At 55.0% G+C, this 57,671-nt stretch carries 51 protein-coding genes and 2 pseudogenes (1 of these 53 running past the window's edge); 29 read left to right on the plus strand and 24 right to left on the minus strand.

All coding sequences use genetic code 11. The annotated features are described in order from the left end of the window. Positions 1-2 precede the first annotated feature (2 nt). Positions 3-821, minus strand: a complete 819-nt coding sequence (ppk2, locus tag QQF33_RS01090) for a polyphosphate kinase 2 (protein WP_282495197.1) — start codon at positions 819-821, stop codon at positions 3-5. Positions 822-1,072: 251 nt separating this feature from the next. Between ppk2 and araJ the strand changes: the two genes are divergently transcribed. Next, on the plus strand, positions 1,073-2,248 hold the full coding sequence (gene araJ, locus QQF33_RS01095; RefSeq protein ID WP_285148825.1) for an MFS transporter AraJ: 1,176 nt from the start codon (positions 1,073-1,075) through the stop codon (positions 2,246-2,248). A gap of 6 nt (positions 2,249-2,254) precedes the next feature. Here the strand turns inward: araJ and QQF33_RS01100 are convergent, their stop codons facing one another. The 7 genes from QQF33_RS01100 to QQF33_RS01130 form a co-directional block, all read right to left on the minus strand. Further along, the gene (locus QQF33_RS01100; RefSeq protein WP_285157227.1) at positions 2,255-3,346 is read right to left on the minus strand and encodes an alkylhydroperoxidase domain protein; all 1,092 of its coding nucleotides are present in this window, start codon (positions 3,344-3,346) and stop codon (positions 2,255-2,257) included. A 9-nt stretch (positions 3,347-3,355) separates the two neighbouring features. Next, a complete protein-coding gene (locus QQF33_RS01105; RefSeq protein ID WP_285157228.1) occupies positions 3,356-4,345 on the minus strand; it encodes a putative FMN-dependent luciferase-like monooxygenase in 990 nt (329 codons plus the stop codon). Further along, positions 4,342-5,949, minus strand: coding sequence for a dipeptide ABC transporter ATP-binding protein (locus QQF33_RS01110; RefSeq protein ID WP_285157229.1), 1,608 nt, complete (start codon positions 5,947-5,949; stop codon positions 4,342-4,344). Before QQF33_RS01110 ends, QQF33_RS01105 begins: the two co-directional genes overlap by 4 nt. Beyond that, entirely contained in the window at positions 5,946-6,797 is an 852-nt protein-coding gene (locus QQF33_RS01115; protein ID WP_285157230.1) for an ABC transporter permease, read from the minus strand. Before QQF33_RS01115 ends, QQF33_RS01110 begins: the two co-directional genes overlap by 4 nt. Next, positions 6,794-7,738: an ABC transporter permease gene (locus QQF33_RS01120; RefSeq protein WP_282495269.1), complete on the minus strand. Its 945-nt coding sequence runs from the start codon at positions 7,736-7,738 to the stop codon at positions 6,794-6,796. The genes QQF33_RS01115 and QQF33_RS01120 overlap by 4 nt, the downstream gene beginning before the upstream one ends. Before the next feature lie 4 nt (positions 7,739-7,742). Continuing rightward, positions 7,743-9,362, minus strand: a complete 1,620-nt coding sequence (locus QQF33_RS01125; RefSeq protein WP_285157231.1) for a TIGR04028 family ABC transporter substrate-binding protein — start codon at positions 9,360-9,362, stop codon at positions 7,743-7,745. A gap of 144 nt (positions 9,363-9,506) precedes the next feature. Beyond that, positions 9,507-10,709, minus strand: coding sequence for an NAD(P)/FAD-dependent oxidoreductase (locus QQF33_RS01130; protein ID WP_285148817.1), 1,203 nt, complete (start codon positions 10,707-10,709; stop codon positions 9,507-9,509). A 210-nt stretch (positions 10,710-10,919) separates the two neighbouring features. Between QQF33_RS01130 and QQF33_RS01135 the strand changes: the two genes are divergently transcribed. Further along, positions 10,920-11,429 (plus strand): RrF2 family transcriptional regulator, encoded by a 510-nt coding sequence (locus QQF33_RS01135; protein WP_285148815.1) that lies wholly within the window; start codon positions 10,920-10,922, stop codon positions 11,427-11,429. A 5-nt stretch (positions 11,430-11,434) separates the two neighbouring features. Here the strand turns inward: QQF33_RS01135 and adhP are convergent, their stop codons facing one another. From adhP to QQF33_RS01170, 7 genes are all read right to left on the minus strand, one after another. After that, complete coding sequence (gene adhP, locus QQF33_RS01140) at positions 11,435-12,445, minus strand: alcohol dehydrogenase AdhP (protein WP_285144440.1); 1,011 nt, start codon at positions 12,443-12,445, stop codon at positions 11,435-11,437. Positions 12,446-12,667: 222 nt separating this feature from the next. After that, positions 12,668-14,377: an ABC-F family ATP-binding cassette domain-containing protein gene (locus tag QQF33_RS01145; protein ID WP_285148813.1), complete on the minus strand. Its 1,710-nt coding sequence runs from the start codon at positions 14,375-14,377 to the stop codon at positions 12,668-12,670. A 494-nt stretch (positions 14,378-14,871) separates the two neighbouring features. Further along, positions 14,872-16,569 (minus strand): NAD-dependent malic enzyme, encoded by a 1,698-nt coding sequence (locus QQF33_RS01150; RefSeq protein ID WP_282495209.1) that lies wholly within the window; start codon positions 16,567-16,569, stop codon positions 14,872-14,874. A 175-nt stretch (positions 16,570-16,744) separates the two neighbouring features. Next, entirely contained in the window at positions 16,745-16,882 is a 138-nt protein-coding gene (gene sra / locus QQF33_RS01155; RefSeq protein WP_102103745.1) for a stationary-phase-induced ribosome-associated protein, read from the minus strand. 96 nt (positions 16,883-16,978) lie between these two features. Continuing rightward, positions 16,979-17,194 carry a biofilm-dependent modulation protein gene (gene bdm, locus QQF33_RS01160; protein ID WP_100780123.1) on the minus strand — a complete coding sequence of 72 codons (216 nt, stop codon included), beginning with the start codon at positions 17,192-17,194 and terminating at the stop codon, positions 16,979-16,981. 138 nt (positions 17,195-17,332) lie between these two features. Beyond that, positions 17,333-17,854, minus strand: a complete 522-nt coding sequence (locus QQF33_RS01165) for a VOC family protein (protein WP_285157232.1) — start codon at positions 17,852-17,854, stop codon at positions 17,333-17,335. Between the two features lie 51 nt (positions 17,855-17,905). After that, entirely contained in the window at positions 17,906-18,757 is an 852-nt protein-coding gene (locus tag QQF33_RS01170; protein WP_285157297.1) for a Vmh family MBL fold metallo-hydrolase, read from the minus strand. Positions 18,758-18,870: 113 nt separating this feature from the next. Between QQF33_RS01170 and QQF33_RS01175 the strand changes: the two genes are divergently transcribed. After that, entirely contained in the window at positions 18,871-19,752 is an 882-nt protein-coding gene (locus QQF33_RS01175; protein ID WP_285157233.1) for a LysR family transcriptional regulator, read from the plus strand. Positions 19,753-19,839: 87 nt separating this feature from the next. Continuing rightward, positions 19,840-20,268, plus strand: a complete 429-nt coding sequence (locus QQF33_RS01180; protein ID WP_285144446.1) for an OsmC family protein — start codon at positions 19,840-19,842, stop codon at positions 20,266-20,268. Between the two features lie 44 nt (positions 20,269-20,312). Here QQF33_RS01180 and QQF33_RS01185 read toward each other — a convergent pair whose 3' ends face one another. Further along, positions 20,313-21,725 (minus strand): MFS transporter, encoded by a 1,413-nt coding sequence (locus QQF33_RS01185; RefSeq protein ID WP_285157298.1) that lies wholly within the window; start codon positions 21,723-21,725, stop codon positions 20,313-20,315. A gap of 130 nt (positions 21,726-21,855) precedes the next feature. Here QQF33_RS01185 and QQF33_RS01190 point away from each other — a divergent pair, with 130 nt between their 5' ends. From QQF33_RS01190 to dsbG, 12 genes are all read left to right on the plus strand, one after another. Next, the gene (locus tag QQF33_RS01190; RefSeq protein WP_285157234.1) at positions 21,856-22,773 is read left to right on the plus strand and encodes a LysR family transcriptional regulator; all 918 of its coding nucleotides are present in this window, start codon (positions 21,856-21,858) and stop codon (positions 22,771-22,773) included. A 349-nt stretch (positions 22,774-23,122) separates the two neighbouring features. After that, positions 23,123-23,884 (plus strand): SapC family protein, encoded by a 762-nt coding sequence (locus tag QQF33_RS01195; protein WP_285148806.1) that lies wholly within the window; start codon positions 23,123-23,125, stop codon positions 23,882-23,884. 141 nt (positions 23,885-24,025) lie between these two features. Then, positions 24,026-25,507 carry an alpha/beta hydrolase gene (locus tag QQF33_RS01200; protein ID WP_285148805.1) on the plus strand — a complete coding sequence of 494 codons (1,482 nt, stop codon included), beginning with the start codon at positions 24,026-24,028 and terminating at the stop codon, positions 25,505-25,507. Positions 25,508-25,599: 92 nt separating this feature from the next. Next, entirely contained in the window at positions 25,600-25,851 is a 252-nt protein-coding gene (locus tag QQF33_RS01205; protein WP_285157235.1) for a helix-turn-helix domain-containing protein, read from the plus strand. Then, on the plus strand, positions 25,852-27,159 hold the full coding sequence (locus QQF33_RS01210; protein ID WP_285157236.1) for a type II toxin-antitoxin system HipA family toxin: 1,308 nt from the start codon (positions 25,852-25,854) through the stop codon (positions 27,157-27,159). Positions 27,160-27,301: 142 nt separating this feature from the next. Beyond that, on the plus strand, positions 27,302-28,534 hold the full coding sequence (locus QQF33_RS01215; RefSeq protein ID WP_285157237.1) for a diguanylate phosphodiesterase: 1,233 nt from the start codon (positions 27,302-27,304) through the stop codon (positions 28,532-28,534). A gap of 90 nt (positions 28,535-28,624) precedes the next feature. Continuing rightward, positions 28,625-29,518 carry an aminoimidazole riboside kinase gene (locus QQF33_RS01220; RefSeq protein WP_285157238.1) on the plus strand — a complete coding sequence of 298 codons (894 nt, stop codon included), beginning with the start codon at positions 28,625-28,627 and terminating at the stop codon, positions 29,516-29,518. A gap of 176 nt (positions 29,519-29,694) precedes the next feature. Further along, positions 29,695-31,212, plus strand: coding sequence for a carbohydrate porin (locus QQF33_RS01225; protein WP_285157239.1), 1,518 nt, complete (start codon positions 29,695-29,697; stop codon positions 31,210-31,212). Positions 31,213-31,279: 67 nt separating this feature from the next. Next, complete coding sequence (locus QQF33_RS01230) at positions 31,280-32,650, plus strand: sucrose-specific PTS transporter subunit IIBC (protein WP_285157240.1); 1,371 nt, start codon at positions 31,280-31,282, stop codon at positions 32,648-32,650. Continuing rightward, positions 32,650-34,059, plus strand: a complete 1,410-nt coding sequence (locus QQF33_RS01235; RefSeq protein WP_285157241.1) for a sucrose-6-phosphate hydrolase — start codon at positions 32,650-32,652, stop codon at positions 34,057-34,059. The genes QQF33_RS01230 and QQF33_RS01235 overlap by 1 nt, the downstream gene beginning before the upstream one ends. Positions 34,060-34,087: 28 nt before the next feature. Next, a complete protein-coding gene (locus tag QQF33_RS01240) occupies positions 34,088-35,104 on the plus strand; it encodes a LacI family DNA-binding transcriptional regulator (protein ID WP_282495225.1) in 1,017 nt (338 codons plus the stop codon). 44 nt (positions 35,105-35,148) lie between these two features. Next, entirely contained in the window at positions 35,149-35,892 is a 744-nt protein-coding gene (gene dsbG / locus QQF33_RS01245; RefSeq protein ID WP_390888457.1) for a thiol:disulfide interchange protein DsbG, read from the plus strand. A gap of 9 nt (positions 35,893-35,901) precedes the next feature. On the opposite strand, the gene QQF33_RS01250 is transcribed toward dsbG, so the two are convergent. The 6 genes from QQF33_RS01250 to QQF33_RS01275 form a co-directional block, all read right to left on the minus strand. Further along, positions 35,902-37,209 carry a glycoside hydrolase family 10 protein gene (locus tag QQF33_RS01250; protein ID WP_285157243.1) on the minus strand — a complete coding sequence of 436 codons (1,308 nt, stop codon included), beginning with the start codon at positions 37,207-37,209 and terminating at the stop codon, positions 35,902-35,904. Between the two features lie 6 nt (positions 37,210-37,215). Beyond that, entirely contained in the window at positions 37,216-37,494 is a 279-nt protein-coding gene (locus QQF33_RS01255) for a VF530 family protein (RefSeq protein WP_282495228.1), read from the minus strand. 128 nt (positions 37,495-37,622) lie between these two features. Further along, complete coding sequence (locus tag QQF33_RS01260) at positions 37,623-37,928, minus strand: DUF1971 domain-containing protein (protein WP_282495229.1); 306 nt, start codon at positions 37,926-37,928, stop codon at positions 37,623-37,625. Position 37,929: 1 nt separating this feature from the next. Continuing rightward, the gene (locus QQF33_RS01265; protein WP_285157244.1) at positions 37,930-38,376 is read right to left on the minus strand and encodes a MarR family winged helix-turn-helix transcriptional regulator; all 447 of its coding nucleotides are present in this window, start codon (positions 38,374-38,376) and stop codon (positions 37,930-37,932) included. Positions 38,377-38,384: 8 nt separating this feature from the next. Further along, on the minus strand, positions 38,385-38,969 hold the full coding sequence (locus tag QQF33_RS01270) for a MarC family protein (protein WP_285154261.1): 585 nt from the start codon (positions 38,967-38,969) through the stop codon (positions 38,385-38,387). 23 nt (positions 38,970-38,992) lie between these two features. Further along, positions 38,993-40,222, minus strand: coding sequence for a metal-dependent hydrolase family protein (locus QQF33_RS01275; RefSeq protein ID WP_285144460.1), 1,230 nt, complete (start codon positions 40,220-40,222; stop codon positions 38,993-38,995). 516 nt (positions 40,223-40,738) lie between these two features. Between QQF33_RS01275 and QQF33_RS01280 the strand changes: the two genes are divergently transcribed. From QQF33_RS01280 to QQF33_RS01335, 12 genes are all read left to right on the plus strand, one after another. Beyond that, positions 40,739-41,293 carry a fimbrial protein gene (locus QQF33_RS01280; RefSeq protein ID WP_285157245.1) on the plus strand — a complete coding sequence of 185 codons (555 nt, stop codon included), beginning with the start codon at positions 40,739-40,741 and terminating at the stop codon, positions 41,291-41,293. A gap of 13 nt (positions 41,294-41,306) precedes the next feature. Next, complete coding sequence (locus QQF33_RS01285) at positions 41,307-42,020, plus strand: fimbrial biogenesis chaperone (protein WP_285154264.1); 714 nt, start codon at positions 41,307-41,309, stop codon at positions 42,018-42,020. After that, positions 42,007-44,487, plus strand: coding sequence for a fimbria/pilus outer membrane usher protein (locus QQF33_RS01290; protein ID WP_285157246.1), 2,481 nt, complete (start codon positions 42,007-42,009; stop codon positions 44,485-44,487). Before QQF33_RS01285 ends, QQF33_RS01290 begins: the two co-directional genes overlap by 14 nt. Continuing rightward, positions 44,484-45,827, plus strand: coding sequence for a fimbrial protein (locus tag QQF33_RS01295; protein ID WP_285157247.1), 1,344 nt, complete (start codon positions 44,484-44,486; stop codon positions 45,825-45,827). The genes QQF33_RS01290 and QQF33_RS01295 overlap by 4 nt, the downstream gene beginning before the upstream one ends. Next, complete coding sequence (locus QQF33_RS01300) at positions 45,799-46,491, plus strand: fimbrial biogenesis chaperone (RefSeq protein ID WP_285157248.1); 693 nt, start codon at positions 45,799-45,801, stop codon at positions 46,489-46,491. The genes QQF33_RS01295 and QQF33_RS01300 overlap by 29 nt, the downstream gene beginning before the upstream one ends. A gap of 55 nt (positions 46,492-46,546) precedes the next feature. Further along, positions 46,547-47,311: a winged helix-turn-helix domain-containing protein gene (locus QQF33_RS01305; RefSeq protein WP_285157249.1), complete on the plus strand. Its 765-nt coding sequence runs from the start codon at positions 46,547-46,549 to the stop codon at positions 47,309-47,311. After that, on the plus strand, positions 47,298-47,768 hold the full coding sequence (locus tag QQF33_RS01310) for a hypothetical protein (protein ID WP_285148792.1): 471 nt from the start codon (positions 47,298-47,300) through the stop codon (positions 47,766-47,768). Before QQF33_RS01305 ends, QQF33_RS01310 begins: the two co-directional genes overlap by 14 nt. 144 nt (positions 47,769-47,912) lie before the next feature. Next, the gene (locus tag QQF33_RS01315) at positions 47,913-48,416 is read left to right on the plus strand and encodes an SMI1/KNR4 family protein (protein WP_285157250.1); all 504 of its coding nucleotides are present in this window, start codon (positions 47,913-47,915) and stop codon (positions 48,414-48,416) included. Positions 48,417-48,435: 19 nt separating this feature from the next. Continuing rightward, positions 48,436-49,974, plus strand: a complete 1,539-nt coding sequence (locus tag QQF33_RS01320; protein WP_285157251.1) for a hypothetical protein — start codon at positions 48,436-48,438, stop codon at positions 49,972-49,974. 10 nt (positions 49,975-49,984) lie between these two features. Beyond that, on the plus strand, positions 49,985-51,019 hold the full coding sequence (locus QQF33_RS01325; protein WP_285157252.1) for a hypothetical protein: 1,035 nt from the start codon (positions 49,985-49,987) through the stop codon (positions 51,017-51,019). A 277-nt stretch (positions 51,020-51,296) separates the two neighbouring features. Further along, positions 51,297-53,525 carry a DEAD/DEAH box helicase family protein gene (locus QQF33_RS01330; protein ID WP_350319003.1) on the plus strand — a complete coding sequence of 743 codons (2,229 nt, stop codon included), beginning with the start codon at positions 51,297-51,299 and terminating at the stop codon, positions 53,523-53,525. A 1-nt stretch (position 53,526) separates the two neighbouring features. After that, positions 53,527-55,977, plus strand: coding sequence for a sigma factor-like helix-turn-helix DNA-binding protein (locus QQF33_RS01335; protein ID WP_285157254.1), 2,451 nt, complete (start codon positions 53,527-53,529; stop codon positions 55,975-55,977). Here the strand turns inward: QQF33_RS01335 and QQF33_RS01340 are convergent. Further along, positions 55,977-56,170 (minus strand): annotated as a pseudogene (locus QQF33_RS01340) (IS3 family transposase); the annotation flags it as partial. The gene QQF33_RS01335 and the pseudogene QQF33_RS01340 sit on opposite strands and share 1 nt — an antisense overlap. Positions 56,171-56,502: 332 nt before the next feature. Here QQF33_RS01340 and QQF33_RS01345 point away from each other — a divergent pair. After that, positions 56,503-56,900 (plus strand): annotated as a pseudogene (locus QQF33_RS01345) (hypothetical protein); the annotation flags it as partial. 198 nt (positions 56,901-57,098) lie between these two features. Here QQF33_RS01345 and QQF33_RS01350 read toward each other — a convergent pair. Next, positions 57,099-57,671 carry the 3' portion of a LysR substrate-binding domain-containing protein gene (locus tag QQF33_RS01350; protein ID WP_285150500.1) on the minus strand. The gene runs 327 nt beyond the window's last position, so only the last 573 of its 900 coding nucleotides appear in the window; its start codon lies off the right edge, out of view; the stop codon is at positions 57,099-57,101.

Here is a 57,671-nt window from a genome sequence, read left to right on the forward strand (position 1 = left end):
ATTTAAAACCGTTCCGTAATATATCTGAACGGATAATCCGTCGGTTTCACCTTACCCACCTTCCGCTTCGGCAGTTTCACCGGCTCGACGGGCAGCGTCTTGTAAGGGATCTGCGACAGCAGATGAGAGATGACATTCAGCCGCACCCGTTTTTTGTCCTCGGATCGCGCAACAAACCACGGCGCCCAGGCGGTATCGGTGGCGGCAAACATCGCGTCGCGCGCTTCGGTGTATTTATCCCACAGCTTGAAGGATTTGATGTCCATCGGCGACAGCTTCCAGGTTTTGCGCCCGTCATCAATGCGATCGCGCAGGCGGCGCTCCTGCTCTTTGGGCGTCACCTCCAGCCAGTATTTGATCAGGATAATGCCCGCATCCACCATCGCATGCTCCATGGTCGGCGTGCCATCGAGAAACTTTTGCACCTGTTCCGGCGTGCAGAATCCCATCACGCGCTCCACGCCCGCGCGGTTGTACCAGCTGCGGTCGAAAATCACGATTTCACCCGCCGAGGGCAGATGCGACACGTAGCGCTGGAAATAGAGCTGGCTTTTCTCTTTCTCGGTAGGCGCGGGCAGGGCAACGACGCGGAACACGCGCGGGCTGACGCGCTCGGTGATGGCCTTAATGGTGCCGCCTTTGCCTGCGCCGTCGCGGCCTTCAAACACCACGCAGACTTTCAGACCTTTGCTGACCACCCACTGCTGGAGCTTGACCAGCTCTACGTGAAGACGCCGCAGCTCCTTTTCATACGCCTTGTCCTTCAGCGGCTGGGGCGTGCTTTTTTCTGCCGGGCTTTTCGCTTTCTTGATATTTGCCATAACGATCCTCTGCAGCTGGAGGGAGGGGTAACTCTTTGAAGTGTAATCGTGCCAGCCGACTCTCGCGGGAAATATTAGTGATACTGTATATTTATACAGCCATCGGTGAAATCCTCATTTTTCCCGCAGTGGAATATTCACAACCCTACCCGAATTGATGGATTAACGTGCCAGAGCGCCAATTCGAACTGGCTCACCATACCAGTTTGTTCAATAATGGCTGTTGCAAATTTTTAACAAATGGCTGTGGTATGAAAAAAACCGTTTTTTCACTGGCGCTGGGCACCTTTGGTTTAGGGATGGCGGAGTTTGGCATCATGGGCGTGCTGACCGAGCTGGCGCAGGATACCGGCATTTCGATTCCCTCCGCCGGGAGCATGATTTCGTATTACGCCTTTGGCGTGGTGATTGGCGCACCGATCATCGCGTTGTTTTCAAATAAGTTCTCGCTCAAGACGGTTTTGCTGTTCCTGGTCGCCCTGTGCGTGGCCGGGAACGCCATTTTTACCTTCTCCACCTCCTATTTCTGGCTGGCCGTCGGGCGGCTGGTGTCCGGTTTTCCGCACGGGGCATTTTTCGGCGTCGGGGCGATTATCCTGTCGAAAATCGCGCCGCCGGGAAAAGTCACCCTCGCCGTGTCGGGGATGATTGCCGGGATGACGGTCGCCAACCTGGTCGGCGTGCCGCTCGGCACCTGGCTCGGGCATGAATACAACTGGCGCTACACCTTCTTCCTGATTGCGGCGTTTGACGCCCTGGTGATCCTCTCGGTGATCTTCTGGGTGCCGACGCTGTACGACAAGGCGGAAACCCGGCTCACGGAGCAGTTTCACTTTCTGAAGAAGCCGGAAGCCTGGCTGATTTTTGCCGCGACGATGTTCGGCAATGCCGGGGTGTTTGCGTGGTTCAGCTTTGTGAAGCCGTTTATGGTCAACGTCTCCGGATTTTCGCCGGGCTTTATGACCGTCATCATGATGCTGATGGGGCTCGGGATGGTGCTGGGGAATCTGCTCAGCGGCAAACTGTCCGGGCGTTACAGCCCGCTGCGCATTGCGGCCACTACCGATCTGGTGATTGTTCTGTCGCTGCTGATGCTGTTCGCCTTCGGTGAAAATCAGTCGGCGTCACTGGTGATGGGCTTTATCTGCTGCGCGGGTCTGTTCGCGCTGTCGGCACCGCTGCAAATTATGCTCCTGCAAAACGCGCAGGGCGGTGAACTGCTGGGCGCGGCGGGCGGGCAAGTGGCCTTTAACCTCGGCAGCGCGATTGGGGCTTATTTTGGCGGGATGATGATTATCCTCGGCTACAGCTGGAGCTACGTGACGTTACCGGCGGCGCTCCTCTCGTTCGCCGCCATGTCGTCCCTGCTGCTGTATGGCCGTCAGAAAGCCAAACGGGCTCAGGCTAACGCCCGCGCGTTAGCCTGATTGCCGTTACGGAAGGTAAGGTTCGCCGAGGGTCAGCATTAACCGGTTGGCCCAGGCGAAAAACGCCGCAGACTGCACCAAATCGAGCTGTTCAAGCGTGTCCAGCTTCTGCTTCTCCAGTGCCGCCAGATGCGCGGGCGTGACCGCCGGTGGCGTCACGGAGAGCGCCGCCGCAAAATCAATTTCCGCCTGCCAGCGCGCAGACTGCCCATCGCTTAACGACTGCCCCGGACGCACCGCCAGCAGCGCTTCTACGGCGTTATCATCCTTCGACAGCTGGCTGGCTTTCCGCGCATGGACAGATGCGCAGTAGATGCAGCCGTTGACCTTGCTGGTCACCGTCGCCGCCAGTTCACGCTCCGCGCGCGGCAGGCCGCCCGGCGTGTAAAAAATCCCTTTATCGGTCAGCGTGCGTTGTTCCAGCACCGGCAGATTACGCGCCAGCAGGCGGAAATAGTCAGAGTCCGTGTGGCCGAATTTCGCCAGAGTCGCCTGTTCGTCAGCGTTAAATTCCGCCAGCGGTTTTGACGCCAGCCACGGCTCCCAGCCCAGCTCCTGCTGGGTAAACTGCACCGGTGCCGCTTTGCCGCTTTTGGTGGCTGGCGTGGCGTGCCAAATCCCCGCCACAACCGGCGTGTCGCTGGCAGCGATGCTTTTATCATTTAGCAAGCGCAGCCCGGCGACGAGACGGCTCTGGAAACTGACAAACGCGATTAGCTGGGCCAGCGTCACGATCGCCTCTTTACTCCATCCCGCCTGGGTCAGCGCAGTTAACGCGCCGGGTGTGGCCTCGACGGGAGAAAACGTCAGCAGGCGCGCGAAGGTGATCGCGGGCGTGAGCCGTAAAGAGGTGGGATCGGCCAGACCAAACCCGGCGTAGTGCGCGGCCAGCGCATCGGCGCGGTGCCACTTCGCGACTTTCGCGGCCACTGCCACGCGCTCATCCAGCTGGAACGCCGCGTCCTGCTGGCTAAAGAGCGTTTCATAGCTGCCCTGCGCATGACGGGTGGCGGCATCGCGGGTCGCACGCGCCGTCGCCAGCGGCGAACCGGGTGCGATCTCCGCTAATTCAGCAACAATATCCTGACTTAAAGACATAGAAACTCCTTAAAGAAGTTGAGGGGCGATATGTTCAGCAATCAGCTCAATGGAACGCAGAGTGTCCCGGTGAGACGGTTCAACGGAGTGGACCTGGAATGAAATATCCGTCGCCCGTTTAAGGACCGAATCCTCAGCCAGCGACGCCAGCACGGTGTTCGGCGCGCCGATATGAGCGTCGAACTGGCGGATATAATCCGTGACACTGTCACCTGTGACGGTGTGGCCCGCCGCGCTGTGTGCCTGAGCCTGGCGGGTTAAACCGGGCGTCGCGACTTTCAGGGCGTACTCATCGCTGTCCGCGACAAACGCCGTGCGCGAGGCCAGAATTCTCGGGGCAATGCCCGAAGGCAGCGCGGCGAGATAGGCGTCGATAATCGGGTTCTGGATCTGGTCGAGGGTGAGAGCGAGCTGGTCCGCCGGGCGCGGCTGAGTGCGGGACAACATCAGCCCGTGCCCGGCCTGCGCTGCCCGTACCGCGCCGTCGACGGAAAAGGTCGCGATCCACACGCGCTCCGCCAGCTGTGGCGCAGGCGGGTAAAGATGGTTGTCCGGATGGGCGAGTGAATCCCCGCGCCAGGCGCTCTGGATCAGGTGCAAATGGTCGGCAAAGGTCGCGCCGCGCTGTTCAAACGTCAGGCCAAACGGCAGAAATGAGGTCGGCGTGCCGCCGGAGCCAAAACCGACTTCGAGACGACCGTCCGCCAGCAGATCCAGCACTGCCGCGTCTTCCGCGACGCGCAGCGGGTTTTCCATCGGCAGGGTGATAATCGCTGTGCCCAGACGGATGGTTTCCGTTTGCGCCGCAACGTGGGCGAGGAACACCAGCGGAGACGGCAGGCCGCCTTCGCGCTCGTGGAAATGGTGCTGCGCAATCCAGGCCGTATCAAAACCGTGGCGCTCCGCATGGCGGATCTGTTCGGTCGCCAGGCGATAACGCTCTTTGGCTGGAGCGTCGTCCAGCAGGCGGGTAAAGAATCCCAGGCGTTTACGCGTCATGCGTACTCCTTAGTCGCGGGTGAAAAATGAGGGATGGCGTCGATCAGCTCGCGGGTGTAGCTGTTCTGCGGTGAGGAGAAGAGCGCCTCCACCGTGCTATGTTCAACCACCTGGCCGCTTTTCAGCACCGTCACGCTGTGGGCGATGCGGCGAACGGTCGCCAGGTCGTGAGTGATAAACAGGTAGGTCAGCCCCAACTGCTGCTGGAGCTGTTGCAGAAGGGCGAGGATCTGCGCCTGCACCGTGACGTCCAGCGCCGAGGTGGCTTCGTCCAACACCAGAATCGTCGGCTCCAGAATCAGGGCGCGGGCGATGGCGACCCGCTGGCGCTGACCGCCGGAAAGCTCGCGCGCCGTGCGATTTAACAGCTCCAGCGGCAGGGCGACGCGCGTGGTCACGGCCTCAACGCGAGTTTTGCGTTCCACTCTGGTGATTTTGCCGAAGTTTTTCAGCGGCTCTTCGATGATCTCAAACAGCGTTTGTCGCGGGTCGAGGGAGGCAAACGGGTTCTGATAGACGAACTGAATTTTCTGGCGCAGCTGGCGGCGCGCCTCCACGCTGAGCTGCGTCGCATCGATATCATCAAGGATGACGCGCCCGCTGTCCGCCTGCTCAAACCCGAGCAAAATGCGGGCAAGGGTGGTTTTCCCCGAACCGGATTCCCCGACCAGCGCATGAGTGCTCCCGCGCGGCACCTCGAAACTGACGTTATCCAGCGCCTGCAGGTAGTGGTTTTTGCTGAGGGAAAATTGTTTGCTGATCCCCTGCGCGCGAATGGCGGCAGAGGCCAGCCGTTGGCCGGATACCGGGGCGATAGTTAAGCGCGAGCCCTGCAAATCGCTCAGCAGCTGTCGGGTATAGGCATGCTGCGGGGCGCGCACCACATCGGCGGTCGCGCCGTGCTCCTGCACTTCACCGTGGCGAAACACCAGCAGGCGATCGGCGCGCTGGGCGGCGAGAGCCAGATCGTGCGTCACGAACAGCACCGCCGTCCCGGATTCGCGGCGCAGAATATCCAGCAGATCGAGAATGCGTTTTTGTACCGTCACGTCCAGTGCGCTGGTCGGTTCGTCGGCGATGATCAGGTCCGGACGCAGGGCGATGGCGATCGCGATCAGCACCCTCTGTTTCATCCCGCCGGAAAGCTGGTGCGGATACTGCTTCATCCGCTGCTCCGGGTGGCTCAGCCCGACTTTGGTCAGCAGAGCCAGCACCTGATTTTCTTGCTCATCCTTCGTGATTTTCTGGTGAATATGCAGGACTTCACCCACCTGCGCGCCAATGGTTTTGACCGGATTCAGGGAGTTGCCGGGGTCCTGCGGCACCAGGCTGATGCGTGCCCCGCGCAGAGCGTTGAGACGTTTCGCCGACCACTGGCTAATCTCTTCGCCGTTGAGCACAATTTTGCCGCTGTCGCGACGGGCGTTGTCCGCCAGCAGGCCGATAATCGCCTGCGCGGTGGTGGTTTTACCGGAGCCGGATTCGCCGACAAAGGCCAGCATTTCCCCGCGTTTCAGGGTGAAACTGACGTTATGCACCACCTCACGCCACTGGCGGCCAATGCGATAGCTTAAGGTCAGATTTTCCACGGACAGAACGGTCATGAGCGCCCTCCGCTTAACTGCTGGCTGATACGGTTGGTGGCAAGCACCACGGCGATCACCACGATGCCGGGGAAGGTGGTCAGCCACCAGGCGGTTGAAAGATAGTTACGCCCTTCGGCAATCAACAGACCCCATTCCGGGACCGGCGGCGGAGTGCCGTAACCGAGGAAGCTCAGGGTCGAGAGGGCGAGAATGGCCTGACCAAACTGGAGCGTTGCGAAGGCGAGAACGGCAGTCAGCGAGTTCGGCAAAATGTGTCGCCACAGCACCGCCCTGAAGGTGCCGCCGCTGCCATAGGCCGCTTCGACAAAATCCGCGTGACGAATACGCACCACTTCCCCGCGCGCCAGGCGGGCGAAGCTGGCAATCGACGCCACACCGACGGCGATGGCGGCGTTAACGGTGCCGAAACCGAGCAAAATAATCACCGTCAGGGAGAGCAGCAGCGAGGGAATCGACAGCAGCACGTCGACAAAGCGCATCAGCACCGACTCAATCCGTCCGGCGAACGCGCCCGCAATCATGCCGAGGGCCGTGCCGACCAGTAAGCCCATCGCCACGGCGGCCAGCGCGGCGCTCAGGGAGTGAGACGCGCCATACACAATGCGGGCGTAAACATCCCGGCCCAGTTGATCGGTTCCCAGCCAGTGTCCGGCCTGAGGGGCTAAGCGCTGTGCGCCCGCGATCCCTTCAATCGGGCTGTACTGGGTGAGCAAACCCGGCGCGAGCGCGGCCAGGGCGGCAAGGATAATCACCCCCCACGCCAGCCATAAACCGGGCTGAATGTCGAAAGAGTGAAGGGCCGGAACGCGTTTTCGCGCGGCGGCGGCGTAGTCCACCAGACTCATGATGCACCTCCGGTCACGGGTTGCAGGCGAGGGTCAAAGAGCGGCATCAGCAGATCCACCAGCAGATTAATCAGCACAAAACCGAGCGCCGAGATCATCACCACCGCCTGTAGCACGGCGATGTCCTGATTATTCACCGCCTGCTGCGTCAACTGGCCCAGACCGCTGCGGCCAAACACGGTTTCGGTAATCAGCGCCCCGGCGATTAGCTCGCCGAGCAAAATCCCGGCGATATTCAGCACCGGCAGGAGGGCGTTGCCGGTCACGTGACGCCACAGGACGCCCGTTTCACTCAGCCCTTTTGCGCGCGCCACGGCGACAAACGGCTGGGCCGCGACCTGATCGAGACTACGCATCAGGATTTGCGCCAGCGGAGCGGAGATCGGAATGGCGACGGTGACGATCGGCAGGATCAGCCCCTGCAGCGGCGACGGGTTAATCACCGGAATCAGCCGCAGCTGGAAGGAAAACAGCTGGATGAGCGCGATGCCGAGCCAGAAAGTCGGCAGAGAGATAAACAGCACCGGCACCGACTGGATAGCGTTGCTTATCCAGCGCAGCCCCGGCAGTCGCGCGGCAAACGCCAGCGCGAAGGCCAGTACCACTGCCAGCGCGAACGCGGGCAGGGCGAGGCTCAGGGTGTCGGGCAGATTAGTAGCGATCAGCTCGCTCACCGGCACACCCGCCTGGAGTGAAAAACCAAAATCGCCGCGCAGCATGGCAAAAAGAGTGTGGAAATACTGCTGCCATAGCGGACTGTCCGCGCCATAGGCGACGCGCATCTCCTCGATTTGCGCCGGACTTAAGCCCAGATCCGGGTTCTGAAATTTAATCAGCACCGCGTCGCCCGGCAGCACCTGAAGCAGCACGAAGGAGAGGGTAAACGCGGCCCACAGGACCAGCAGCCCCATCCCGGCCCGTCGCAGCAGATAATGGCTCATCATCTTAATGTTTCTCGATCCACGCGCCGTAGAACGACGGACGTCCTACCGCTTCGAAATTCACCCCTTTCAGCCACGGCGCACCGGCGAAGACCTGCGGCTCCTCGAAGATCGGGATCACGTAGGCGTTATCCAGCAGATAGCGCTGGGCATCGCCCGTTAATTGCAGACGTTTTTGCGGGTCGACTTCGGCGGAGATATTCACCAGCAGCGCGTTGAGTTTGTCGTCGCGGAAGCTTTTCACCTTGTCGCTCGAGCCGCCTTTTTGCAGCAGCGCGTCGCGGTTGGCCGGGTAGAACATGCTCTTCACCACGTCCGGATCGGCGCGGCCCACTTCGGAAACGGTCAGCGGCGTTTTCAGCGGATCGAGGTTATCCAGCGTGCGGCTGCCCGCATCGCCAGCTTTGACGCTCAGTGCCACGCCGACCTGTCGCCACTGCTGAGCGACCAGCTGCAACACCTCTTTGTTTTGCGGCTGCGGCAGGGATTCGTACACCGTCAGCGCCAGGCGCTGGCCGTCTTTGGCGCGGATGCCGTCGCTGCCGGGTTTCCAGCCCGCGTCGTCGAGCAGGGCATTGGCTTTCGCCACGTCAAAAGTAAGTTTGTCGCTAAGATCGACAAAGCCGGCCGCGGAGTCGGCAATCACCGATTTGGCCTGCGGATAGTTAGGCGAGAAGAGGGTCTCTACGACCTGTTTCGCATTGGTGGCGTGGATCAGCGCCTGACGAACGCGCAAATCCGACACCAGCGGGTTGTCCGGGCGGAAGCTGATGCTGTCATTCACGCCGCGCGTCGGGGCGGCGTAGATTTTATACCCTTGCTCGGTGGCCTGTTTCTCATCGTAGGCCTGAACCTGGCGAATAAAATCAGCCTGACCTGCCAGCAGCGCGCCGACACGCACGCTGTCTTCCGGCGTGACGATAAATTTGATGCCGTCCAGATTCGCCGGGCCTTGCTGGGCGAGGTTTTTCGGCCCCCACTGGTACTCTTTGCGCGCCTCAAGCGTCACTTCCCGGCCCAGTTTTTCCTCTTTCACCACGAACGGGCCGGAGCCGATGATGTGGCGCGCGTCGCCCAACTCCTCAAAGTTGCGCTTCAGGGTGCTGAGCGATACCAGCCCAGAGCCAATGGTTGCGGTGCCTTGCAGGAAACCCGGAGACGGTTTTTTGAAGTAGAACTTCACGGTTTGCGGATCGAGCACTTCGCTGCGGTCGTAGTTGTTGATCACCTCCGAGACCGGCAGGCGCTGGGCTTTATTGCCTAGCCCGTAGGTGTCGAAGTTTTTGGCGACGGCGTTGGCGTCCAGCGGCGTGCCGTCAGAGAAGGTCACGCCGGGGCGGATTTTAAAGGTGTATTCGGTTTTGTCGGCGTTGGTGGACCAGCTTTCGGCGATCCACGGCTCCACTTCCAGCGTTTTCGGGTTCTGCCAGGTGAGCTTGTCGGTGATCTGATTCAGGATACCGCCATTGGGATAGAAACCGCCCGCCGGGGGATAGAGATTGGTGTGCGCCTGTTGTTCCAGATAGACGAGCGTCCCGCCTTTAACCGGCGTGTCGGCGGCGTGTGCGGCAGTCGCTGCGAGGATTAACGCCGTCAGCAGCGGCAGGCGAAAAGGGGTTTGCATGGTGAATTCCTTTGTTATCTTTGTTTTAGCGTCGGATTCATCATCGGGCGCGGGTGAAAACAAGGGAACAAAGGAATTGAGATAAGGATTGCCGGAAATCGGGAATATCGAAAAACCGCTCCCGGTAAGGAGCGGTGGGTTTCACTACACAAATTTCGCCAGCGGATCGGCAGCGGCAAAGGCGACCGCGCGGTCTGCGGCTGGTGGGTAGATCAGCTCATTGGTAATAGCAATTTTGAGCTTCTTCGCCTCTTCGCGCACCAGTTTCACCTCTTGTTCCCAGCCCTCGGTGTACACCGCGCCCCAGGCGCCGAGATCCAGACAGGTGACATAGTTCACCTGACGGTACGGATACGGCTCGACGTTCAGCAGACTCGCAGCGGCGTTGTGTCCGGCAAATTTTCCGAGCTGGATCGCATGCTGACAGGTCATCAGCGCCGTATTACCCACATCGTCCGTTTTCGCATGGGCGGTGTCGCCGGTGGCGAACACATCAGGATGGGCCGGGATCTGCAGCAGTTCGTTCACGCGCAGACGCGCCTGAGCGTCGCGCTCGCCGTCAATCTGCGTCGTCAGCGGATGAGCTTCGACGCCAGCCGTCCAGACCACCGTAGAGGATTCGATGCGCTCGCCGTTTTTCAGGGTGACGCCCTGGGCATCGACAGCTTCGATTTCGCTGTTCAGACGCCATTCCACGCCCAGCTCTTCGCTGGCATTCGCAATCACATCACGCAGGGCTTCGCTGTAACGACCGCCAATCACCGGACCGCGTTCAACTACGATAACTTTAGTCTGCGTATCTTCACCGAAACGGGCGCGCAGACGCGTCGGTAATTCGGTCGCCAGTTCGATACCGGTAAAACCGCCGCCGCAAACCACCACCGTGTTACGGGCCGGGGTAGAAGGCTGATGAACCAGCGCATCGAGGTGTTTTTCGAACACCTGCGCGGATTCGAGCTGGTCGATGTCAAACGCAAATTCAGACAGACCGGCGACCGCTGGGCGCTTAGACTGACTGCCCGTGGCGAGAACCAGACGATCGTAAGTGGCGAGGGTGGTGTTGCCGTGGCTGTCGCGATACCAGACCGCTTTCTCTTTGGTATCAATACGTTCTGCGCTGCCCTGAATATACTCAATATCCAGTTCGGCAAAGAGATCCGTCAGGGGAGCCACCAGGCCTGCCACTTTTTCTTCATAGAAACGCGGGCGAACGCGCAGCTCGGGTTGCGGAGCCAGCACGCTAATACGCAGATAGCTGCTCTCGTTCAGTTCCGCCAGGCGCGCTGCGCTCACTGCTGCCCACATACCGGAAAAACCACTGCCCACAATTAAAATATGCTTCTTCATCTTCGATCCTTTTGCTCATCAGGCTTTGTGTCTGACCTGACTGCAACTATACTTGTCGGAGTTAACTCCGACAACTTTTTTCTGAGTTAGCGATAATAAAAATGGAAAATGACCTAAAAATAACAGGTTAGATAACAAGTGGTTTACAGGCTGTTTTTTCGCTCGCGAACACGGCTATAATAACCACGAATAATGAGAGCGGAGTTAAACATGGCCTTTTACAGTTCCGGTGTGGAATACGCCATTCATAGTCTGATGTGTATGGTGGATGCCAAAGGCAACGAGCGGGAGTTGAGCGTCAGGGAGATGGCGGACTTACAGGGTGTGCCTTACGACTACCTGGGTAAAATCTTCACCCGTCTGTCACGCGCCGGGCTGGTGAACAGCACGGAAGGCAAGGGCGGTGGGTTTAAACTCGCGCGTCCGGCGGAACTCATTTCGGTGCTGGATGTGACGCATGCCATTGATGGCGAAAAGAATATGTTTGAGTGCCGGGAAGTGCGCCAGCGGCTGGCAGTCTTTGATGAAGCGCCGCCTGCGTGGGTCTGCGACGGGCCGTGCGGCGTGCGCTCGGTGATGGACAGCGCCCAGCAGCGGATGGAAGAAGAACTGGCGCGCCACACCATTCTCGATCTGGCGCGCAAAATGTATCGAAAAGCGCCCGATACATTCCTGATTGAAGTGCAGGACTGGATTACGGATCGCCGCAGCCCGTCCTGAATCCCTTACGAACGGAAATCAATCACCATACGGCCACGGATCTGGCCCTGTTCCATCTCTTTGAAAATCGCATTGATGTCGCCCAGCGGACGCATCGTCACTTTCGGCACCACTTTGCCTTCGGCGGCAAACTGGAAGGCCTCGATCAGATCCTGACGGGTCCCGACCAGCGAACCGACCACCTGAATCCCATCCAGCACCAGACGCGGAATATCCAGGCTCATGGCTTCTGGCGGCAGACCGACAGCCACCACGCGGCCACCGGCGCGCACTGCGTCGACCGCAGAGTTAAACGCCGCTTTCGCGACAGCCGTGACCACGGCGGAGTGTGCGCCGCCGGTTTTTTCCTGAATCACTTTCGCCGCATCTTCGTTGCGGGAGTTGATGGTCAGATCTGCACCCATTTCCTCGGCCAGTTTCAGCTGCGCATCGTTGACGTCGATGGCGATCACTTTGGCATTGAAGACGTTTTTCGCGTACTGCAGCGCCAGGTTGCCCAGTCCGCCCAGACCGTAGATCGCAATCCACTGGCCTGGTTTGATATGAGAAATTTTCACCGCTTTATAGGTGGTCACACCCGCGCAGGTGATGCTGCTTGCGGCGGCAGATTCCAGACCGTCCGGCACTTTCACCGCGTAATCGGCGGTGACGATGCACTCTTCGGCCATCCCGCCGTCGACGGAATATCCGGCATTTTTCACGTCACGACAGAGCGTTTCGTTGCCGGAGTTACAGTATTCGCAGTGCCCGCAGCCCTGGAAGAACCACGCCACGCTGGCACGATCGCCCACTTTCAGCGAGGTCACGCCAGGGCCGATCTGTTTGACGACGCCAATCCCTTCATGGCCGAGGATCACCCCGGTTTTATCGCCAAAATCACCGTTCTTCACGTGGAGATCCGTGTGGCATACGCCGCAGCACTCCATCTTCAGCAGCGCTTCACCGTGTTGCAGGGCGCGCAGGGTTTTATCGGTGACGTCTACGTGGTGATCTTTTGTTACGACAGCAGCCTTCATATGTTTCTCCATGTTCATTTAAGTGTCTGCATAGCGTGCAAGAAAGATGAGAATCGTTCTTACTCCTTAAGGATTAATGCTTTGGTCGTTTTATACAAGGGCGGGGCAACATAATGTAATAATTTCGTTGGGATTCAGGCGATTAAAGCATCAATAAACCATTCAAGCCCTGAATAATTGGGGGGAGGGAATGCCCGGCGGGAAGCCCCGCCGGGCGCAGGGTTACAGCTGGGCTTCTATCTGGTTAATCTCCTCACGCCACTGTTGCTGGAGCTGAGGCTTCTGATGCTTCGGCTTACGCGCCATATCCTCTGCGAGCAGCGTCTCCAGCGCCACCAGTCTTTCGAGCAGGCAGTCGAACTCCGTCGGCTCTGGTTCCGCTGTGCTGGTGGATACCGCAGGCGTGGTTAATCCGCCGCACTCCCGCAGGCGTTCAAACACCGCTTCGGCGTCGTGCCATTCGCTGAGCTTTCCGTCCTCAATCAGCCAGAAGCGGTTGCAGCTCTGGCTGATCAACTGCCTGTCATGGCTGACCAGTAGCACGCCGCCTTCGAACTGTTGCAGGGTGTCGGCCAGCGCCTCTTTGCCTTCCATATCGAGATGGTTGGTCGGCTCATCGAGCATCAGCAGGCTGTAGCGGGCGAGCGTCAGGCCGATAAACAGCAGGCGTGAACGCTCGCCGCCGCTGAGGGTGCTAACTTTCTGCCCGTGACGCACCCACGGAAAACCGGCGCTGATGAGCGACATTTTGCGCACCTGCGGGTCCGGGGCGAACGGCTCGAGCGCATCCAGCAGCGAGGCGTCATCCGGCAGCTGGTGTAGCGTCTGGTCGTAATAACCGAGCGTCAGGCGAGGATGGATTTTCAGCTCATCCGTCGACTGCTGGGCAACAAACTGCCGCCAGATCAGCTTCATCAGTGAGGATTTCCCGCAGCCGTTGCGACCCACAATGGCGACGCGATCGCCGCTTTTGAGTCTGGCGATCTCTACGTCAAACAGCGCAGGCAGACCAGGGGCCGGAGGGACATCGAGATTTGCCATCTCCAGCAGCCGGTCGGCACGCAGGGCATCGCCGCGCAGGGTGAGCGTCCACGGACTGCCCGCGGTGAGATCGGTCTGGCTCTCCTTCAGGCGCTCGACCTGTTTTTCCATCTGTTTGGCTTTGCGGGCCAGATCTTCGTTGTCATAGACCTTACCCCAGGTCGCCAGCCGTTTGGCGCTGGCCGCCACGCGGTCGATCTCCTTTTGCTCGGCTTTGTGCCGCAGGGCATCGCTCTCATCTTTTGCCGCCAGCGCCTGACGCGCAGCGGAGCAAGGCAGGGCGAAGCTGTGCAGAGTTTTGTCGCGCAAAATCCAGCTGCCGTTAGTGACGGCATCAAGCAGCTGTCGGTCGTGCGAGACCAGCACAAAACTCCCGGACCAGTTTTGTAAGAACTGCTCCAGCCAGAGCATGGTCGGGAGATCGAGGTGGTTGCTGGGCTCATCCAGTAACAGCAGATCCGGATCGCTGATTAAGGCGCGCGCCAGTAGCAGGCGCGTGTGTTGCCCGCCGCTCAGTGTCGCGGATTGCAGAGTCATATCCTGCGGGGTGAAGCCCATACCGCCGAGCAGCGTTTCGGCCCGCCAGCGTAGGCTGTCGCGTTCCGCGGCGGGCAGTTGCGCCAGCACGGCGTCGAGCATCGACAGGGGATAAATTGATTCCGGCAGATGCTGTTCCACGCGCGCCATCAGGCAGTATCCGGCGAGCGCCACGGTGCCGACAGACGGGGATTCCGTCCCGTCGAGGATCTTCAGCAGGGTACTTTTGCCGCAGCCGTTATCACCCAGCAGACCAATGCGGTCGCCTTTTTTCAGGGTAAAGGAGAGCGAGTCGAAGAGGGTGTTAAACGCCGTTTCAACGCGGAGGGATTGTGCAGTTAGTAATGTGCTCATTGTTGCTTACTCAAGTGTTACAGGCATGGAAATGCCTCGTCAAACATCGCTGACGATAACTTAGTAAGCCCGAGAGAAGGGATTAGGTGGGTTGGTGTCTTCGCTCAAGCAGAAGTTATCGCAGCACGATACCGATAACGCTTGAGCTGGTGCGATCACCAAATGTATGTGAAACATTAAAAATTTCACTATACAGCATAATTAGCCTCCTTATTTATTCAGTGGGTTGATGGATGAAGGGAGTGTAGCGGGGTTTTACATGCCCGGCAAGCAGAGCGCCGCCAGGCATGGGAGCCGATAGTTGCCGGGTGGCGGCTTCGCCTTACCCGGCCTACAAAACCTGGAACGTAGGCCCGGTAAGCGCAGCGCCACCGGGCGCTAGGCCGCACCGTCGTTTGCTGCCGGGTGGCGGCTTCGCCTTACCCGGCCTACAAAATCCTGGAGCGTAGGCCCGGCAAGCGCAGCGCCACCGGGCGTTTAGGCCGCACCGTCGATCAGATGGACGTCCGGCGGTAGTTCCGGTATTCCGGCATCCAGAAGTTATCGTCGATGGCCTGCTGCAACGCATCGGCGGAGGTTTTTACCGCCACGCCCTGCTGCTGGGCCATCTTACCGACCGCAAAGGCAATCGCCCGCGACACCGTATGGATGTCTTTCAGTTCTGGCAGCACCAGCCCTTCGCCGTTATTCACCAGCGGAGAGTGCTTCGCCAGGGTTTCGCTGGCAGACATCAGCATTTCATCGGTAATGCGTGACGCACCGGCGGCGATCACCCCCAGACCAATCCCCGGGAAGATATAGGAGTTGTTGCACTGGGCAATCGGATAGGTTTTGTCTTTCCACACCACCGGATCGAACGGGCTGCCGGTGGCGACCAGCGCGGCACCTTCGGTCCAGGCGATAATGTCCTGCGGCGTCGCTTCCACGCGCGAGGTCGGGTTAGAGAGCGGCATCACGATCGGACGCGGGCAGTGCTTGTGCATTTCGCGGATGATCTCTTCGGTGAACAGCCCGGTCTGGCCGGACACCCCGATCAGAATATCCGGCTTCACGTTGCGCACCACGTCCAGCAGGGAGAGCACTTCGTTGTCCGTATCCCAGTTTTTCAGGTTCTCGCGCTTTTGTACCAGCTTGGTCTGGAACGGCAGCAGGTTTGGCATGCCGTCCGTCAGCAGGCCGAAACGGTCGACCATAAACACACGCGATCGGGCCAGCTCTTCGCTTAAGCCTTCGCGCTGGGTCTGGGCGATGATCTGTTCTGCGATCCCGCACCCGGCTGAGCCCGCGCCGAGGAAGACAATTTTCTGGTAGCTCAGTTGGCTGCCCGCCGCGCGGCTGGCGGCGATCAGCGTCCCGACGGTCACTGCCGCGGTGCCCTGAATATCGTCGTTAAACGAGCAGATCTCATCGCGATAGCGGTTTAGCAGAGGCATAGCGTTTTTCTGCGCGAAGTCTTCAAACTGCAGCAGCACGTCCGGCCAGCGGTGTTTGACGGCCTGAATGAAGTCGTCGACGAACTGGTAATACTCGTCATCCGTCACGCGCGGGTGACGCCAGCCCATATACAGCGGATCGTTCAGCAGCTGCTGGTTATTGGTCCCGACATCCAGCACCACCGGCAACGTGTAGGCCGGGCTGATCCCGCCGCAGGCGGTGTAGAGCGACAGCTTACCGATTGGAATCCCCATCCCGCCGATACCCTGGTCGCCGAGGCCCAGAATACGCTCGCCGTCCGTCACCACGATCACTTTGATGTTGTGGTTCGGCACGTTCTGCAGGATGTCATCCATATTGTGGCGGTTCTGATAGGAGATAAACACGCCGCGCGAACGACGGTAGATCTCGGAGAACCGCTCGCAGGCCGCGCCGACGGTTGGGGTGTAGATCACCGGCATCATCTCTTCGAGGTGATTTTGCACCAGGCGGTAGAAGAGGGTTTCGTTGGTGTCCTGGATGTTGCGCAGGTAGATGTGTTTGTCGATTTCGGTTTTGAAACCCTGGTACTGGATCCAGGCGCGTTCAGCTTGCTCTTCGATGGTTTCAACCACTTCCGGCAGCAGGCCGAGCAGGTTAAAGCTGCTGCGCTCTTCGGCACTGAAGGCGCTGCCTTTGTTCAGCAGGGGGAATTCCAGCAGGACCGGGCCTGCGTAGGGGATGTAAAGAGAACGATGCTGTTTTACTTTGTTGTCCATGTCACTCACTCGATTTTTTGAATATCCGTCCCTGGCACTGCGTATTGTCATCTTTCTGGCTTGCTGGCAGGGCGACCTCGGGCGGCATTATAAAGGAGCTGAATGTTAATTACCGCAACACACATACAAAAACACCATCGGTTTTGCCGATGGTGTTGTGATTCAGATGCGGGATTTACTTGTCTGCGTGGCGTTTTCTGCCATGCGTGTGGGTGACTACGGTTTCGTTGCTGCCCTCGATCACCACTTTACGTTGGTTCGACAGCTTGTAGTTCAGTCCCAGAATGTGACGTGCCTGACGGTTCGATTTCATGTTAACTCCTCAATCCTGTTGATAGTTTTAAGGACCAGTTTGCTTGCGCAAACGAAATGTAACCCCTTAGGTTGCAGATCCAGCATAGCAGGGTTTTTACAGGGGGCGATGTTGACCACTCACCACGTAGTTAATGGTCTGCTGGTAGATATCACTGAGGATGTCATTATCCGAGGCTTCTACCCAGCGGGTGAGTTCCATCAAAATGTCATCTTCAGTGACCGCGCCATGTTCAGCGCGCAGGCCTTGCTCAATGGCATTGACCAGCGCCGGTTGAGCGGAATGAGTATTTGCTGAGTAATGAGTAAACATGCTGCCTCCGTGTCGTTATCTGTTTAATATTCCGGTTCGCAATTCATAATTCACATTCAGAATGGCAAATATTCTTCCCGCTGTGGTTCAGATTCATCCTGGAAATAAAAATATCATATTACCCTTTTTTCTGTTAAATCAGGGTTTCCAGCGGCGCAGTTCGGTATATTTTTCGTAGGGCATCGGGGACGGCCAGGAGATTAATTCCACCACACTTCCCCAGGGGGTTTTGCCGTAGCAAAACGCATTGCCTTCGCCGCGTTCGGCGGGAAAAGAGAGGGGTTTCGGCTCGGTAAACATCTCCCCGCCTGCGGCGGTGAAAGCAGATATTGCGGTTTTAAAATCATCGACATAGACGGCGAAGTGCTGCAGGCCGAAATCACTGGGGCGGGCGGGGGATTGCTGTTCCGGGCCGTGCATTTCAAACAGCTCAATGCCGGGCCCATTGGGCAGGGCCAGCATCCTGATGGCGCGGATTTTTGTTCCGGGAAATAACTTTAAGGTATTTTCCTGCGCCTGATGGTCAATATTTTCACTGCCGGGTTCGACGGAGCGATATATCACGGTTGCCGCGAAGGCTTTTTCAAAAAATAACGTCGCTGCTTCAATGTCCGGAACCGTAATACCAATGTGGTCAATTCCTCTGACTGAGGTTTGCATAAGCATCTCCTGCTATAAAAAGAATAAATATAGCAGGAGACAGTTAGCCTGTTACCACTTCATTTCGCCGGTATTGACCTTCGCGCTCAGCTCCAGGGAGCTGACTTCCGCCAGCTTCGGCTGCTGTTTTTTCATCGCCTCGATCACCCCCGCCGAGTCTTTATGGGCGGCCAGCGCCTGCTCAAATTGCTGCAGGTAAGTGCGGGTGAAGTCTATGGCTTCGATACCCGCTGGCGGTGTGCCGAGGTAATGACCCGGGATCACGCGCTCCGGTTTGTGAGCAGCCATTTCATCGAGCGTGGCGATCCACTGCGCGCGGCTGGCTTTGGTTTGCGTATCCGCGGTCCAGACGTGAATGCCAGACGAAACGCCGGTGCCGCCGAGAATGGCTTTCGCGGAGGGGATCCAGACGTACGCGGCGTAGCTGTCAGCCTGCTCGATATCGATTTTTTCCCCGTCGAGCATAAAGGTGGTTGAGGCAATCACCTGCGGCACAATCAGTTCAGACGGCGCGCCGTCTTTCATCTGCGGGCCCCAGAAGGCCAGTTTGGCATCTTTGGTGGCCTTGATATGGTCCACGACCGCCTGAGTGGCGACCACTTTGGCATTCGGGAAGGCTTTCACCAGCGGCTGCAGGCCGAAGTAAAAATCGGGGTCGCCGGAGGTGATCACAATCTTGCTGAGCGTTTTACCGCTGTCGCGCACTTTTTTAACCAGGGCTTCGCCATCTTTCACGCTGAACTGCGCGTCGAACAGCACCGCTTCTTTCGGGCCGGAGACCAGCGTCGAGGAGACGGCGAAAATCCCTTTCTCCTGCGGGTTGTAAGTATCCAGGGTTAACGGCGCGGCAAAAACCGCAGGAGTGAACAGGGCGCACAGCAGGGCAAGGCGATTGAGCTTCATCATTTTGTCTCGGTATTGTCGGAAAGTCTCTATTGTACGGATCTCTCGATTTGCCAGAATTCCTGAAACAAGACATGCTTAGTTTCATAAATCGAGCAGATGGAGTCATACCAATGGATCGCGTGATCGCCGCCCAGGTCTATAACCGTATTTGTGAGCTGGGGAGTCTGAGCGCTGCCGCCCGCGCGCTGGGTATTTCGCGCCCGATGGTCAGCCGGTATCTGGAGCAGATGGAAAAATGGGCCGGAACCCGGCTGGTGCACCGTTCCACGCGCAAACTGACGCTGACGCCCGCCGGGGAAAAGGTGCTGCAGAAGACCCGTAACCTGACGCGGCTGTCGCAGGAGATCGAGGATCACTCCTCGAAGGAGACGCCCTCCGGCACGCTGCGCGTAGCCTGCGCGCACTTTACCGCGATGCAGCTCGTCGCGCCGATGCTGCCGGATTTTCTGACCCGTTTTCCGCAGGTGCGCGTCGAAATGGACGTCAATAACCATCCCGTAAGCCTGGTGGGCGAGCGCATCGACGTGGCGATCCGTATCACCGACAACCCCGAGCCGGGAATGATTGCCCGCCGTCTGGGTGAGTGCCGCTCTGTGCTGTGTGCGTCGCCAGACTACCTGGCGGCCCACGGAACGCCTGACGTGCTGGAGGATCTGGCGCAGCACAACTGCCTGCACTACAGCTTCTTTGCCGGACAGTCGTGGAATTTTGTTAATGAGGCGGGGGAAGTGGTTTCTATGGCGGTGAGTGGCAACCTGAGCGCCAGTATTTCGTCCCTGCTGATGGAGGCTGCCATCCATCACTGCGGCATTGCGATGCTGCCGGAATGGGAAGCGCAGCCTGCGCTGGCGAGCCGAAAGCGGGTTCCCGTTCTCGGTAATTTCATGCCAAAACCGATCGGCATTTTTGGGATCTATCAGTCGCGGGATTACCAGCCTGCGGCGCAGCGTCTGTTCCTGGATGCGCTGGGCGAGTCATTGATGGCTTTGTGAACAATTGCCTAAGACTGTTCTGCCTTCCTCTCAGATCGGAATCAACGTTCTATACTTAACCCTTTGCAAGCCAAAAGGAGAGCAATAATGACGATTCATAAGCACGGTTCGGCACACTGGTCTGGCGACATTAAGCGCGGGAAAGGGACGGTTTCGACGGAAAGCGGCGTCCTGAATCAGCAACCCTACGGCTTTAATACCCGTTTTGAAGGCGAAAAAGGGACCAACCCGGAAGAGCTGATTGGCGCGGCGCATGCGGCCTGCTTCTCAATGGCCCTGTCGCTGATGCTGGGGGAATCCGGGTATACCGCGGATTCCATCGATACCACGGCGGATGTGTCCTTGGATAAAACCGACGGCGGATTTGCTATCACCAAAATTGCCCTGCAAAGCAAGGTGACCGTGCCAGGCATCGACCCGCAGCAGTTCGATGGAATTATCCAGAAAGCGAAAGCCGGATGCCCGGTCTCGCAACTTCTGAAAGCGGAAATTACCCTCGATTACACCCTCAACTAAGTCTCTTGCCAGCGGCGGCTCCGCCGCTGGTTCTCGTGACGTTGTCACTGATTTCTGCGCAATCGACTCACGCTGAATGCAATCGCACAACCTGATGCGGCGACCGCCAGCCATAGGCTGACTCTCACCGCCTGATCCTGCTGCGCAATGGTGTTCGCCGAGACCATCACGGCCAGCAACACGCTGACCAGCGCGGCGCCGAGGCACTGACCGAAGGTGCGCACCACCGCCAGCACGCCTGACGCGTATCCGCTCCACTCCCGCACCACGCTCGACAACATTTCACGATTATTCGGGCTCTGAAAACAGCCGAATCCAATCCCACAGATCAGGCTGCGCAGGCCAATATCCCACTGCGCCGCCGAGTCGGGCAAGGTTGCCAGCAGCGCTAACCCAATGGCAAAGATCAGCAGGCCCGCCGTGGAAATGATCGACGGGGCGTATCTGTCCGCCAGTTTTCCGGCCCAGGGCGCAACCAGCGCAATGCCCACCGGCCACGGCGTGAACAGTAGCGCGGAGGTAAAGGCGCTGTAGCCATAGACACTCTGAAACAGGAACGGCAGGGCGACGAAAGTCACGCCCTGACTGATAAAACTGGCCAGAGAGGTGAGCGCCGCAAGGGAAAACCGACCTGAATGAAAAATCGCGGGCGGCAGCAGGGGTTTATCCGCCCGCCGGATGTGGCGGATAAACGCGATGCCGCTGAGAAGCGCCAGCCCAAACCAGTTGATGACCGACGCGCTGATGGCGTGGTCGGCGGCGTGCGGGCTGGCAAAACTGTTGGTCGCCATGATCGCCGCGCCGAGCAGGGTGGCGGATAGTAGCGCTCCCTTGAGATCAAACGGTTGTCCGCTCAACGCCGGTTTGTGCGGTATGGATTTGAAAGCCAGCATCAGGGCGAGCAGACCGGGCACAACGTTAATCGCGAATAACCACTGCCAGCTCAGGGCACTAAGAAGGAATCCTCCCAGCACGGGCGCGACGGCGGTGCTGGAGGCGATAAGTAATGCATTCAGGCCGAGGATGCGGCCTAACAATCTTCCCGGAAATACTGAACGCAGTATCGCCGGAGCGATGCTTAAGGTGGCAGCGCCGCCCACCCCCTGCAAAACACGCATGACGATCAGGGTTTCGGCGTTTGGCGCGAGCGCGCAGCCGAGTGAGGTCAGGGTGAAGAGGCTCAGGCCGAAGATAAACACCGGCCTGAAGCCAATGCGCGTGGCCAGTGCCGCGAAGATTAGCAGCGTCATGGCCGCCGAAAGCAGATACCCGTTGGCGAACCAGACGGCCACCGGGGCGGCAACGTTCAGCGCATGCGACATCTGCGGCAGGGCGATGTTCACCATTGAGCCGTCAAAAACCGCCATCAGGGTAGAGGTCATGACGGCGGCCATCACCCATCCACGTTCGCGACCCGGCAAGCCTTCGTCTCCGGCTTTATCAGAAAAGAGTTCCATCATCTGTGTCTCATCAGCAAGTGTGTGTATGGGTGAAACTCTATTCCCTGACCAGGAGAGGCGGAAGACGCAGCATTGATACTGTATAGTTGCATCAGACGCCTTATCTCTTGTTCACCGGAGTTCTCTGATGACCGATCCCGATTTTAATCTGTTGATTGCGCTGGACGCGCTGCTGACAGAGGCCAGCGTGGCGGGTGCCGCGCGAAGGATGAATGTGAGTACCTCTGCGATGAGCCGCACGCTGGGCCGGCTGCGGGAGGTGACGGGCGATCCGCTCCTGGTTCGCGCTGGCCGGAATATGGTGTTGACGCCCTTTGCCGTGGCCAGCCGGGAGAGGGCGCGTAATACGATGCTGGAGGCGAGGGCGGTACTGCAACCCTCCGCGGAATCACTCAATCTGGCGGAGCTGGAAAGGGTGTTTGTCGTGCGCGCCAATGACGGATTTATCGAGGCGTTCGGCCCGGCGTTGATTACCCAGGTTGCCGAAGCGGCGCCTCAGGTGTGCCTGCGCTTTGCGGCCAAACCGGAGAAAAGCTCGCGCTCCCTGCGAGAAGGTCTGGTGGATCTGGAAATTGGCGTGCTGAGCCAAATGGGACCGGAAATTCGTGTTCAGGCGCTGTTTCGCGATCGCTTTGTTGGCGTGGTCCGCCACGATCATCCTCTGGCGGCATTAGCCGCCGTCAGCGTCAGCGATTACATTGCGTGGGGGCATGTGGTGGCTTCCCGCCGGGGCCAGATGCAGGGACCGGTGGACGAGGCGTTAGCCGAACGGGGTCTGACGCGTAAAATCGCCAGCGTGGTACCGGGGTTCCCTGCGGCGCTGGCGGTCGCCGAAGCGTCCTCTCTGATCGCGCTGGTTCCCGCGTCATTTTTGCATCGCCCGCAAACCTCCGCCCGGCTGCATGCGTTTGAGTTGCCGTTTAAAACCCGGACCATCACCGTCTCACAAATGTGGCACCCGCGGCTGGAAATGGATCCGGCTCACCGCTGGCTGAGAAAAACGGTGTTGGCCGTTTGCCGGGAGATTCAGGGTGAAGCCATGTAGTCGCGAATCATTTTTATTACGTTATGGCTTAACGATATTATTTCCATAAGTCTTTAACGTCTGCTTTAAATTATTCTAAAAGACGAACGCATCATTCATTAAAATTCCTTAAAGAATAATTAAATTATGATAATTAATTAGAAAACACTTTCTGAACATACACATAGGTGTTGCCAGTCTCACATTCCAGATGCTTCATCCTTTTTAAGGGTGAAGTTTTACAGGTAATTAATTAACATGCTTTGCTCTTGCCCATATTCATTTCTTGTTAAGAGAATGGCTGAAAAATCAATCGGTATCCGCACAATTTTACCACCAAAGAGTCACTTGACTCTTCAGAGATTAAAAAATGTCTAATACCATGCTGTTATATAAAAATGTTACTGCATTGTCTCGTGATACACATAAATCATTAAAACTGGATCCGGTCACCGGTTTCGAAGTCGCGGCGAAGACGCATTGGGTACCGACTGCTGGCGTTGAGCTGTATCAGGCGGCGCATCATTATCCTGTTGTTTTCGTCAATGAAAATCATAATGGCGACGTCACTACCACTCCTCTTTTACTTCTGGGCCTTGAGGCTGGTCGCAATGACTTTGTCGCGAGTGATTATTCCTGGAAAAAAGGGTGCTATATTCCGGCATTTATTCGCCGCTATCCCTTTGTGATTGCCGCTGCTAATAAAGACGCCAGTGAATTCACCCTGTGTTTTGATTCTTCTTTCCCCGGTTTTAATAAGAAAAAAGGAAAGGCGCTGTTTACTAAAGAGGGTAAAAATAGCGAGTTTCTTGAAGAGACGCTTCAGTTTATGAATGGGTTTAATATTGAAATGAAACGCACACGTGAATTTGTTGACCTGCTGAATAAACATCTGCTTCTTGAAAAATGCGCAGCCCAGATAGTCAGCAGTACCAACGTTGCATTTAACGTTCAGGATTTTCTGGTGGTGAGTGAAAAAAAACTGGCGAATCTGGACGGAGAGGCTTTGGTTGAACTCAACCAAAAAGGGTATTTGGGCTGGATAACGGCTCATTTAATGTCCCTGTCAAACTTACCCAAACTCCTCGATATGCATCTGGAGAATAAATCCTCCGCTGACGTCAAACATTAATCCTGACAACCATCTTGCGGTAAAAATTGAGAAAGGCAGCCTGATTTTGAGGCTGCCTTTTTGCTGTCCGCTTTACACTTTTGGTATCCAGCGTTATCTCTTTTACTATAGACCTCAATTTTTTCAGAAAGAGAGATCGAAATGACGACTCTGCCGTGGCGGATACGCAGGCGTTTGTGGGCGGTGACAAAACACGCCCTGGTGGTGCTGGGCATTGTGGCGGTCGTGCTGCTGGCCGTGAGAATTTATAAGTCGCAAACCGGCCCGGCGTTGCATCCCTGGCATACCTGGACGGCGGATGAGTTTTCCGTACAGGAGACCGACCGCGCCAGCTTTGGTGATTTTCTGACGCGCGAAACGGCAATCTTTCACGATCTACAAACCCAGGTGACGGACAAGCTGGACGAGGCTGACCGGACGCCGCTCAACCGGTTTTATCGTCACAGCCCGATGTGGCCGGGGCAGTTTCCCGACGACGCTAACCACTCCTTTGTGCTGATGCCGCAGGGCAAACCGAAAGGGGCCGTCGTTCTCCTGCACGGTCTGACGGATTCTCCCTACAGCGTGCGCAGTATCGCCGTTGATTATCAGCAGCGCGGGTTTGTAGCCGTCGCGCCGCGTCTGCCCGGACACGGCACCGCGCCAGGCGCACTGACCAACGTCGACTGGGAAGAGTGGCTGGCCGTCGCGCGTCTTTCAGTGCGCGAAGCCACTCGTCTGGCGGGCAACGACGTGCCGTTGCATCTGGTGGGCTATTCCAACGGCGGGGCGCTGGCGATGAAATACGCCCTCGACGCCATTGACGATCCTCATCTGCGTAAACCGCAGCAGCTGATCCTGCTGTCACCGATGATCCGCGTCCACGCCTTCGCCCGTTTTGCCGGCCTCGCCGGACTGCCTGCGCTGCTGCCGCCCTTTGCTAAAGCGGCCTGGCTCAGCGTGCTGCCGGAATATAATCCGTTCAAATACAATTCGTTCCCGGTGAATGCCGCCCGCCAGTCCTGGCAGTTAACTCAGGCGCTGCAAAAACAGATCAACATCCTGGCACGCCAGAACAAACTGACGGCACTCCCGCCGGTGCTGGCGTTTCAGTCGGTGATGGATTCGACCGTCAGCACGCGCGGGGTGGTCGATTCCCTGTTTAACCTCCTGCCGGAAAACGGCAGCGAGCTGGTGCTGTTCGATATCAACCAGGCGAGTACGCTGCGCCCGCTATTCAGGCCGGGATCTTATGTGGCTGTGAATGCGCTGCTACCGCCCACGCCGCGCCGGTTCGCGATCACGGTAGTTACCAATGCGTCTGCGCAGACCTTAGATACCGTCGCCCGAACCACGGCGGCAGGGGCAAAAGATGAAACCGTCCAGCCGTTGACGACGCCGTATCCGCGCGATCTCTACTCCTTATCCCACGTGGCGATCCCGTTCCCGCCGACGGACGATCTGTACGGCATTGAACCGGTGGATCCACGGCGTTACGGTATTAATCTGGGTAACATCGCCCTGCGCGGTGAGACCTCCACGCTGGTGGTGGGAATGGATTCCCTGATGCGCGTGACCTCGAATCCGTTTTACGGGTATATGCTGGAGCGGATTAATCAGCGAATTATCCCCGACAAGGGATAAATCGTAAATATCCCTTTGCGAGGATAATTTGCTTTTATCCGCGATCGGGGATATTTTAAATTTATCCGCGATCGGGGATAAAAGAGGACACCATGAAAATTACCACATCCGCTACGCTCGCTAACGCGATACGCGATCAGCGTAAATCGCTGCAGCTGACACAGGCAGAGACCGCTGAACGTGTGGGCATGAAGCAGACCACCGTGTCAGGCTTTGAGCAAAACCCGGATACCAGTAAGCTGGAAACGCTGTTCCGTCTGCTTTCCGCGCTGGAACTGGAATTACACGTCGTCCCGCGCGGCGCAGCTGCTGACAAGGACAGCGGCTGGACTCAGGAGTGGTAAATGAAAAATAGTCAGCTCACCGTGGCGATGAATGGCACGGTAGTCGGCACGCTTTATCGTAACGGTAAAGGCGCGATGTCCTGGCAATATGCGCAGACGTGGCTGCAAACGCCCGGTGCGCGTGTGATCTCCCAGTCGCTGCCGCTCACGCCGCGTCGTCAGGAAGGCGAGGCGGTCTATAACTTCTTCAGCAATTTGCTGCCCGACTCGCAGGCGATTATTGCCCGCTTGCAAACCCGTTTTAAAGTGCCGACCGATCATCCCTTTGATCTGCTGGCAAGCGTCGGACGCGACTGCGTCGGGGCGATTCAGCTCTATCCCGACGATATCGCCATGCCTGCAGTCACGCAGATACATTCCACGCCGCTGACGGATGCGGACATTGCGACGCTGCTCGACGGATACCGTAACGCGCCGCTGGGCATGAGCGACGACCAGGATTTTCGAATTTCCCTTGCCGGGGCTCAGGAGAAAACCGCGCTGCTCTGGCATCAGGGGCAGTGGCAGCGACCGCACGGCAGCACGCCGACCAGCCATATCTTTAAACTCCCAATCGGGAAAATCGAACAGAACAATATCGATCTGACGGAAAGCTGTGAGAACGAGTGGCTTTGCCTGCAGATTGCTCGGGAGTTTGGTTTCGCCGTTGCGGATGCATCCTTAGCGACCTGGGCGGATAAAACGGTGCTGGTCGTTGAGCGTTTCGACCGCAGATGGTCGCGGGACGGAAGTTGGCTGATGCGACTCCCGCAGGAAGATATGTGTCAGGCGCTGGGGTATTCCCCGGCGCTGAAATATGAGTCTCACGGCGGCCCCGGTATTGCGGAAATCATGACCCTGTTACTGGGTTCGCGTCGCGCTTTGCAGGATCGCGATACCTTTTTCCGTACGCAGATCTTCTACTGGCTGATTGGCGCCATTGATGGCCACGCGAAAAACTTCAGCGTGTTTATCGAGCCGGAATCTTCGTATGTCATGACACCGCTGTACGACATCCTGTCGGCTTATCCCATTCTGGGCGCAAAGGGCATCTCTGCACAGAAAGCGAAAATGGCGATGGCGCTACAGGGTAAAAACCGTCAGTACCACTGGGCGCAAATTCAGCCGCGTCATTTCCCGGCCACGGCTGAACGTGTCGGTTTCTCGGCCGCGCGGGCGAGGGCCATGATGGCGGAGATTGGAACCATGACGCCTGATGTCATTGATAAAGTGAGTGCGCTGTTACCCGCTGATTTTCCTTCGCATATTAGCGAGGCGATTTTCCGCGGGATGGAAAAGCAGGCGGAAAGGCTGCTCAGGGCGGAATAAACCCGCGCTTACATTTACATTGTTTATGTATATACCAGGCAATCTGAAAACGATTTTTTGAGGATATATTATTAGTCGACAGCGATAAATTATGATAAACAATCGCTTAAAGACCAAATTATCATGACGGGATACACGCGCTGTGCTGACTACACTCATTTATCGAAGCCAGTTAAATTCATCCTGTGAACCTTTCAAACTCATTTCACTGGTCGAAAAAGCGAAGCAGCGGAATGCAGGGCTGAACATTACCGGCATTCTGCTGTTTAACGGCGCTGAGTTCCTGCAAATCCTCGAGGGGAAGGAAGAGAGCGTCGTTAAGCTGTTCCATAAAATCCGCGCGGATAAGCGTCATCACGGCGTGGTGGAGCTGATGCGCGATTATGGGCCAAGACGACGCTTCGAAAACGTCGGCATGCTGCTTTTCGATCTGCAGGTCGATACGCCAAAGTCCGTACTGGAATCGGTGCTGCGCTACAGCAAACTCGAAAGCTATCTCACCTCGGAAGATCGGGTCTTTAAATTCATTCAGTCCTTTATCACCCGGCAAAAGAAGCCAGGGGATGACGGCCTGTTTCGCCCGGATTACTGGAAGCTGGAGTCCGAAGTCGCGCCTTTTGGTCGTGGCGTCGAAGGCTTGATGACCAATCAGATTTGCCAGTTTGCCTTCCAGCCGATTGTTGAACCTTCGGAGGGGAAAATCACCTCTCTGGAAGCCCTGATTCGCGGTAACGACGGCGGTAGCCCGGAGCGATTCTTTAACGAGATCCCTGCCGACAAACTCTACGAGATTGATCTCCAGACCAAAGCCTATGCCTTCGCGCTGGCGGAGAAGATTGGCATTGGCGATCACAAAATCGCGATTAACCTGCTGCCGGGTTCGCTGATTAACGTTCCTGACGCGGTGGAGTTTCTGGTCGATAACATCGCCAGACACCATCTGTTGCCTGAGCAGGTGGTGGTAGAAGTGACGGAAAACGAGATGATTTCCGGCTTCAATCAATTTATCAGCGCCATTAAACAGCTGCGGGTAGCGGGAATAGGGCTGGCGATCGATGATTTCGGTTCGGGCTATGCCGGGCTGTCGCTGCTCACCAAATTCCAGCCGGATAAAATCAAAATCGATCGGGAAATTGTCAGCGATATTCACCTTAGCGGTCCGAAGCAGGCGATTGTGAAATCCATTGTCAGCTGCTGTACCGATATGGAAATTACGCTGGTGGCAGAGGGGATCGAAAAAATGGAGGAGTGGTGCTGGCTGGAGTCTGCCGGTATCAAACGCTTCCAGGGGTTTCTGTTTGCCCGTCCGCAGCTGAACGGCGTCGGGGATATTCACTGGCCGCAGGTTAATCCTTCCCATCACACCAGAAACTAAAAGACGACGTGCCCAGGCGATATTTCCCATTGTGCCATGATGTGCTTAAATAGCTAAACCGGTTTAATTAAAGTTTAGCTTGAGGTGAGCATGAAAAAAATATGGGTGCTGGGCGACGCCGTGGTCGATCTTCTTCCGGATGGAGAGGGACGACTATTACAGTGTCCGGGCGGGGCGCCAGCCAATGTGGCGGTTGGTATTGCGCGGCTTGGCGGGCATAGCGCGTTTATCGGCAGAGTGGGCGATGATCCTTTTGGCCGCTTTCTGCGTCAGACATTAATCAGAGAAAAGGTGGATGTAGAGTGGATGCATCTCGACCCTCTGCATCGCACCTCGACAGTGGTGGTGGACCTGGACGAAAGCGGAGAACGCTCGTTTACCTTCATGGTACGACCGAGCGCTGATCTGTTTCTGACGCAAAAGGATCTGCCAGGCTTTCACGAGGGCGACTGGCTGCACGTCTGCTCGATTGCCCTGAGCGCACAGCCCAGTCGTACCACGACGTTTCAGGCGATGGATGCCATCAAAGCGGCGGGGGGTTATGTCAGCTTTGACCCCAACATTCGTCCCGATCTCTGGCAGGATGATAACCAGTTACGCGAGTGTCTGATGCAGGCGATGCGTAAAGCCGATGTCGTAAAACTTTCCGTTGAGGAGCTGACCTTTTTGAGCGGACTTGATGAGCTGGAGCCCGCGCTGGCGCTGGTGGTTAGCCAGTCTCAGTCACCTTTAGTGCTGGTGACAAAAGGCAAAGAGGGCGTTGTCGCCTGGCACAATGGCACCTTGACCGCGTATTCCGCAGCGCCGGTGGTAAGTGTGGATACCACCGGCGCCGGAGATGCGTTTGTCGCCGGACTGCTGTATGGGCTGGTCAATCATACGGGCGATCTCCCTGCGATCCTGACGCTGGCGCAGCGCTGCGGCGCGCTGGCGACCACCTCAAAAGGTGCGATGACCGCGCTGCCTTACCAGCACGAACTGTAATTACTTTCCCTCCCCAGACCGCTCGTCTGCGGTCTGAATTGTCGCCCTGGTCACATTTACTAAATCGGTTTAGCAAAAAACATTGCCGATCCAAAATTCAGCAGTTTAGTATCACTCACCTAAACCGGTTTAGCAGATTAGCAACTTTCAATAACCTCTTTTAGGGATGCGACAAAATGTATAAAAAACGCAGACTTGCCGTGATGATTGGCATGCTGGCCGGGAGTGCCTCCGTCTACGCTCAGACGGATATGAACAGTATTGAAGCGCGTCTTGCGATGCTCGAACAACGTTTGCAGGAGGCAGAGAGCCGCGCGCAGGCCGCTGAAAAGCGCGCCAGTGCCGCAGAGCAGAAAACGCAGCAGCTGGTGGCCGTGCAACAGCAAACCCAGACCACCACTCAGGAAGTCGCACAGCGTACCGCGGCGCTGGAGAAAAAAGCCGACCAAACCAGCGGGTTTGAGTTCCACGGGTATGCTCGCTCGGGTTTACTGATGAACGATGCGGCATCCAGCAGCAAAAGCGGCCCTTATCTGACGCCTGCCGGGGAAACGGGCGGTGCAGTGGGGCGTCTTGGCAACGAAGCCGATACCTACGTCGAACTGAACGTGGAGCATAAACAGACGCTGGATAACGGCGCGACCACACGTTTTAAAGCGATGCTGGCCGACGGCCAAAAAACCTATAACGACTGGTCTGCCGATTCGAGCGATCTCAATATTCGCCAGGCCTTTGCCGAGCTGGGGCAATTACCTGATTTCAGCGGGCCATTGAAAGGCAGCACCTTCTGGGCCGGGAAGCGTTTCGACCGCGATAATTTCGACATTCACTGGCTCGATTCTGATGTGGTGTTCCTCGCAGGGACCGGCGGCGGGGTGTATGACGTGAAGTGGAGCGATGATTTCCGCAGTAACTTCTCCCTCTATGGACGCAACTTCGGCAGCCAGGAAGAGATCGACAACAACGTCCAGAACTACATCCTGAGTATGAATCACTTTGCCGGTCCGCTGCAGGTGATGGTGAGCGGGATGCGCGCCAAAGATAACGATGACCGCAAAGACGCCAACGGCGACGCTATCAAGACTGACGCGGCCAATCACGGTGTCCATGCCCTGGTCGGTCTGCATAATGAGAGTTTCTACGGCCTGCGAGAAGGCTCGGCGAAAACCGCGCTGCTGTACGGCCACGGCCTGGGCGCCGAAGTGAAAAGTCTCGGCTCTGATGGCGCGCTTCTGTCGGAGGCGGACACCTGGCGATTCGCGACCTATGGCACTACGCCAGTCGGCGGCGGGTGGCATATTGCCCCGGCGGTGCTGGCCCAGAGCAGCAAAGATCGCTATGTCAAAGGCGACAGCTACGAGTGGGTCACCCTGAATACACGTTTAATCAAAGAGGTCACCCAGAACTTTGCGCTGGCCTTTGAGGGCAGCTATCAGTACATGGATTTAGACCCGAAAGGCTACAAAGATCGCAACGCCGTCAACGGCAGTTTCTACAAACTGACCGTCGCGCCAACCTTAAAAGCCGGCAAGATCGGCGATTTCTTCAGTCGCCCGGAACTGCGTTTGTACGCCACCTGGATGGACTGGAGCAGCAAACTGGATCACTACGCCAGCGATGATGCCTTTGGCAGCAGCGGTTTCAACGCGGGCGGGGAATGGAACTTTGGGGTACAGATGGAAACCTGGTTTTAACCCTTTACGCTCCCGCACTGCGGGGGCGTCACTTACATCATAAAAATGCGTTCAGACAGAGGTGTCTATGGATTTTGATAATATCGCCCGCGCGCTTATTCCGCTGCTCGGTGGCAAAGAGAACATCGCCAGCGCGGCGCACTGCGCAACGCGGTTGCGTCTGGTGCTGGTTGACGACGCCCTCGCCGATCAGCAGGCGATTGGGCAGGTCGAAGGGGTGAAAGGGTGTTTTCGTAACGCAGGCCAGATGCAGATTATTTTTGGTACCGGTGTGGTCAACAAAGTCTATGCGGCGTTTATTCAGGCCACCGGCATTGGCGAGTCAAGCAAGTCGGAAGCGGCCGACATCGCGGCGCGGAAACTGAACCCATTCCAGCGCATTGCCCGACTGCTGTCGAATATCTTTGTGCCGATTATTCCTGCCATTGTGGCATCCGGCCTGCTGATGGGTCTGCTCGGCATGGTCAAAACCTACGGGTGGGTGAATGCGGATAACGCCATCTACATCATGCTCGACATGTGTAGTTCGGCGGCGTTTATTATTCTGCCGATCCTGATTGGTTTTACCGCCGCCCGAGAATTTGGCGGTAACCCGTATCTTGGCGCCACGCTCGGGGGGATCCTGACTCACCCGGCGCTAACCAACGCCTGGGGTGTGGCCTCCGGTTTCCATACCATGGACTTTTTCGGCTTTGAAATTGCCATGATCGGCTACCAGGGAACGGTGTTCCCGGTGCTGCTGGCGGTGTGGTTTATGAGCCTCGTCGAGAAGCAGCTTCGCCGTGTGATCCCGGATGCGCTGGATCTGATCCTGACCCCATTCCTGACCGTGATTATCTCCGGTTTTATCGCATTACTGATTATTGGCCCGGCAGGCCGCGCGCTGGGCGATGGTATTTCGTTTATTTTAAGCACCCTGATTGCCCACGCCGGATGGCTGGCAGGACTGCTGTTTGGCGGGTTGTATTCGGTTATCGTCATTACCGGGATTCACCATAGTTTTCATGCGATTGAAGCGGGGCTGTTGGGCAATCCGTCGATTGGCGTGAATTTCCTGCTGCCGATTTGGGCGATGGCGAACGTCGCGCAGGGCGGAGCCTGTCTGGCCGTATGGTTCAAAACGAAAGATGCCAAAATTAAAGCGATCACGCTGCCGTCGGCGTTTTCGGCGATGCTGGGCATCACCGAAGCGGCTATTTTTGGTATCAACCTGCGCTTTGTGAAGCCGTTTATTGCCGCGCTGATCGGCGGTGCCGCGGGCGGTGCCTGGGTCGTATCGGTACATGTTTACATGACGGCGGTCGGGCTGACGGCGATCCCGGGCATGGCGATCGTGCAGGCGAACTCGCTGCTTAACTATATTATTGGAATGGTAATCGCATTTGGTGTCGCCTTTGCGGTCTCATTACTGCTGAAATACAAAACGGACTCTGAATAATGACGCTTCCTTACCGCTGGCCTGCCGTTTTGCAGGCCGTCATGAAAGGGCAACCGCGTGCGTTAGAGGATAGCCACTACCCGCAGTGGCATCCCGCGCCCGTGACCGGTCTGATGAACGATCCCAACGGTTTTATCTGGCATGCCGGACGTTACCATCTGTTTTATCAGTGGAACCCGCTGGATTGCGATCATCGCTATAAATGCTGGGGCCACTGGAGCTCAGAGGATTTAGTGCAGTGGCAGCATGAGCCCATGGCGCTGATGCCCGACGAAGAGTATGACCGCAGCGGCTGCTATTCCGGCAGCGCGGTCGATAACAATGGCGTGCTGACGCTCTGTTATACCGGCAATGTGAAGTTCGATGACGGTAGCCGCACGGCGTGGCAGTGTCTCGCCGTACAAAATGCCGACGGAGGATTCGATAAACTCGGCCCGGTACTGCCGCTACCGGCGGGTTACACCGGCCACGTTCGCGACCCGAAAGTGTGGCAGCACAACGGAAACTGGTACATGGTGCTGGGCGCGCAGGATCAGCAAAAACGCGGCAAGGTGCTGCTGTATAAATCGGCTGATTTGCACACCTGGGACGCCTGCGGAGAAATTGCCGGGCACGGCGTGAACGGGCTGCAGGACGCGGGGTACATGTGGGAGTGCCCGGATCTGTTCGAGCTGGAGGGTACGCAGGTGTTGATCTGCTGTCCGCAAGGGCTGGCACGCGAGCCGCATCGGTATCTCAATACCTATCCCGCCACCTGGATGAGCGGTGATTTTGCCTGGGACAGCGCCACGTTCAGCCACGGACCGTTACACGAACTGGACGCCGGGTTTGAGTTCTACGCCCCGCAAACCACGCTTTCAGCCGACGGTCGCCGCATTCTGATTGGCTGGATGGGCGTACCGGACGGGGAAGAGATGCTGCAGCCCACGCGGGAACACGGCTGGATCCACCAGATGACCTGCCCGCGTGAGCTCAATTTCCGTGAGGGCAAACTGTATCAACTGCCGATCCGCGAGTTGGCGCGTCTGCGAGAGCAGGCGCATCAATGGCAGGGGCGCGCCGACGATGCGCCAAGACTTGATGCCGGTCGGCTGGAATTCACGCTGATCCCCGATGGGCCCACGAAGGTGAATTTTGCCGATACGCTCTGGCTGAGCGTGGATGAGCAGGGGATTCAGCTGCAGCGTAGAAGTCTCGAAAATGGCGACATGCTCACGCGCTACTGGTGCGGAAAGGCGGTATCGCTGCGCGTCCTGTGCGATCGCTCGAGCGTCGAGATTTTCATCAACGACGGCGAAGGGGTGATGAGCAGCCGCTATTTTCCTGAACATCCGGCGCAAATTCGCTTCGAAGGTGCGCCCGTCATCACATTACGCTACTGGTCGCTTCGCGCCTGCATGATAGAATGAGGGTTTTGGCAGCCGGGTCTAAGTCGTTGTGAGAAAAACAAAACGCGTCACCATCAAAGACATTGCTGAGCTGGCGGGGGTGTCCAAAGCGACCGCCAGCCTGGTGTTGAATGGTCGTAGTAAAGAGTTACGCGTGGCAGAGGAAACCCGCGACCGGGTTCTGGCTATTGCGAAACAGCATCACTACCAGCCGAGCATTCATGCGCGTTCACTGCGAGATAACCGCAGTCACACCATCGGACTGGTGGTGCCGGAAATCACTAACTATGGTTTTGCCGTGTTTTCTCATGAGCTGGAAACCTTATGCCGCGAGGCCGGAGTCCAGCTGCTGATCTCCTGTACGGATGAAAATCCGGGGCAGGAGACGGTGGTGGTCAACAATATGGTGTCGCGGCAGGTCGACGGGCTGATTGTGGCTTCCAGTCTGCTCAACGACGCGGATTATCAAAAACTGAGCGAACAGCTTCCGGTGGTGCTCTTCGATCGCCATATGAACGACAGCTCTTTGCCGCTGGTGATCACCGATTCCATTACCCCGACGGCCGAACTGGTGGCGGATATCGCCCGCCAGCACCCGGACGAAATCTATTTTCTCGGCGGGCAGCCGAGACTCTCCCCGACCCGCGATCGTCTTGAAGGTTTTAAGCAGGGGCTGGCGAATGCTGGCGTTGAACTGCGCCCGGAGTGGATCATTCACGGAAACTATCACCCCAGCTCTGGCTACGAAATGTTTGCTGAGCTGTGTGCCCGATTAGGCCGCCCGCCGAAAGCCCTTTTCACCGCTGCATGTGGTTTGCTGGAAGGGGTCTTGCGTTATATGGGGCAGCATCACCTCTTGCAAAGCGATATGCGGCTGGCCAGCTTTGACGATCACTATCTCTATGATTCATTGACTATCCCGATTGATACAGTGCGGCAGGACAATCGCCAGCTGGCATGGCACTGTTTCGATTTAATTGGCAAGCTGATCGAAGGGGAAACCCCGGAACCGCTGCAACGCAAGCTGGCAGCGACACTGCAGAAACGCTATCAGGCCGGTCAATGATCCTTCACACATTCAGGAGCGATATGCGCCGTTCACTTCTTATCATGACGTCATGGTTTCTTCCCGCGCTGGCGATGGCGGCCAGCGATCTTCCGCCGATCGTGAAGCAGTTTGGCGAGCAGCAGGGCATTCAGAACATCAAGGAAATTGACGCACCCGGCGGCATGAAAAGCTGGATTGGTCAGTATCAGGATATGGGCGTGACGTTGTTTATGACGCCTGACGGGAAGCATGTCATCTCTGGTTATCTTTATGATGGTAAAGGGAAAAACATCAGCGAAGACTATTTCCAGAAAGAGATTTACATCCCGCTGGGCCGCCAGATGTGGGAAACCCTCAACAAAACGCAGCCATTGAAAGAGGGCGCGGAAACGGCTCCGCGGAAGGTGTTTGTCTTTGCCGATCCGTTCTGCCCGTACTGCAAAAAATTCTGGGCGGAAGCGCAGCCGTGGGTGAAAGCCGGGAAAGTGCAGCTGAATACGCTGCTGGTTGCGTTCCTGAATCCGAAAAGCGGCCCGAATGCGACCGCCATTCTGAATGCGGCCGATCCTGTTGAAGCCTGGAAAGCGTACGAACTGTCCGGGGGTAAAACGTTGCCAGCGCTTAAGGGGGATTCATCTCGTGAAACCTTCAATCTGCTCCAGCAACACCAGAAACTGATGGATGAGCTGGGCGCAAACGCAACGCCCGCCATTTATTACATGAATGCGAAGAACGAACTGCAGCAGGTGGTCGGGATGCCAGATCAGCAACAGCTGCTGGAGATGTTCGGGCCCAAACCGGAATAGCCGCCGGGGTTATGAACCCCAGCGCGTTTTGATATAGCTGACCGCTTCCTGCGCCTGCGGCTGGTTGAGATAGTCCTCTCTGAACAGAATCGTACCGTCGATGTGCGGTACCGATTCGTTCAAATCGATCTGTTTTTTCAGCTCCGGCACGCCGCCGTTCACCGTCCAGTCAGGCTCATTCTTTGACGATTCCCCCACTTTATACAGCGCCACGCCGATATAGAGACGCGTGTTGGTCGGCTTGACGACGTCCGCCCACCATTTCGCCAGTACGTCGTAGCGGGCCGCTTTGCGGGAGAAGGGCCAGTAAACCTGCGGGGCGATGTAATCCAGTAAGCCTTCTTTCACCCACAGACGGGTATCGGCGAAGGCTTCGTCATACGCCGCGGCGCCTGAGGTTTCTGAGCCTAAAGGATCGTGCGAGCGATTGCGCCAGACGCCAGCCGGGCTCACGCCAAACTCCACGCCGGGATTGAGCTGCTTGATGGTGCGCGAGACTTGCTCGATCAGCTGGTGCGTGTTGTGCCGACGCCAGTCCGCTTTGGATGCAAACCCTGCGCCGTATTGCTGGAAGGTCTGATTATCGTTAAGCGTGGATCCGGGCGTTTCGGTATAGAAATAGTCATCGAACTGCACGCCATCGACCGGGTAGCGCGAGACGACTTCCGCCACGATGCTGGTGATCCAGTCCCGGGCTTCCGGAATGCCGGGGTCGAGCACGTAGCGGTCGCTGGCGGTGCGGATCCAGTCGCGATGGAGAACAAAAACACTGGCCGGATTAAGGGAAATCGTGCGATTCAGCTCCGCCACGGTTCCCGGTTTGGTGTTGGTCGTCACCCGGTACGGGTTAAACCAGGCGTGAACTTTCATGCCGCGTTTGTGCGCTTCATCGAGCATAAACATCAGCGGATCGTAGCCGGGGTCCTGGCCGATATGGCCGGTCAGGGTGTCAGACCATGGCAAAATCTTTGATGGCCACAGCGCGGTTCCGTCCGGTTTGATCTGGAAAAACACCGTGTTGATCCCGAGGCTTTTCAGTTTATCCAGCTTATCGGTCAGCGCTTTTTGTTGAACGCTGTTGCGGGTGGCCGGATTGCTGATATTCACCGAAGAAACCGGCGGCCAGTCGAGACGAGACACGGTTGCGAGCCAGATACCGCGCATCGGGCCCTGGTCTTTTTGCGATTTTGCCGTCAGGGGATGCTTCGCCACCGGCGGAAGCGGGGTGACTAACGATTTCGGCGGTTTGGACGAGCAGCTGGCGAGCAGCAGCGCGATAAGAATGAGTGCGCCAGAACGTTTAACCTGTAAGGGCATCGTGTGTTAACTCTTTTTCAGGCGGCTATTGGCCCAGGGATCATTATCAAGATCTTCAGGAGCGGCATCTTCCAGCGAGTCGAGATACAGCGCTTCGACCTCAGCGCGAGCCCAGGGAGTGCGACGCAAAAACTTGAGGCTTGATTTGACGCTCGGGTCGCTTTTAAAACAGTTAATGTTGATCAGTTTGCCGAGTTGAACCCAACCGTAGCGGGCAACCAGAGCGTTGACCTGCATTTCAAGCGTTACGCCGTGCAAAGGATCTTTGGAATTGTGTGCTGCCATAGTGAAATCCGGTTTCTGCTGTGAGTCGTCAGGGAGTGCAGGGGAAGGTTACAAGAAAGTCGGGATATCGGCAAATAAACCAGGGTTTTAAACCCTACCCGGCGGGCAGGGTTTGACGGGGTTTCAGGTCAACAAACGGCGTTATCGAAGAAATCAATATTAAACACCGTCTCCTCTTCATACATCTCAACGACATACCACCCATCGGCGGTCACAACGTAGAATTCCCCCGGACGAATAATCCTGATTTTTTGTGCCTCTTTTGCCTGTTGCTGTTGATAGCAGAGAAGCTTCACTGCGCCCTCCATGACCGAAATTCTGGCATAGGCGCCAGCCAGGATTCGGTGTCGGAGTCTGAGCGCGTCGGGGACGTTGGTATTATTAAAGAAAGGGGTGCTTTTGATTATCTGATAATCTTGTGGGATCTGTTGCATTCTATTTTCCTGGAATTTTGAGACCTCTCAGATTGCTATTTAATCTGACGAGGACAGTCTCAAAGAGCTGGATTTCCTGGGCAGAGACATTGCCCAGAATATCGTTCCAAATATCATTGATTTTCTCATTTACCCGCCGGTTCATGGCGGAACCTTCCCGGGTAATTTCAAGAAAAATCTGTCGCTTATCGGCAGGGTTATTTTTACTGCTGCGAAGGAGACCCTGCTGTTCCAGGCGAGCAATCGACCGGGTTAAATTCTGATGAACGGTCCCGAGTTGATTCGCCAGTTCATTTTTAGTCTGACCGCTTTGGCTATCGAGTTTATCGAGGATGATGCGATCAACAAAGGTTACCCCAATCTCGTTAAGAACCGGCTCCAGGATTTGTTGCCAGGCGCTGTGATTCTCACGCAATAAATCGGTTAACTGAGTGTAATCGCGGGTCATAAGGCCTCTTAAACTTTGATATAAAACGTGAATCCGGCCATCAGCAGTTGGGTACCAATACACGCCAGCGCCAGCCAGGAGATGCGCTTGATTATATTCATAACCGTTTCACCTAACCACCGGCAAACCGGCTGGCTAAAGTAAAAAAGCACACCCAGGATCAGCGCCACCGTGACAATGGCCAGACTCACCGCCAGCGGATTATGCGTCTGTTGCGTCAGGCTAATCGCAATAGACATCGCCGCCGGGCCCGCGATCACCGGAATACACAGGGGAACAATCGCGATATTCCCCGACACAGGCAGCGAATTATCGGCCTGCTCGCCGAGCCCTTTCAGACTCGACATCAGCAGAGACAACCCCCCGGCAAACTGTAACGCCGCGATGTTGATGCCAAACAGCTGAAAAATATGTGTGCCGCCTAAAACACACAGGATCAGCGTTATGGCGACGGCAATCGTCGTTTTGCTGCCAATCGTCTTCACCTCTTTTACGGGCATTCCTGAGGTGTAGGAACAAAAGAGGGCAAACATGGTTAACGGGTTAATGATAATAACGAGCCGCGACAGGCTATGGAGATAATTTGCCAACATGTGTTTGTGTATTCCGGTCAAATTCAGGCAAGCAGATTTTTCACGATTTCGCCGTTTTTAATCACCATCAGGACGTTATCTTCCTGTTCGTTAAACAGGTGAATATCGTCGAGTGGATTTTTTGGCAGCACCAGCAGATCGGCAAAGGCATCTTCGGCCACCACACCCAGCTTATCCTTCATGTCGAGAATTTCGGCATTGATATAGGTTGCGGAATGGAGGGTATCAAACGCGCTCTCCACCTGACTGCGCAGGGTAAGTTCGTCGTACTCAAAGCTGTGGAAATCACCGAGTAAATCGGTGCCTAAGCCAATTTTGACGTTGTGCAAGCGTGCCAGCCGGATAGATTCCAGCGCCTTCAGACGAACCTCATCCAGCTTATTCACGACGGAGTCAGGCACCTCTGAACTCATATTGTTTTTAAAGGCGTTATAGATAGCGAGCGTAGGCACCAGATAAGCCTGATGGTCGTGCATATCTTTCGCCGACTGCTCATCCAGCAAATTACCGTGCTCGATGGTTTTGACCCCATATTTGACGCAGCGCGAAATCGCAGCCGGGGTATAGGCATGGGCCATCACATAGCTGTTAAAACGGCGGGCCTCGTCGACAATCGCAATGATTTCTTCATCCGAATACTGCAGGTTATCAATTTTATCCGTTGGCGAGGCGATGCCACCTCCGGCCATGATTTTGATCTGACTGGCGCCCACACGAAACTGCTCACGCACCGCGTGCCGTACCGCTGTGACACCGTCACAGATGATCGCAATGGACGAGGCGGAGCAGAGGCTGCACGCACAAGTCACCATCTCGGACGCCTGATGACGGTAATCCCCGTGGCCGCCCGTCTGGCTTAACGCCCGGCAGCTCATAAACAGTCTTGGAGCTGGAAGCAGACCGTCATCAATGGATTTTTTAATGCCCATATCGGCGCCACCGGCATCACGGACGGAGGTAAACCCGCGGCGGATCATGTCGCGCAGGAAGTTAAAGGTCCGGGCATACATGTAGCCCTTATGGACATTAGCTTCGTTAAAATCTAGCTGACTGGCGGTGATGTGAACATGCGCATCGATCAGCCCCGGCATCACATATTTCCCTTTCAGGTCCAGCACCTGCACATTGCTCCCGACGGGGATCTCCTGCGAAGAGATAGCGACGATCTTGTCTCCCGCCAGTAAAATATTCCCGGCCGTAATGACGTTATCCTTACCATTGAAAATATTTGCATTTTTTAACAAAAGACTCATACAACCTCCGATTAGTGATATTCAAGTGCGTCAATCTGAGGGCGATTGTGCTCCCAATAAAACTAGAAAGCAATGCTTTCTAGTTTGTTTTTTGTGGTTAAAAAACGCACTCCAGAAGTCTGAGTTGGCGGCAAGGGGTAAGCGAATGGCATGCGAAAATCGCATTAATATTAATGAGAGTCTTCATGGAAAGGATTTTTCAAAGGGTTCGGGCAACTAAGAAAAGATTAATTTAACATGTCTCGATGTTTTTCAACACCCTATAAAACAACAGGTTAGAGTGAATTTAAGGTGATTTAATCTTATTTAAGATCGCATTTTTGTTATTTGAGAAAACAAAGGTTTTAATTATTGGGAATTTTCTTAAACTAGCAATCATCGTAGGGTTAATCCTATGGTGTACATAAGCTCACTGGTCTCTTACTCCACGCAAATAAATATTCCGCGCCCTGCGGAGGAGTGCTATTGCGTTGCCAGTCAGGCCGCCAGGGTATTTCTTTATTAAGGACAGACAATATGAAAATCAAACCTTCACACGCCAGCTGTTTATTTGTTGCAGGAAGCCTCGCGATCGTCATCGCGCAAACGGCTCACGCTGACTCGGCCAATACCATCACCTTTAAAGGCGAGGTCACCGAGCAGACCTGCGAAGTCACCATCAACGGTGTGAATGCGCGCCCGGTGGTGTTACTGCCGACCGTCGCCAAAAGCGAACTGGCGACGGCGGCCTCTTCAGCGGGTCTGACGGCATTTACCCTTGGGGTGACAGGTTGCACCGTCGATGCGGATGCGCTGGACATCAAAACCGTATTCGTCGCCAACAACATGACCGAGCGCGGTAACCTGGCGAATACCGGTACGGCGCAAAACGTTGAACTGCAGCTGATGACCGACAGCGCGGGGACCACGGCCATCGATCTACGTGATGCGACGCCGGTTGCCGGGATCACCGTCGCGGCAGGCAGCACTGCCGGTGAGCACGACTTTGCCGTGCAGTATTTCAGCCCGAACGGCGGGGCGACGGCCGGCACGGTGGTGGGCTCCGTGCAGTACGCCATCTCCTACCTGTAAGGGAGCACCGGTGATGAAAGGAATGGCGAGTGTTTTAGCCGGAATGCTGATCTGCGCGAGTGCGCAGGCCAGTATTGTGATGACCGGAAGCCGGATTATCTATCCGGCAGACAGCCGCGAAGTCAGCGTGCAATTGACCAACCGCGATGATTTCCCCGGCGTGGTTCAGGTCTGGCTGGACGAGGGCAACGCACAATCGGCCCCGCAAACGGCGACCGCGCCTTTTATCACCACGCCGCCAGTCTTCCGGCTGGCGGCCCATTCGGGGCAGACGGTTCGTCTGCGCTACGTCGGTAAACCGGTCGCTCAGGACAGGGAGTCCCTGTGGTGGTTCAATTTTGTGCAGATCCCACCGACGGAAAAAGGCGCGCAGCCAGATAACCAGCTCATGGTCCTGGTACGCAGTCGGGTAAAAGTGCTGATGCGTCCGAAGGATCTTGCGGGCTCACCGCTGGAAATGGCGCGTACCAGTCGCGTCTGGCTTCAGGACGGCAAACTGTTTTTGCGTAACCACAGCGGGTATTACCTTGCGCTCTCCTCCCTGGATGTCAGCGGTGCAGGGAAAAAACAGCGCATTTTAAGTCAAACTGTCGCTCCCTGGACAACGGTTTCATGGCCCGCGACAGTTAAGCAGGTGGGTGAAGCTCAGATGCGCTGGATTAACGATCAGGGCGCAACCTTAGCCGGGCGCGTGACGCCAGGGAACCCTGGCGATGTCAGCCATTAATCCGCACTGGTGGTGGCTGATTCTGCCCGGCGTCACGCCCGCTCTGGCTGGCGAATATACCTTTGATGAGGCTTTGTTGCTGGGCAGCGGCTACGAAAAAGGGCTGACGCAGTTCAACGATCAGGATGCGGTGGCCGCCGGACATTACAGCGTCGATATCTGGCTGAACGGGCAGTATGTTGCGCGCGATGACGTGCTGTTTCAGCCGGATGCCGACGGGCGTATAACGCCTTGCCTCCCGGTCAAATTCTGGGATGAGCAGGGGGTTATCGCAGCGGAAAACGCGCCGTCTGATGTCTGTCTTTCGCCTGAACTTCGCGTCAGCGGCGGAAAGTGGACGTTCGATCAGGGCTTGCTGCGCCTCAATCTGAGCGTGCCCCAGGCCTCGCTTAAGCGTACCCCGCAGGATTATGTCCCGCCCTCGCAATGGCAGAGCGGTGAGAGCGTGCTGTTTAGCAACTATAACCTGCACGTCTATCACAATAAGAACGGCGGCCAGCAGAGCGATTACGGCTGGCTCGGCCTCAGCAGCGGTTTTAACCTCGGCAGCTGGCAATTCCGCCAGCAGTCCTCTGCGAACTGGCGGCGCGATGACTACCGCGAAACGCAGCGCTGGGATGCGCTGCAAACCTGGCTCCAGCATCCGATCGCCAGACTGGAAAGCGTGCTGACCGTCGGGGAAAGCTACACGCCGGGTAATCTGCTCGGCAGTATGGCTTTTACCGGCGTCAAGCTGGAAACCGATCAGCGGATGTGGCCCCAGTCGCGGCGCGGCTACGCCCCTGAAGTGCGCGGTACGGCGTCAACGCCGTCGCGGGTGGTGGTCAAACAAAATGGCCGTACGCTGTATGAAACCAGCGTGCCTCAAGGGCCATTTGTGCTCGACGATTTGCCGAATACCGCCTGGGACGGCGATCTACAGGTTGAAATCACCGGCGCAGACGGCAAAAAGAGCGGCTACACGGTGCCCTACGCCAGCGTGCCGTTGTCGCTGCGCCCCGGCGTCTGGCGCTATGGTCTGGTCGCGGGCAAAACCCGGGACTACAGCGCCGCCGACGGTCTGTTCGCCGACTTCACGCTGGAGCGTGGAATGAGCAATCTGCTGACCGCGAACAGCGCGGTGCGGATTGGCGAAGATTACCAGGCGCTGCTGATCGGCGGCGTGCTGGCGACCACACTCGGCGCTTTTGGCGTTGATCTCACCGGATCACGGGCGCGGATTGCGTCTCAGTCCCTGAGCGGCTGGCGTCTGCAAACCAACTGGAGCAAGACCTTCAGTCCGACCGGCACCCACGTGGCGCTGGCGGGATATCGCTATTCGACCGAGGGCTACCGTGATTACGGCGATGTACTGGGCGAACGAAGCGTCATTGGGGGGGATAAGGAGTGGCGCTCGGACACCCTGCGCCAGCGCAACCAGTTTACCGCTACCCTGAACCAGACGCTGGGCGGCTACGGCAATCTGTGGATCTCTGGCTCGATGATGGATTATTACGGTGGCCGTGGAAACAGTAACCAGCTGCAGGCCGGTTACAACACCACCATTGGCCGCGTGACGCTTGGCATCTCTTTCAGTCGGCAGGACACCTGGTGGCGCAGTGGGGAGAGTACCCAGGCGCAAAAAGAGAATGTGGCGACGCTGACGCTCTCGGTACCGCTCAGCTTTGGCGAACGCGAGCACACGCTGGCACTGTCTGCGAGTCAGGCCCGGCAGGCCGGGCGCAATGCGCAGGTGGCGATCTCCGGCGCACTCGACCGCGATGAAACCCTCAACTATGCGCTCTCCACGGGCTGGCAGCAGGGGCAGGGTGAGGCCAGCGATGTGACCGACTGGAGCGGATCGCTACAGAAAAACACCGCCTTCGGCACGCTGAACGGCAGCGTGTCGCAGGCGCAAAACTATCAGCAGTGGACCGCAGGCGTGCGTGGAGCGGTCGTCGTGCATCGTCACGGCGTTGTCGCGGGTCCGTGGGTGGGCGACACCTTTGCCCTGGTGGAAGCGCCCGGCGCGCAAGGGGCCAGAGTCGGCGGTGGGCAGGGCGCGACGGTCAACAGCGGGGGTTACGCTCTGGTCCCGTCTTTAACGCCTTATCGCTATAACAACGTCACCCTCGATGGCAGCGCAATGAACACCAGCGCGGAGCTCCAGGAGAGCCAGCGCCGGATCGCGCCGATGGCCGGAGCCGCCGTCAAACTGCGCTTTGCGACTCTCTCGGGGTACCCGTTACTCATTACGGTAAGTGACAACGTCACGTTTCCGGTAGGGGCATCGGTGCTCGACGAACGCGGTCGCGTCGTGGGGATGGTTGCTCAGGGAAATCAGGTCTATGCCCGCGTAGAAGACGAGCAGGGGCGACTGACGATCGACGGGAGCGACTGCTCGCTGCCGTGGAAACTTAACGAACAACAACGCGCAGAGCCTCTGATTGCATTGACGCTGGCCTGCGCCGTGAAAGGACGATCATGAGACGATTTCTCCTGCTGTTGGCCCTGCTTTCCCCGGGCGTGCAGGCCGCCTGCGAATACATTATCTATCCCTACAAAGCAGGAAGCAGCGGCGCGCAGGGAACGCACCGGCTGAGCGATGCATCGGACGGCATCGCCAATGACTGGCGATCCGGCGGCGGAAATGATGCCTGGAACGGGCTGCTGCCGGGGCTGAGTAAGTCTGTCGACGTGACCAGCAATAACAGTTTCCAGCCCGCGGGGACGATCCTCACTTCCGGCGGCGGAATTCCGTTCACCACCTACGCCCATAAAGGCGGCGGGTATGATCCCGAACAGGTCTTTTTCCGCTGTACGCCAGATACCGCAGGGCAGTTGTATGAAGCCTGGTCCACCAACGGCGATGATGCCTACGCGGGCTGGTATGAAGCCACGGATGTGCCGGGCGCCAGGCTGACGGTCATGAAAAATGTGGCGCTGCGTCTGACCCACGACGCAACGGGAAGCGTGTTCACCGACAGCTGGCAGCAGCGACCGATGGAAAATCTGGATCGCGACACCAACGGCAATTTCCTGATTAAGGCCAAGAATTTCTCGACGATCAGCGCGGAGCTGATCAAAACCCTGGATACGCGCTATTACGCCAACCAGGCACAGTCCGCCAGCTACAACAGCTATGTGAATCCCAATGCTTACGTGGTATTTCGCGGGCCGGGGACGTTATCCTGGGATATTAAGGTCGGGCAGCCGCATCGCGGCGGTAACTGGGCGGGGTGGGCCAACGACTGGCCGTCGGTGATTAGCCTTTACGGGAACGGGATCACCGTTAAACGAGCGGCGATGTGCCAGGTGACAGACTTCACCCCGGTGGTGCATCTGCCGGTTATCTCGGTGGCGCAGCTGAAACGCGGAGAGTACTCCTCCGCGCCGTTCCAGATTGGCTTCGCCTGCGAATCGACAGTGGTGTCGGGCGTGGCGACGGGAAAAAGCAACGTGGCGATGGGGTTACTCGCCCCGGAAAGCAGCGTCAACAGCGCCTGGGGTTTTAACCTGATCACCGGTAAAACTGTGACCTGGCTACTCGATGCGCAATACGGCGCGCCCGGACATGCCCGCGGCGTGGGCGTGCAGGTGTATCGGGCCGGAAATTCGGTGAACTTTATGGCGGTGACCACACCCGGCAGCGGCACGGAAGGCGGCTGGATGCCGGTTATTGGCAGCAATACGCAGCAGAACGGCAGCCAGGACGGCGTGAACTATTACAGCGAAACCTTCGAGGCGCGTCTGGCGAGCTTTGGGGCGGATACCTTAACGGCGGGGAGTTATCAGTCACATGTCCAGGTTTTACTGCGTATTCAGTAGCTTCTTGCTGCTGGCGTTCAGCGTCCAGGCCGCGGTCAATATCAGCACCACCCGCATCGTCTTTAACCATGGCGAGACGCAGCGCACGGTGATGCTGGTGAATGACGGTGATTATCCGGTGGTGGTGCAGAGCTGGGTGGATGACGGAGTGCCAGATAAGGGGCCATCCCAGGCCAGTGCGCCTTTTGTGGTGCTGCCTCCGGTCCTGAAAATTCAGCCGGGTGAGCAACGAGAACTGCGGATCATGACCACGGGAAAGGGCCTGGCTCAGGATTGTGAGTCCCTGTTTTGGCTCAACGTTTATCAAATTCCACCGGAGATGAAGAACGCGCCAACTGGTGAAAAAGTGCGCCTTACGCTAAGAAATCAGCTTAAAGTCCTATGGCGACCGAAAAATACAGGCGTGTTGACTGAAAAATCCATCAATCTTCTGAGTTTTCGCTATGAAGGCGGCATGATTCATGCTGTAAATGATAGTTCCTGGAACATAACTCTGGCTGAGGTTTCATTCGGAGACTATTCCACAGGTGGAATAGTGGTTTTACCGCATTCACGGAGCATGATTTTTAATTCTGTACCTCCTGAAAGACGGAATAATACGATAAACTTTGTGGTGATTAACGATGAAGGAAATCGTTGGGGATTTTCAGCTATCGTGAATTAACCAGGAATGAACTTACTACAGCTAAATTGACAAAAATCCACATTCAGGGATCAAGATGGCAAAAGTTTTTTTGCTCAACGGCACTGTCATATTCAGTCCGGAGCGAAACGTCTTACACGTAAAATCCGATGAAACGAAACGCATTGCGTTAAGTAATCCGGCAACACGTTGTTTATGCCTGTTAATTCAGCAACAGGGCCAGGTCATTGAGCGCGATTATTTTTTTGAACACGTCTGGTTTATTAATGGGGCGCAGGTCACAAATAATACCTTCTATCAAAACATCTCCTTGCTGCGGCGCGCGTTTAAAGAGCTTGGTCTCAATGAAGAGCTGATCGTCACCGTGCCGAAAGTCGGGATCCGCCTGGAGCGACAGCTGGATGTAGTTGAGCAGGAGGCCGAAGAGCCTCGCAGCGAAAAGCCGTTGGCTGAGCCTGTTTCAGCGATGGAAGCCGCGCCGATTGCGCCGCGCAGGCGTTTGCTGTGGTGGGTATTGGCCGCAGCGGTGAGCTGCATTGTGGCCGCGATCGTCACCTGGCAGACACAGTTCGATTCGAGGCTGAGCCGCTATGAGCCCCTGAGCGTGGTGAAGGGGTGTCACTGGTATGGGAATCAGGACGTGCTGAATTTTGATAAGCATCAGCAATTTATAAAGGCAAGCCAGCTCGACTGTCACAGTTATCCGTGGATTTATCTCACGATGTATCCCAATTTTCCGCGCATCTCGGCATTAACCTGTCGCCAGCAATATAGTCGCTGGCGTGATAATGACTGCGTAACACATTATTATTTCACGGAGTCCAGAAATGTGGGTGCGTAATATTAAATGGGTGATTTTCATCGTTATCGCCGTAATCTTGACAATTGTTGGGATGTTAATGTTCGAGAACTGGCAGCGATCGCATTTCAATTGTTCCGGGGAAATGGTCATGGAGTATCCGGATATTCGCGGCGATATTTCCGTCAGATACGTTTTCAACGGTAGCCGCGGAGTCGCTATTTTGCGCGGACAAATTACCGATAGTCATGCCGAGACGATGCCAATTAATCAGAACGTCTGGTTTACCTTCACCCGCAAAGATGACGATTACTTCCTCGAATCAGAAAACGTCGCGTCCAGTGAGGGTGGGGCGACGATAAACCCTTTACTCCTCAGGACGCTGCCCGATTTTTACCTGAAGGCAAAAGAACCGTTCTATTTCAGCATACTGCGGCTCAACAGCAGCACATGGCAGTTCTATACCAGCCGGTCGCCGTCGGTGTTTTGTCGGCAGTAGGTCACACCTCCGCCGGGCAACTGACATAACATGTCAGTTGCCCGTGATTTACTCACGTCGATTAATCTTCCACGCAAAAATATTGCTTAAGTCTCTGTCAGATATGCCGTTAATATATAGAACGGTTAAAAAGGAGCGGAAATAGTGAAGCGACAATGGGAAAAACTGGAAACCTTTCTGCACAACACCAACCCAGCTTTATTGGCTGACCTTGCGCCACCGGCAACGGATGCAGAGATAGCCGTCTTAGAGCACGGGCTGGGTATCAGCTTGCCCCCTGATTTTGTATTTTGCCTGAAAATTCACAATGGCCAACGAGTCAATAGCACCGGTTTATTTGATGAGTCAGAGTTCCTGTCTACCTCGCGTATTTTGCAGGAGTGGACGATCTGGAAAGAGCTGCTTGATGCTGGTGATTTTGATGGCGTCGAGTCGACACCACAGAGTGGGATTCAACCTGTCTGGTGGAGCCCCAAATGGATACCTTTCACTTACAACGGGGCAGGTGACCATCTCTGTCTCGATCTTGATCCCGCGCAAAACGGCTCACAAGGCCAGATTATCACGCTCTGGCATGACGACGATGCACGCGAGAGACAGGCGGACAGTTTTACACAGTGGTTCACAGCGTTTGTGGAAAAATTGTAGATATTCGGCTGGAGGATAAATGGATTTAACATACGAAGAATGTAAACAGCAGCGTTTGAAAAAACTTTTTGACGATTGCCAGCAACAAGTATTGTCACAAATTATCGGGCCTTTTGGGCTTTCGACAGCTATGTTTGAAGACCGCAATGGCGGCAATGTAACTACTCTGCACAACTTCGAGCGCGAAGAAGCTGATTATATCGCTGATAAAGACAAAGCGAGCCATGCAAAATCACTGCAGGATTATCAGCGTAAGGAATATGAAAGCAAAGACTTTACGCAAAAAAGCCAACGTCTCCGTGCAGAGGGTGTTGATGGTTATACTGGCAAATCAATGGATGCCAGCGATATGGATCTTGACCATGTCACTTCACTTAACACACTGTCGAAAAATAAAAAAGTCCATCTTGCGCTTGAAACCGGGGACGGTGTCGAAAAAGTCGTGAAAATGGCGAATGCCGACGAAAACCTGGTCACTACACATAAATCAATAAATCGCTCTAAAGGCGCTGGTGAGTTGGACACCTTCGCTGATAAAAATGGTGAACGATTTGAATTAGATCCTGAGCGTGTGGCTGAAGCCAAGAAACGATCTGATGATCATATATCTAAAACACTCAACTCAGCGCTAATGAAAAAGCAGGGCAAAGAAATATTACAAACGGGCGGTAAGCAGGCATTGCAAATGGGAATGCGGCAAGCGCTTGGTCTTCTGCTCACCGAGTTGATTAATGGTCTATTTAATGAATTTAAAGTTCTTATTCAGCACGGCGTCAAACTAGGCAAGACGCTGTTTGAAGAGATCCGACAGCGCTTGATGCGGGTCATCGCTTCCGTCATCAAAAAAATTCCTGATGCAGTAGGGCAAATGTTTCAGGGCGGAGTGAGTGGTTTTATGAGTAATTTGCTCACTTTTTTGCTGAACAATTTTCTTTCAACAGCGAAGCGTTTTGTGACCATGATCCGTGAAGGGATGCTGGGGCTTTTCCGTGCATTTAAAATGATCTTCTTTCCGCCGAAACATATGACGGCACAACAGGCGTTACAGGAAGGGCTGAAAATTCTCGCAACAGTCATTGTGACGTCGGTTGGGATGCTATTAAATGAAAGCATCGCCACATTTATGGCTACCGTACCGTTCCTGAAACCTTTTGCAGATATGTTAACACCCGTACTTCTCGGGATTGCCACTGGGTTGCTTTCCGCATTTCTTGCCTATCAGATTGATACCTTTTTTGATCGCTCACGCTTTTCCTTAAGTGAAAAGTATATGGATGAAATGCTCACCCATAGTAAGCGGCGAGAAGAGTTTGCTAGTGAGCTGGTGACGCTGTCAGAAAGTTCACTAGGCAATATTGAGAATTACTCGAACGCAATCACCCAGTATCAAGCTATCGGCTCAAACCTCGCTACTGCTTCTATTTCGACCACTGCAACGCTGGCAAGCCTCGAGCGAACAAATAAAGAGACGGCAGTGCAAGTGGCCAGGAGCACGGCTTTAATTTCGTTTATTAATGAAAGTCAGTCTGAAATTGACGATTTTCTGAAAAGTCTTTGAGAACAATATGATGAATCAATTAAATAAACAGGAGCTTCAGGTCATTCAGGCCTTTTCATCTGTGAGTCTGCCGGAAAAAATCTTTAGCGACAGCAATATCAAAGCGTTGATTAAAGGAATGACAGAAGCGCAAGCATCAGTTCAGAAGAATGCAAAGAATCTGGAAAGCGTGCGAAAAGAACAGAAAGACGGCAACTTCATCACTAACTGGTGGAACGATCGCGATGATTTGCTGCAGGATGCGCAAATTGATCTAAATAAATCGATTGGTCTCCTGACGCAAAAATCATCCCAGTTGCTTATTGTTAATACGGCGATTTCCAAGCTGCTGAACCAGCAACAACAGACCTTATTGAATCAACAAACAATTTTGGAAGGCCAGACACGATCTCTTGGAGAGCAAAATCAACAGATACTGAAGCAACAGCTGTTGCTTGAAGAACAGCAAAAAGAGATCAACAAGGCCAATCAGGGATTGATGGATGCCAAAGGGATTACACAAGAACAAGCTAAGCAGCTAGTCGGTTGCGTAAAACGGGTCACGGAGGCGGAAAATAAAATTGGAGCGGCGAATGCTTTGTTGCTGGCCGATATCGAGCAGCGAGTGGCGAACTGCGAGGCCGATTTTGCCCGGCAATTGCAAAACGGGCTAGAAGAGCAGGGAAGGGTTCATTCAATTCTGGAGAAAACTGTAACAGCCAGCCATGCCGTTCTGCAGGCCAGTATTGAGGAAAAGCAGCAATCCTTGTCGCAAGAACAACAACAATTTCATCAGAAACTACTGACCGAACTTGAGCTAAGCCGTTCATCGTTGTTAGATTTGATAACGACGGTCACAAACCAGAGTGACGCATTCCAAGCTGATGTAAACCGCAGCATAGCGGAACATGCTGAACGCCAAACTAGCACCGATGCCATTGTCGAAGCATTGCATATGCAATTTCGACAATCACGAGGCCGTCACCGTTTAGCGATGGTCGCGATTGCTTGTATTGCTGGGCTATCGATTGGCTGGCAGATTGTTCAGCATTATTCTTTGCTCTGATAGTGAATCGGTAAAACAGGCGGCACACATCTCGGTGCCGCAAATCTAGTGCTTTACGGAAGAGGATGCCTAGGTTTATTGGTGGAAAGAAGTTTGAGGGATACTTCGTGAATTGCATTTAACTTATGGGTTCGTGAGAAATCTCTATTTCCTGTTTACATTGGTAAACGTTGTTCAGGGTAGGAAGCCTGGTATCGCTCCGGTAAGTCGCCGCTACATATCGAGGGTCATGTGGCTAAGAATTTAACAAGGTTTTTTTATGGAGGGTAATGGTGTTATGACGGTTTCTGTAATTCCGCAGTACAAACCTTTAATCGCAGAATTTAAAGACATCGATAAACTTTCCTCTTCGGACTTTGAAATTTTCGTTCGCGATTTGTTTGTCGCATCGGGATGGACCGATGCCGAAATTACTCAGACAGGCAAAACGTTCAAACACGGTGATGGTGGGGTCGATATTTTCGCTTGGAAAGGAAAGCGAAAGTTTGCCATTGAGGTGAAACAGCGCCAACTGGGCACGACAGTAGATGTGAAGGCTCTTAATCAACTAGTTACCGGCGCCACGCTGGCAAATGTTACCTATAAAATTTTAGTTACCAACTCCTGGTTTACCTCTGAAGTGAAGGCGCGGGCGTTACGACTCGGCGTCGAGTTGATAGACCGGGATGAGTTGCAAAATCTGTGGGTCATTAAGCATTCCGAGATTGGCCGTGACATTAAGCCTCGAACTTATCAGCAGGACGTGATTAACGAAGCCCTTGCACTTCATGCGGCAGGAAAGTCGAAACTGCTGATTGAAATGGCGACGGGATTAGGCAAAACCTATACCGCTGCCCACTTAATTAAGCGCTTAATCCAACACAATAGCCGCAGGCCAAGAGTGTTATTTCTGGCACATCAGGTCGAGATTTTATTGCAATCTGTTACCGCATTTAAAAACGTTTTGGGTATTGGTAACTACAGTTTTTCTGCCTGTTTCGGCGGCACACATCCCGAAGAGACTGATTTCGTCTTTGCGTCATTTGATACGCTCTATAGCAAACTCGATGAGCTATCTGCAGGAGCATTTGATTACGTCATTGTCGATGAAGCCCACCATACGCTGGCAAAAACCTATTCTGCGGTGGTGTCGCTTTTCCAGCCGCAACTCCTGATTGGCCTAACCGCGACCCCCTACCGGACGGATAATCGCGATGTAGTGAGTTTCTTTGGTGGCGCCGATGGGCATATCGGTAAATTCGATCTGGTTTGGGCACTCAAAAACAAAAAACTGGCATTCCCCAAATATCTTGTCCTGCTTGACGATCTGGATCAGGATAAGATCGACCAGCTTGAGAGCGGTCTTTCTCTATCCGATATCGATAAACTGCTTTTTTTGCATAAAAAAGATCATGAGATTGTCCGCCTCATCAACAAAACAGTGACCGAGCAGGGGATAGAAGACGTAAAAGGGATCATCTTTTGCCGAAATATCCAGCATATGAATCATCTTATTGCGTTCTTTGAGCCCGGCACGGCCACCCTTGTGCACTCAAAAATGTATGATCAGGAACGACGAGAAAATATTCGATTGTTCAGGGAAGGGGATTATAAATACATTTTGGTTTGCGACCTGTTCAATGAAGGTATTGATATTCCAGAAACCAACCTTTTGATCTTTATGCGTTATACAGGGTCACGTACAATCTGGTTACAGCAGTTAGGGCGTGGGTTGCGCAAAACGCCAAATAAAGAGTTTGTGCATGTCTTAGATTTTGTTGGATCCCTTGAGCGGTTGAATGAGATTAAGGGCCTAGCAAAAGAGATTGAACAACAGCCAAGGTATCACGACAGCACTATTGATAATCCGGAGGAGATGGACGCGCCCGGGGTTTATCATGACACTTCGCTGGAGGTGCAATTCAGCGCAGAGGCGGCGAAAGTACTGGCTCTGCTGGAAGAGATGAAAATGCAGCTTAATAGCCGCGATGTACTGCTGGATAAGTTGCGCCGATATCGCGAAAAAAATGACGAGTTGCCCTCCATTGCAGAATTGGAACAAGAGTTAGATGACGTTAGCCTTGATCAAATTGCCACCCATTTCGGCTCTTATTTGAGCTACCTGACTGCCGCATTCAATGAAGACGTAGATATTCCTTCCATGCGTACGAGACTGATTGAATTTCTCGATACCTTTATCGGGGAGAACAATATGGCACCAAGTTTTTACACGATTTCACTGAATTTCGGCGTGAACCCGTTGTACGAATTCAGCGAAAAAGAGATTCAACAGCTTTTGCCAGATTACGACAACCTTGCCAGTGCCCGAATTAAAGTGACAGCCCCGCAGGACGTGAGTGATATGCCGGTGAAGGATGTGGAAGTTTGCCCGTGGATCGAAACGTACCGGGGACAGCCTTTGAACCTTGTCAGCTTTAAGCAATTACCGTCGGATGTGCAGGAACAGATTAAGAACAAATATCAATCGGCATTCGTGTTTCTCAAAAAGCTAAAAGACGCGCTTTAATATGAAAAAAATTGACATCGTTGCAGATCAACTTCAGCTCGACCGAGCTCTCAATAAACTCATCCATAACCTGGTCGAAGAAAGTCAGCTCACACTCGGAGAAACGCTCAGTGCCTGGGAGCTCTGTGAAAAACTCAGCATGCAGCAATTCATGGCATTGAAGAAAAATGTCTATTTTGCGGATTTGCTGCGAGCAGTAGAGATTTCGCTCCCCCTCGGGCAGACGCTTCGCGTAGATGGCGCGGAAATCAGGCCGGTTGAAACTGAGTTTGAGGAAAAGCCCGAGGTAGCGCGTGATGAACCGGTGATGGAATGCCTGCGGATTCCCGCCTTGTCCACCTCACTGGAGACGATTCAATTGCCTGAACGATTTATTAAATTAATCAAGCGATTGAAAAACATTCAACTGATAAACCCAGATTTTGTGCCTGGTGAAACCTTCGGAGAACTCATCACGTTGTCAGTCAACGAGCTGGCTGAACAGCCTGGCGTAGGTGTGCTGTATATTGATACTTTTAAAGAATTGCAACAGTTGGCTCAGTCAGCACCTGCCGTTGAGGCTATCGACACTGCTAATATGGGCATTGATTTCTCGAATGTGGATATCAGCCAGATGCGGTTGAGCCTTGCGGGCGTGGAAACCAAATATACTAAAGCGCTGGAAAAATTTGGTCGCTATCTTAAAACGGAAGATATGGGCGAGATGTTGCAGGCTATTCTGCATGCCGAATATGAGCAATTAGTAGCCATCCCGAAATGGGGAAAAGGAAGTATCACACAGTTATTGGCATTCAGAGACAGGTTACGGGAAGAGATCATCGCCATTCAGAATGGTGACATTGACTACCTGGCACTTGAATCCGTCTTGATCGTTCCAAAACGGCTTATAAACTGCCCATTGAATAAACTTGAAGCCGTTTTACTGGAAGATATCGAATCTTACTTCGATAAAAGCAGTGAAATGAAGGTCGATATTGCCCAACGCCGCTGGGGGTTCGTCGAAGAGAAAAAGACCCTCGAAGAGATCGGGGCCGATTACGTCGTATCGAGAGAGCGCATTCGCCAGATTCAGGCCGATATAAGACAAGAATTTCTTGGGCATATGCGGGTCAGTCAACCATTGGTTTGGGAGGCACTGGAGCCTGAGATATCGCCGGATCTTAGTGTGAAAATGCAGACGCTTTTTTCCTGTTTCTCCTCTGAACGTGACTTCTTCGAATTTCTGGATATGGTGTCAGGGCAGACAGAGCTTATTGCTCATGTCTATCCCGAGATTGATAAAGCGATCCTGAATACCTACTTTGCCGAGAATGGCGCACCAATCCACCTTGACGACATCCGGGAGTTTATTCCCTCCGTCTGCAGCATCGAAATACCCTACGTTGACAATGCAATTCGTCATCTTGCGCAACAAGGCGTCATCCAGCTTAAAGATGAGAACGTCTACCCCCTGCAACTGAAGAAAGCTGAAGCCAGCGCCTGCGTGCTGATTAAACACGAAAAAGGTCTGCCCTGGCTGGATATTGCGAAATTAATCAATGGGAATAATTATTCGCGCAGCCCTGTTTACGAGGACCGTCTGGATCACGAAGCGTTTAACCAGCCTGAATATATCTACCTGTCCGGCAAGGGTACCTACAAGCACACCTGTTTTATCGATGTCGATGCGGCGCGGATAGATGACATTTTTCTGGAAATGATGGAATACGCCGAGAAAAATTCCCGTCCGGTGTTCCACCTGAATGAGTTTTACCAAGCCTCGCGCAATCTGAAAAAGCATGATTACTATGTCGTTCGCCATTTTGTGAAACATTTCGGCGAGGATTACGGTTTTTACTTCGACGGAAAATCTCAGGCGGATTCGATCGGGCTGGAGAAAGGCTTTAAGAACATCACGCAAAAGGACGTAATTGTCGAAGCGATGAACAACAGTGATAAACCACTAACGAAACCTGAAATTGCCAACTTGCTGAAGAGTAAAAGCCTAGCACATGCGTCGTTTTATCTGGATGACCTGATTGAGCGGGGAAGTGTTGTTCAGGTGGACCACATGCTCTACACCACACCTGCCTGCGCCTATAAAAATATCGTCATCGACGACTATGTCGCGGCCCTTCATGCATTGCTTCTGCATTTTGGAAAACCAGTAGAGCCCTCCATTTTTAAAGCACAACTGAACATGCAATTTGAGCGAAGCTACTCAAAATATTTCTATGCTTCTCTTGCCCGGTTAAATGCCAAAGCACAGGGCTGGCACCGTAAACATAGCCTATATTCGGCCACGGAGATTCCTTTTAGCAATATATCATCGGCAATGGACATGCTCTGCGATTCTGGGGCTCCCTTGCAGCAGAATATTAATGCCCTGCAGGCAAATATCGCCATTACACGTGAAACGGCTGCGATTGCCATTCAAAACTGGCGTACTGCACGATTTATGGCCAACGACTAACGGCTCATTCGGTTGCCGACTTGGGTCAGCATTTCAGCCAGATTACGAGCGCCTGCAGAGACCCGACTCTGGTGTCATGCCCGGTGTATTTCGCTGTACAGCCTGATTCGCACCGGATTGACAGTATCGCGTCGTTTTCGCCAGTACCGGAACTGCTATGGTGTATTTTCAGAGTGGAATAAAGGCTGACAACCGGGCTCGGCGCCACATTCATCTCGGTGGCGTCAGTCCGGAGGCCTTCGGACTGGCCTCGTAGTGAGGACAGGATATGTCTACTGTCGTGGATTCAGTCCATCAACGGCTAGGAAGTGTCTAGATTATCCGTGGCGATTCACTTTTCAAATTTTTCTCAGACCACTCTTATTTAACCGTCTTTAAGTACACCGCCAGAGGAGAGGTATGTCTCGAGATTCTTAACAAGGATTTTCCTCTTTTTGATAATCTGTTCCTGGGACCTCAGACAGCGCCAAAAGCCCTGAGAGTTAATGGTTACGAGGCAAAGGATATTATTTTCGAACATCCTAGCATGCTATCAATCACTCTCGTCAGTACCGGGAAGACGATGACTTTCTGGTCGAAACATCCGACAAAGAAATCTATATCTCGGGTGGAAGGCTCGTGAAGACCTGGCTGAACGTGGGGGGCAGGGAGACGATCCGTCAATTAACTTCCAGATTCTGAAGTTTTTAAAGCAGGTTGAGCAGTTTTCTTTAGTTAAACCAACGTATCTGCCTGAAATTCGTGAATTCGGTATCGCATCAAAATCATCAAGTCTTTATATGGTCACGGATGAGGTACAGGGAGAAACCTGGGATAAAATGGTGGTGCCCGATGATGAAAAAATCGACCTCATTGGTAAGTTCGTCGCCGCCGTTGAGCACTTGCACGGTCTGGGTGTTTCTCACGGGCATGGGGGAGGTATCTCAAAATTCACAACATGCTGATTTCTTGGCCGCATGAGTAAACCATGAAGTAATAGACCCATGAAGGAAATTTAACATAATATACATTATGCGCACCAACCATAACCCAGACAGAATCCACCGGTTTGTGGTCATCCTTGTCCTGATTGCTAACAGCCTCAAAACTATCACCGGTACCGCTCCATATCGGCCGCAGGTCTACACTTTTGTCATCAAAGACGCGTCCTGGCTCGCCAGTAACAGAAACGCCTTTATCGCACCCTTCGTTTCACCATCACGGCTGATCATCAGCAGATTAGCCGTCATCTCCGAATCATTCAGACTGCGGTAAACCAGCCCAGGAATATTGACCTGCTGCAACGGCTCGGGAACCAGCGCCAGGCCGAGTCCGGCGGCGGCATGCGCCAGAACGCTGAGCGAACTGTCAGAACGATGCGCAATTCGAAGGTCATGTTTCAGTTTCTGGCTTAACATCAGGTACAGTTTTTCGTGAGTATCGTGCGCGTCGTAAAGGATCAACGGCTCTCCGGAGAGCATTTCTACCGTGAGCTGCGGGTGCTCGGCCAGCGGATGCTCGTCTGACAGCGCCACCAGAATTTTCCAGTCCCCTATCCTTTGCACCTGAATTCCGCCGGTCAGCGTTTTACTGTGATCCGGCGTGTAGCCGATATCCAGCTGTCCGGCGAGGATCGCCTCAACCTGCTGCTGGGCTGGCACCTCCTGCAGAATCATCTCGACGTCCGGATAGTGTTGACGAAAAAGCCTTAAATC

The sequence above is a fragment of the Lelliottia wanjuensis genome, assembly GCF_030238365.1.
Taxonomy (GTDB): Bacteria; Pseudomonadota; Gammaproteobacteria; order Enterobacterales; family Enterobacteriaceae; genus Enterobacter; species Enterobacter wanjuensis.

What these genes read in the sequence shown, in the direction of transcription:
- QQF33_RS01275 (WP_285144460.1), bottom strand. Translation starts at nt 40,222, where the DNA reads ATGAGTCTTTTGTTAAAAAATGCAAATATTTTCAATGGTAAGGATAAC.
- QQF33_RS01185 (WP_285157298.1), bottom strand. Translation starts at nt 21,725, where the DNA reads ATGGAACTCTTTTCTGATAAAGCCGGAGACGAAGGCTTGCCGGGTCGC.
- QQF33_RS01220 (WP_285157238.1), top strand. Translation starts at nt 28,625, where the DNA reads ATGAAAAAAATATGGGTGCTGGGCGACGCCGTGGTCGATCTTCTTCCG.
- QQF33_RS01270 (WP_285154261.1), bottom strand. Translation starts at nt 38,969, where the DNA reads ATGTTGGCAAATTATCTCCATAGCCTGTCGCGGCTCGTTATTATCATT.
- adhP (WP_285144440.1), bottom strand. Translation starts at nt 12,445, where the DNA reads ATGAAGGCTGCTGTCGTAACAAAAGATCACCACGTAGACGTCACCGAT.
- QQF33_RS01130 (WP_285148817.1), bottom strand. Translation starts at nt 10,709, where the DNA reads ATGAAGAAGCATATTTTAATTGTGGGCAGTGGTTTTTCCGGTATGTGG.
- QQF33_RS01205 (WP_285157235.1), top strand. Translation starts at nt 25,600, where the DNA reads ATGAAAATTACCACATCCGCTACGCTCGCTAACGCGATACGCGATCAG.
- QQF33_RS01325 (WP_285157252.1), top strand. Translation starts at nt 49,985, where the DNA reads ATGAATCAATTAAATAAACAGGAGCTTCAGGTCATTCAGGCCTTTTCA.
- QQF33_RS01180 (WP_285144446.1), top strand. Translation starts at nt 19,840, where the DNA reads ATGACGATTCATAAGCACGGTTCGGCACACTGGTCTGGCGACATTAAG.
- QQF33_RS01225 (WP_285157239.1), top strand. Translation starts at nt 29,695, where the DNA reads ATGTATAAAAAACGCAGACTTGCCGTGATGATTGGCATGCTGGCCGGG.
- QQF33_RS01175 (WP_285157233.1), top strand. Translation starts at nt 18,871, where the DNA reads ATGGATCGCGTGATCGCCGCCCAGGTCTATAACCGTATTTGTGAGCTG.
- QQF33_RS01255 (WP_282495228.1), bottom strand. Translation starts at nt 37,494, where the DNA reads ATGGCAGCACACAATTCCAAAGATCCTTTGCACGGCGTAACGCTTGAA.
- QQF33_RS01295 (WP_285157247.1), top strand. Translation starts at nt 44,484, where the DNA reads ATGAGACGATTTCTCCTGCTGTTGGCCCTGCTTTCCCCGGGCGTGCAG.
- ppk2 (WP_282495197.1), bottom strand. Translation starts at nt 821, where the DNA reads ATGGCAAATATCAAGAAAGCGAAAAGCCCGGCAGAAAAAAGCACGCCC.
- QQF33_RS01300 (WP_285157248.1), top strand. Translation starts at nt 45,799, where the DNA reads ATGTCCAGGTTTTACTGCGTATTCAGTAGCTTCTTGCTGCTGGCGTTC.
- QQF33_RS01280 (WP_285157245.1), top strand. Translation starts at nt 40,739, where the DNA reads ATGAAAATCAAACCTTCACACGCCAGCTGTTTATTTGTTGCAGGAAGC.
- QQF33_RS01335 (WP_285157254.1), top strand. Translation starts at nt 53,527, where the DNA reads ATGAAAAAAATTGACATCGTTGCAGATCAACTTCAGCTCGACCGAGCT.
- QQF33_RS01125 (WP_285157231.1), bottom strand. Translation starts at nt 9,362, where the DNA reads ATGCAAACCCCTTTTCGCCTGCCGCTGCTGACGGCGTTAATCCTCGCA.
- QQF33_RS01145 (WP_285148813.1), bottom strand. Translation starts at nt 14,377, where the DNA reads ATGAGCACATTACTAACTGCACAATCCCTCCGCGTTGAAACGGCGTTT.
- QQF33_RS01100 (WP_285157227.1), bottom strand. Translation starts at nt 3,346, where the DNA reads ATGTCTTTAAGTCAGGATATTGTTGCTGAATTAGCGGAGATCGCACCC.
- QQF33_RS01210 (WP_285157236.1), top strand. Translation starts at nt 25,852, where the DNA reads ATGAAAAATAGTCAGCTCACCGTGGCGATGAATGGCACGGTAGTCGGC.
- QQF33_RS01195 (WP_285148806.1), top strand. Translation starts at nt 23,123, where the DNA reads ATGTCTAATACCATGCTGTTATATAAAAATGTTACTGCATTGTCTCGT.
- QQF33_RS01260 (WP_282495229.1), bottom strand. Translation starts at nt 37,928, where the DNA reads ATGCAACAGATCCCACAAGATTATCAGATAATCAAAAGCACCCCTTTC.
- sra (WP_102103745.1), bottom strand. Translation starts at nt 16,882, where the DNA reads ATGAAATCGAACCGTCAGGCACGTCACATTCTGGGACTGAACTACAAG.
- QQF33_RS01320 (WP_285157251.1), top strand. Translation starts at nt 48,436, where the DNA reads ATGGATTTAACATACGAAGAATGTAAACAGCAGCGTTTGAAAAAACTT.
- QQF33_RS01310 (WP_285148792.1), top strand. Translation starts at nt 47,298, where the DNA reads ATGTGGGTGCGTAATATTAAATGGGTGATTTTCATCGTTATCGCCGTA.
- bdm (WP_100780123.1), bottom strand. Translation starts at nt 17,194, where the DNA reads ATGTTTACTCATTACTCAGCAAATACTCATTCCGCTCAACCGGCGCTG.
- QQF33_RS01150 (WP_282495209.1), bottom strand. Translation starts at nt 16,569, where the DNA reads ATGGACAACAAAGTAAAACAGCATCGTTCTCTTTACATCCCCTACGCA.
- QQF33_RS01200 (WP_285148805.1), top strand. Translation starts at nt 24,026, where the DNA reads ATGACGACTCTGCCGTGGCGGATACGCAGGCGTTTGTGGGCGGTGACA.
- QQF33_RS01230 (WP_285157240.1), top strand. Translation starts at nt 31,280, where the DNA reads ATGGATTTTGATAATATCGCCCGCGCGCTTATTCCGCTGCTCGGTGGC.
- QQF33_RS01105 (WP_285157228.1), bottom strand. Translation starts at nt 4,345, where the DNA reads ATGACGCGTAAACGCCTGGGATTCTTTACCCGCCTGCTGGACGACGCT.
- QQF33_RS01135 (WP_285148815.1), top strand. Translation starts at nt 10,920, where the DNA reads ATGGCCTTTTACAGTTCCGGTGTGGAATACGCCATTCATAGTCTGATG.
- QQF33_RS01250 (WP_285157243.1), bottom strand. Translation starts at nt 37,209, where the DNA reads ATGCCCTTACAGGTTAAACGTTCTGGCGCACTCATTCTTATCGCGCTG.
- QQF33_RS01235 (WP_285157241.1), top strand. Translation starts at nt 32,650, where the DNA reads ATGACGCTTCCTTACCGCTGGCCTGCCGTTTTGCAGGCCGTCATGAAA.
- QQF33_RS01330 (WP_350319003.1), top strand. Translation starts at nt 51,297, where the DNA reads ATGACGGTTTCTGTAATTCCGCAGTACAAACCTTTAATCGCAGAATTT.
- QQF33_RS01115 (WP_285157230.1), bottom strand. Translation starts at nt 6,797, where the DNA reads ATGAGTCTGGTGGACTACGCCGCCGCCGCGCGAAAACGCGTTCCGGCC.
- QQF33_RS01265 (WP_285157244.1), bottom strand. Translation starts at nt 38,376, where the DNA reads ATGACCCGCGATTACACTCAGTTAACCGATTTATTGCGTGAGAATCAC.
- dsbG (WP_390888457.1), top strand. Translation starts at nt 35,149, where the DNA reads ATGACGTCATGGTTTCTTCCCGCGCTGGCGATGGCGGCCAGCGATCTT.
- QQF33_RS01110 (WP_285157229.1), bottom strand. Translation starts at nt 5,949, where the DNA reads ATGACCGTTCTGTCCGTGGAAAATCTGACCTTAAGCTATCGCATTGGC.
- QQF33_RS01285 (WP_285154264.1), top strand. Translation starts at nt 41,307, where the DNA reads ATGAAAGGAATGGCGAGTGTTTTAGCCGGAATGCTGATCTGCGCGAGT.
- QQF33_RS01305 (WP_285157249.1), top strand. Translation starts at nt 46,547, where the DNA reads ATGGCAAAAGTTTTTTTGCTCAACGGCACTGTCATATTCAGTCCGGAG.
- QQF33_RS01170 (WP_285157297.1), bottom strand. Translation starts at nt 18,757, where the DNA reads ATGAAGCTCAATCGCCTTGCCCTGCTGTGCGCCCTGTTCACTCCTGCG.
- QQF33_RS01120 (WP_282495269.1), bottom strand. Translation starts at nt 7,738, where the DNA reads ATGAGCCATTATCTGCTGCGACGGGCCGGGATGGGGCTGCTGGTCCTG.
- QQF33_RS01165 (WP_285157232.1), bottom strand. Translation starts at nt 17,854, where the DNA reads ATGCAAACCTCAGTCAGAGGAATTGACCACATTGGTATTACGGTTCCG.
- araJ (WP_285148825.1), top strand. Translation starts at nt 1,073, where the DNA reads ATGAAAAAAACCGTTTTTTCACTGGCGCTGGGCACCTTTGGTTTAGGG.
- QQF33_RS01190 (WP_285157234.1), top strand. Translation starts at nt 21,856, where the DNA reads ATGACCGATCCCGATTTTAATCTGTTGATTGCGCTGGACGCGCTGCTG.
- QQF33_RS01290 (WP_285157246.1), top strand. Translation starts at nt 42,007, where the DNA reads ATGTCAGCCATTAATCCGCACTGGTGGTGGCTGATTCTGCCCGGCGTC.